The 55828-nt window shown below is 63.2% G+C and carries 61 protein-coding genes and 1 pseudogene (2 of these 62 only partly in view); 32 read left to right on the top strand and 30 right to left on the bottom strand.

What is annotated here, in order from left to right; genetic code table 11:
• The 4 genes from nrdE to AOT87_RS19420 form a co-directional block, all read left to right on the top strand.
• A protein-coding gene (gene nrdE / locus AOT87_RS19405; RefSeq protein WP_044105330.1) for a class 1b ribonucleoside-diphosphate reductase subunit alpha crosses the window boundary here: on the top strand, positions 1-763 show its end. Its footprint begins 1319 nt before the window's first position; 763 of the gene's 2082 nt are visible here — the last part of the coding sequence; its start codon lies off the left edge, out of view; it ends in the stop codon at positions 761-763.
• Positions 764-1148: 385 nt separating this feature from the next.
• Positions 1149-4025, top strand: a complete 2877-nt coding sequence (locus AOT87_RS19410) for a hypothetical protein (RefSeq protein ID WP_234795766.1) — start codon at positions 1149-1151, stop codon at positions 4023-4025.
• Positions 4025-4465: a hypothetical protein gene (locus tag AOT87_RS19415; protein WP_057969865.1), complete on the top strand. Its 441-nt coding sequence runs from the start codon at positions 4025-4027 to the stop codon at positions 4463-4465. The genes AOT87_RS19410 and AOT87_RS19415 overlap by 1 nt, the downstream gene beginning before the upstream one ends.
• A 403-nt stretch (positions 4466-4868) precedes the next feature.
• Positions 4869-5363 (top strand): TspO/MBR family protein, encoded by a 495-nt coding sequence (locus tag AOT87_RS19420; RefSeq protein WP_057968769.1) that lies wholly within the window; start codon positions 4869-4871, stop codon positions 5361-5363.
• On the opposite strand, the gene AOT87_RS19425 is transcribed toward AOT87_RS19420, so the two are convergent.
• Genes AOT87_RS19425 through AOT87_RS19440 form a run of 4 tightly spaced genes read right to left on the bottom strand, consistent with a single transcriptional unit; the run spans position 5360 to position 9697 of the window.
• A complete protein-coding gene (locus tag AOT87_RS19425) occupies positions 5360-6727 on the bottom strand; it encodes a deoxyribodipyrimidine photo-lyase (protein WP_057968768.1) in 1368 nt (455 codons plus the stop codon). The genes AOT87_RS19420 and AOT87_RS19425 overlap by 4 nt on opposite strands.
• On the bottom strand, positions 6724-8082 hold the full coding sequence (locus AOT87_RS19430; RefSeq protein WP_057968767.1) for a TIGR01777 family oxidoreductase: 1359 nt from the start codon (positions 8080-8082) through the stop codon (positions 6724-6726). Before AOT87_RS19430 ends, AOT87_RS19425 begins: the two co-directional genes overlap by 4 nt.
• Before the next feature lie 50 nt (positions 8083-8132).
• Positions 8133-8780, bottom strand: coding sequence for a heme-binding protein (locus AOT87_RS19435; protein ID WP_030097084.1), 648 nt, complete (start codon positions 8778-8780; stop codon positions 8133-8135).
• Positions 8781-8803: 23 nt separating this feature from the next.
• The gene (locus tag AOT87_RS19440; RefSeq protein ID WP_057964235.1) at positions 8804-9697 is read right to left on the bottom strand and encodes a cyclopropane mycolic acid synthase family methyltransferase; all 894 of its coding nucleotides are present in this window, start codon (positions 9695-9697) and stop codon (positions 8804-8806) included.
• 224 nt (positions 9698-9921) lie between these two features.
• On the opposite strand from AOT87_RS19440, the gene AOT87_RS19445 reads away from it, so the two are divergent.
• The 6 genes from AOT87_RS19445 to AOT87_RS19470 are packed head-to-tail and all read left to right on the top strand — an operon-like array spanning position 9922 to position 15313.
• Positions 9922-11244 (top strand): FAD-dependent oxidoreductase, encoded by a 1323-nt coding sequence (locus AOT87_RS19445; protein WP_057968766.1) that lies wholly within the window; start codon positions 9922-9924, stop codon positions 11242-11244.
• Positions 11241-11978, top strand: coding sequence for a DUF1365 domain-containing protein (locus AOT87_RS19450; protein ID WP_057968765.1), 738 nt, complete (start codon positions 11241-11243; stop codon positions 11976-11978). The genes AOT87_RS19445 and AOT87_RS19450 overlap by 4 nt, the downstream gene beginning before the upstream one ends.
• Complete coding sequence (locus AOT87_RS19455; protein ID WP_057968764.1) at positions 11975-13249, top strand: class I SAM-dependent methyltransferase; 1275 nt, start codon at positions 11975-11977, stop codon at positions 13247-13249. The genes AOT87_RS19450 and AOT87_RS19455 overlap by 4 nt, the downstream gene beginning before the upstream one ends.
• Complete coding sequence (locus AOT87_RS19460) at positions 13246-14031, top strand: DUF1295 domain-containing protein (protein WP_057968763.1); 786 nt, start codon at positions 13246-13248, stop codon at positions 14029-14031. Before AOT87_RS19455 ends, AOT87_RS19460 begins: the two co-directional genes overlap by 4 nt.
• Positions 14028-14609, top strand: coding sequence for a sigma-70 family RNA polymerase sigma factor (locus AOT87_RS19465; protein ID WP_057964231.1), 582 nt, complete (start codon positions 14028-14030; stop codon positions 14607-14609). The genes AOT87_RS19460 and AOT87_RS19465 overlap by 4 nt, the downstream gene beginning before the upstream one ends.
• Positions 14606-15313, top strand: coding sequence for an anti-sigma factor (locus AOT87_RS19470; RefSeq protein WP_057964230.1), 708 nt, complete (start codon positions 14606-14608; stop codon positions 15311-15313). Before AOT87_RS19465 ends, AOT87_RS19470 begins: the two co-directional genes overlap by 4 nt.
• A 26-nt stretch (positions 15314-15339) precedes the next feature.
• Here the strand turns inward: AOT87_RS19470 and AOT87_RS19475 are convergent, their stop codons facing one another.
• On the bottom strand, positions 15340-15720 hold the full coding sequence (locus tag AOT87_RS19475) for a DUF5997 family protein (RefSeq protein WP_030097092.1): 381 nt from the start codon (positions 15718-15720) through the stop codon (positions 15340-15342).
• Positions 15721-15748: 28 nt separating this feature from the next.
• Here AOT87_RS19475 and AOT87_RS19480 point away from each other — a divergent pair, with 28 nt between their 5' ends.
• Together AOT87_RS19480 and AOT87_RS19485 are read left to right on the top strand one after the other, a co-directional pair.
• Complete coding sequence (locus tag AOT87_RS19480) at positions 15749-16462, top strand: LysR family substrate-binding domain-containing protein (protein ID WP_057968762.1); 714 nt, start codon at positions 15749-15751, stop codon at positions 16460-16462.
• Positions 16463-16556: 94 nt separating this feature from the next.
• Positions 16557-17294: a maleylpyruvate isomerase family mycothiol-dependent enzyme gene (locus AOT87_RS19485; protein ID WP_057968761.1), complete on the top strand. Its 738-nt coding sequence runs from the start codon at positions 16557-16559 to the stop codon at positions 17292-17294.
• Here AOT87_RS19485 and AOT87_RS19490 read toward each other — a convergent pair.
• The 3 genes from AOT87_RS19490 to AOT87_RS19500 are packed head-to-tail and all read right to left on the bottom strand — an operon-like array spanning position 17280 to position 20026.
• A complete protein-coding gene (locus AOT87_RS19490) occupies positions 17280-17918 on the bottom strand; it encodes a YoaK family protein (RefSeq protein WP_057968760.1) in 639 nt (212 codons plus the stop codon). The two genes, AOT87_RS19485 and AOT87_RS19490, sit on opposite strands and share 15 nt — an antisense overlap.
• Before the next feature lie 30 nt (positions 17919-17948).
• The gene (locus AOT87_RS19495; protein WP_057968759.1) at positions 17949-19142 is read right to left on the bottom strand and encodes a geranylgeranyl reductase family protein; all 1194 of its coding nucleotides are present in this window, start codon (positions 19140-19142) and stop codon (positions 17949-17951) included.
• A gap of 29 nt (positions 19143-19171) precedes the next feature.
• Positions 19172-20026, bottom strand: a complete 855-nt coding sequence (locus AOT87_RS19500; protein WP_030097098.1) for an SDR family oxidoreductase — start codon at positions 20024-20026, stop codon at positions 19172-19174.
• Between the two features lie 186 nt (positions 20027-20212).
• Between AOT87_RS19500 and nrdF the strand changes: the two genes are divergently transcribed.
• The gene (gene nrdF, locus AOT87_RS19505; RefSeq protein WP_057968770.1) at positions 20213-21175 is read left to right on the top strand and encodes a class 1b ribonucleoside-diphosphate reductase subunit beta; all 963 of its coding nucleotides are present in this window, start codon (positions 20213-20215) and stop codon (positions 21173-21175) included.
• On the opposite strand, the pseudogene AOT87_RS27985 reads toward nrdF, so the two are convergent.
• Positions 21122-21349, bottom strand: a pseudogene (locus AOT87_RS27985) (tyrosine-type recombinase/integrase); the annotation flags it as partial. The gene nrdF and the pseudogene AOT87_RS27985 overlap by 54 nt on opposite strands.
• A 445-nt stretch (positions 21350-21794) precedes the next feature.
• Between AOT87_RS27985 and AOT87_RS19510 the strand changes: the two are divergent.
• Both AOT87_RS19510 and AOT87_RS19515 read left to right on the top strand, forming a co-directional pair.
• Complete coding sequence (locus AOT87_RS19510) at positions 21795-22436, top strand: TetR/AcrR family transcriptional regulator (RefSeq protein WP_057969864.1); 642 nt, start codon at positions 21795-21797, stop codon at positions 22434-22436.
• Positions 22437-22887: 451 nt separating this feature from the next.
• Positions 22888-23217: a DUF3349 domain-containing protein gene (locus AOT87_RS19515; protein WP_030097100.1), complete on the top strand. Its 330-nt coding sequence runs from the start codon at positions 22888-22890 to the stop codon at positions 23215-23217.
• Here AOT87_RS19515 and AOT87_RS19520 read toward each other — a convergent pair whose 3' ends face one another.
• The 8 genes from AOT87_RS19520 to AOT87_RS19555 form a co-directional block, all read right to left on the bottom strand.
• The gene (locus AOT87_RS19520) at positions 23218-23739 is read right to left on the bottom strand and encodes a hypothetical protein (protein ID WP_057969326.1); all 522 of its coding nucleotides are present in this window, start codon (positions 23737-23739) and stop codon (positions 23218-23220) included. It abuts the gene before it with no gap.
• A gap of 10 nt (positions 23740-23749) precedes the next feature.
• Complete coding sequence (locus tag AOT87_RS19525; protein ID WP_030097102.1) at positions 23750-25201, bottom strand: LLM class flavin-dependent oxidoreductase; 1452 nt, start codon at positions 25199-25201, stop codon at positions 23750-23752.
• 56 nt (positions 25202-25257) lie between these two features.
• Entirely contained in the window at positions 25258-26298 is a 1041-nt protein-coding gene (locus tag AOT87_RS19530) for an NAD(P)-dependent alcohol dehydrogenase (protein WP_030097103.1), read from the bottom strand.
• Between the two features lie 59 nt (positions 26299-26357).
• Entirely contained in the window at positions 26358-28253 is a 1896-nt protein-coding gene (locus AOT87_RS19535) for an ABC transporter ATP-binding protein/permease (RefSeq protein ID WP_057969863.1), read from the bottom strand.
• Between the two features lie 64 nt (positions 28254-28317).
• Positions 28318-28794, bottom strand: coding sequence for a nitroreductase family deazaflavin-dependent oxidoreductase (locus AOT87_RS19540; protein ID WP_057967393.1), 477 nt, complete (start codon positions 28792-28794; stop codon positions 28318-28320).
• A gap of 35 nt (positions 28795-28829) precedes the next feature.
• A complete protein-coding gene (locus tag AOT87_RS19545) occupies positions 28830-29420 on the bottom strand; it encodes a TetR family transcriptional regulator (protein WP_057967392.1) in 591 nt (196 codons plus the stop codon).
• Positions 29421-29446: 26 nt separating this feature from the next.
• Entirely contained in the window at positions 29447-30316 is an 870-nt protein-coding gene (locus AOT87_RS19550) for an EamA family transporter (RefSeq protein WP_057967391.1), read from the bottom strand.
• The gene (locus AOT87_RS19555; protein ID WP_057967390.1) at positions 30313-30885 is read right to left on the bottom strand and encodes a TetR/AcrR family transcriptional regulator; all 573 of its coding nucleotides are present in this window, start codon (positions 30883-30885) and stop codon (positions 30313-30315) included. Before AOT87_RS19555 ends, AOT87_RS19550 begins: the two co-directional genes overlap by 4 nt.
• 36 nt (positions 30886-30921) lie before the next feature.
• Here AOT87_RS19555 and AOT87_RS19560 point away from each other — a divergent pair, with 36 nt between their 5' ends.
• On the top strand, positions 30922-31338 hold the full coding sequence (locus AOT87_RS19560) for a hypothetical protein (RefSeq protein WP_057964220.1): 417 nt from the start codon (positions 30922-30924) through the stop codon (positions 31336-31338).
• 6 nt (positions 31339-31344) lie between these two features.
• Here AOT87_RS19560 and AOT87_RS19565 read toward each other — a convergent pair whose 3' ends face one another.
• The 4 genes from AOT87_RS19565 to AOT87_RS19580 all read right to left on the bottom strand — a co-directional run bounded on the left by AOT87_RS19565 (position 31345) and on the right by AOT87_RS19580 (position 33833).
• Positions 31345-31818, bottom strand: coding sequence for an SRPBCC family protein (locus AOT87_RS19565; protein ID WP_030097110.1), 474 nt, complete (start codon positions 31816-31818; stop codon positions 31345-31347).
• 135 nt (positions 31819-31953) lie between these two features.
• On the bottom strand, positions 31954-32466 hold the full coding sequence (locus AOT87_RS19570) for a nitroreductase/quinone reductase family protein (RefSeq protein ID WP_057967389.1): 513 nt from the start codon (positions 32464-32466) through the stop codon (positions 31954-31956).
• Positions 32463-32741: a YciI family protein gene (locus AOT87_RS19575; protein WP_030097112.1), complete on the bottom strand. Its 279-nt coding sequence runs from the start codon at positions 32739-32741 to the stop codon at positions 32463-32465. The genes AOT87_RS19570 and AOT87_RS19575 overlap by 4 nt, the downstream gene beginning before the upstream one ends.
• Positions 32742-32792: 51 nt before the next feature.
• Positions 32793-33833, bottom strand: coding sequence for an iron-siderophore ABC transporter substrate-binding protein (locus tag AOT87_RS19580; protein WP_109398689.1), 1041 nt, complete (start codon positions 33831-33833; stop codon positions 32793-32795).
• A gap of 203 nt (positions 33834-34036) precedes the next feature.
• On the opposite strand from AOT87_RS19580, the gene ctaD reads away from it, so the two are divergent.
• Both ctaD and serB read left to right on the top strand, forming a co-directional pair.
• Positions 34037-35734: a cytochrome c oxidase subunit I gene (gene ctaD, locus AOT87_RS19585; protein ID WP_030097114.1), complete on the top strand. Its 1698-nt coding sequence runs from the start codon at positions 34037-34039 to the stop codon at positions 35732-35734.
• Positions 35735-35752: 18 nt separating this feature from the next.
• Positions 35753-36988, top strand: a complete 1236-nt coding sequence (gene serB, locus AOT87_RS19590) for a phosphoserine phosphatase SerB (protein ID WP_057967387.1) — start codon at positions 35753-35755, stop codon at positions 36986-36988.
• Positions 36989-37006: 18 nt separating this feature from the next.
• On the opposite strand, the gene AOT87_RS19595 is transcribed toward serB, so the two are convergent.
• Positions 37007-38455: a PLP-dependent aminotransferase family protein gene (locus AOT87_RS19595; protein ID WP_057967386.1), complete on the bottom strand. Its 1449-nt coding sequence runs from the start codon at positions 38453-38455 to the stop codon at positions 37007-37009.
• A gap of 62 nt (positions 38456-38517) precedes the next feature.
• Between AOT87_RS19595 and AOT87_RS19600 the strand changes: the two genes are divergently transcribed.
• The gene (locus AOT87_RS19600; RefSeq protein WP_057967395.1) at positions 38518-39207 is read left to right on the top strand and encodes a membrane protein; all 690 of its coding nucleotides are present in this window, start codon (positions 38518-38520) and stop codon (positions 39205-39207) included.
• Here AOT87_RS19600 and AOT87_RS19605 read toward each other — a convergent pair.
• Complete coding sequence (locus tag AOT87_RS19605; RefSeq protein ID WP_057967385.1) at positions 39189-39935, bottom strand: helix-turn-helix transcriptional regulator; 747 nt, start codon at positions 39933-39935, stop codon at positions 39189-39191. The two genes, AOT87_RS19600 and AOT87_RS19605, sit on opposite strands and share 19 nt — an antisense overlap.
• A gap of 120 nt (positions 39936-40055) precedes the next feature.
• Here AOT87_RS19605 and AOT87_RS19610 point away from each other — a divergent pair, with 120 nt between their 5' ends.
• From AOT87_RS19610 to AOT87_RS19630, 5 genes are read left to right on the top strand one after another with little or no spacing between them, the layout of a single operon-like run.
• Positions 40056-40901, top strand: a complete 846-nt coding sequence (locus AOT87_RS19610) for an ABC transporter ATP-binding protein (protein ID WP_046254314.1) — start codon at positions 40056-40058, stop codon at positions 40899-40901.
• Positions 40901-41734 carry an NUDIX hydrolase gene (locus AOT87_RS19615; protein ID WP_057967384.1) on the top strand — a complete coding sequence of 278 codons (834 nt, stop codon included), beginning with the start codon at positions 40901-40903 and terminating at the stop codon, positions 41732-41734. The genes AOT87_RS19610 and AOT87_RS19615 overlap by 1 nt, the downstream gene beginning before the upstream one ends.
• Positions 41731-42525 (top strand): enoyl-CoA hydratase, encoded by a 795-nt coding sequence (locus AOT87_RS19620; protein ID WP_057967383.1) that lies wholly within the window; start codon positions 41731-41733, stop codon positions 42523-42525. The genes AOT87_RS19615 and AOT87_RS19620 overlap by 4 nt, the downstream gene beginning before the upstream one ends.
• 21 nt (positions 42526-42546) lie before the next feature.
• Entirely contained in the window at positions 42547-43512 is a 966-nt protein-coding gene (locus AOT87_RS19625) for a class I SAM-dependent methyltransferase (protein WP_030097122.1), read from the top strand.
• Positions 43513-43530: 18 nt separating this feature from the next.
• Positions 43531-44724: a hypothetical protein gene (locus tag AOT87_RS19630; RefSeq protein ID WP_057967382.1), complete on the top strand. Its 1194-nt coding sequence runs from the start codon at positions 43531-43533 to the stop codon at positions 44722-44724.
• Here AOT87_RS19630 and AOT87_RS19635 read toward each other — a convergent pair.
• Complete coding sequence (locus AOT87_RS19635; RefSeq protein ID WP_057967381.1) at positions 44678-45970, bottom strand: PQQ-binding-like beta-propeller repeat protein; 1293 nt, start codon at positions 45968-45970, stop codon at positions 44678-44680. The genes AOT87_RS19630 and AOT87_RS19635 overlap by 47 nt on opposite strands.
• An 85-nt stretch (positions 45971-46055) precedes the next feature.
• Between AOT87_RS19635 and AOT87_RS19640 the strand changes: the two genes are divergently transcribed.
• Positions 46056-46805: an acyltransferase gene (locus AOT87_RS19640; protein ID WP_057967380.1), complete on the top strand. Its 750-nt coding sequence runs from the start codon at positions 46056-46058 to the stop codon at positions 46803-46805.
• Here AOT87_RS19640 and AOT87_RS19645 read toward each other — a convergent pair.
• Genes AOT87_RS19645 through AOT87_RS19655 form a run of 3 tightly spaced genes read right to left on the bottom strand, consistent with a single transcriptional unit; the run spans position 46789 to position 48090 of the window.
• Complete coding sequence (locus AOT87_RS19645) at positions 46789-47235, bottom strand: nitroreductase family deazaflavin-dependent oxidoreductase (RefSeq protein ID WP_046254307.1); 447 nt, start codon at positions 47233-47235, stop codon at positions 46789-46791. The genes AOT87_RS19640 and AOT87_RS19645 overlap by 17 nt on opposite strands.
• Before the next feature lie 28 nt (positions 47236-47263).
• Positions 47264-47758 carry an SRPBCC family protein gene (locus AOT87_RS19650; protein WP_057967379.1) on the bottom strand — a complete coding sequence of 165 codons (495 nt, stop codon included), beginning with the start codon at positions 47756-47758 and terminating at the stop codon, positions 47264-47266.
• On the bottom strand, positions 47755-48090 hold the full coding sequence (locus AOT87_RS19655; protein WP_030097128.1) for a metalloregulator ArsR/SmtB family transcription factor: 336 nt from the start codon (positions 48088-48090) through the stop codon (positions 47755-47757). Before AOT87_RS19655 ends, AOT87_RS19650 begins: the two co-directional genes overlap by 4 nt.
• A 130-nt stretch (positions 48091-48220) precedes the next feature.
• On the opposite strand from AOT87_RS19655, the gene AOT87_RS19660 reads away from it, so the two are divergent.
• Positions 48221-49057, top strand: coding sequence for a metal-dependent hydrolase (locus AOT87_RS19660; protein ID WP_030097129.1), 837 nt, complete (start codon positions 48221-48223; stop codon positions 49055-49057).
• 11 nt (positions 49058-49068) lie between these two features.
• On the top strand, positions 49069-49905 hold the full coding sequence (locus AOT87_RS19665) for a metal-dependent hydrolase (RefSeq protein ID WP_057967394.1): 837 nt from the start codon (positions 49069-49071) through the stop codon (positions 49903-49905).
• A 3-nt stretch (positions 49906-49908) separates the two neighbouring features.
• On the opposite strand, the gene AOT87_RS19670 is transcribed toward AOT87_RS19665, so the two are convergent.
• On the bottom strand, positions 49909-50520 hold the full coding sequence (locus AOT87_RS19670) for a TetR/AcrR family transcriptional regulator (protein ID WP_046254305.1): 612 nt from the start codon (positions 50518-50520) through the stop codon (positions 49909-49911).
• A gap of 89 nt (positions 50521-50609) precedes the next feature.
• Between AOT87_RS19670 and AOT87_RS19675 the strand changes: the two genes are divergently transcribed.
• The 4 genes from AOT87_RS19675 to AOT87_RS19690 all read left to right on the top strand — a co-directional run bounded on the left by AOT87_RS19675 (position 50610) and on the right by AOT87_RS19690 (position 54363).
• Positions 50610-51086, top strand: a complete 477-nt coding sequence (locus tag AOT87_RS19675; protein ID WP_046255919.1) for a hypothetical protein — start codon at positions 50610-50612, stop codon at positions 51084-51086.
• 136 nt (positions 51087-51222) lie between these two features.
• Positions 51223-52203 carry an alpha/beta hydrolase family protein gene (locus tag AOT87_RS19680; protein ID WP_057969862.1) on the top strand — a complete coding sequence of 327 codons (981 nt, stop codon included), beginning with the start codon at positions 51223-51225 and terminating at the stop codon, positions 52201-52203.
• An 84-nt stretch (positions 52204-52287) separates the two neighbouring features.
• Positions 52288-53679, top strand: coding sequence for an FAD-dependent monooxygenase (locus AOT87_RS19685; protein ID WP_057969861.1), 1392 nt, complete (start codon positions 52288-52290; stop codon positions 53677-53679).
• A gap of 48 nt (positions 53680-53727) precedes the next feature.
• Positions 53728-54363: a TetR/AcrR family transcriptional regulator gene (locus AOT87_RS19690; RefSeq protein ID WP_057969860.1), complete on the top strand. Its 636-nt coding sequence runs from the start codon at positions 53728-53730 to the stop codon at positions 54361-54363.
• A gap of 100 nt (positions 54364-54463) precedes the next feature.
• On the opposite strand, the gene AOT87_RS19695 is transcribed toward AOT87_RS19690, so the two are convergent.
• A complete protein-coding gene (locus AOT87_RS19695; RefSeq protein ID WP_057969322.1) occupies positions 54464-54814 on the bottom strand; it encodes an AzlD domain-containing protein in 351 nt (116 codons plus the stop codon).
• Positions 54807-55535, bottom strand: a complete 729-nt coding sequence (locus AOT87_RS19700) for an AzlC family ABC transporter permease (protein ID WP_057969323.1) — start codon at positions 55533-55535, stop codon at positions 54807-54809. The genes AOT87_RS19695 and AOT87_RS19700 overlap by 8 nt, the downstream gene beginning before the upstream one ends.
• A gap of 79 nt (positions 55536-55614) precedes the next feature.
• Here AOT87_RS19700 and AOT87_RS19705 point away from each other — a divergent pair, with 79 nt between their 5' ends.
• A protein-coding gene (locus AOT87_RS19705) for an Lrp/AsnC family transcriptional regulator (RefSeq protein WP_057969324.1) crosses the window boundary here: on the top strand, positions 55615-55828 show its 5' portion. Its footprint extends 227 nt past the window's final position; only the first 214 of its 441 coding nucleotides appear in the window; it begins with the start codon at positions 55615-55617; its stop codon lies off the right edge, out of view.

Here is a 55828-nt window from a genome sequence, read left to right on the forward strand (position 1 = left end):
CAACGATTCTCACGCCATCGGCCTGGGGCAGATGAACCTGCACGGCTACCTGGCGCGCGAGCGCATCTTCTACGGCTCCGAAGAGGGTGTGGACTTCACCAACATCTACTTCTACACGGTGCTCTACCACGCACTGAAGGCATCGAACCGCATCGCGGTCGAGCGCGGCAAGGCGTTCGGCGGCTTCGAGAAGTCGAAGTACGCCAGCGGCGAGTTCTTCGACAAGTACACCGAGCAGGTGTGGGAGCCGAAGACCGAGAAGGTGCGCCAGCTGTTCGCCGATGCAGGGATTCGCATTCCGGTACAGGAAGATTGGCTGCGGCTGAAGGAGTCGGTGCAGCAGCACGGCATCTACAACCAGAACCTGCAGGCGGTGCCGCCGACCGGATCGATCTCCTACATCAACCACTCGACTTCCTCGATCCACCCGGTGGCCTCGAAGATCGAGATCCGCAAGGAAGGCAAGATCGGCCGGGCGTACTACCCGGCGCCGTACCTGACCAACGACAACCTGGAGTACTACCAGGACGCGTACGAGATCGGTTACGAGAAGATCATCGACACCTACGCCGCGGCCACCCAGCATGTGGACCAGGGCTTGTCGCTGACACTGTTCTTCAAGGACACCGCCAGCACGCGTGACGTAAACAAGGCGCAGATCTACGCATGGCGCAAGGGAATCAAGACGCTGTACTACATCCGGCTACGGCAGATGGCGCTGGAAGGCACCGAGGTCGAGGGCTGCGTCTCCTGCATGCTGTGAAGCACTTTTGGTAAAGAAGCAGGCCAGGGAAAATGCTCCCTGGCCTGCTTCTTATTCAGCTAAGGCCAAAGACCTTGCGAATGTGACGACATCTCCGTGCCTCCGAACCGGTGTGGGGCGGTGATGAGTAGGCCCTTTTACTGCATCTGCGAGCGATGCGGTGGGCGTGGGACAACTGGATTCATTCGGACCCCAATACGTCAGTTGGAACTGCGGAGCGAGGTGCTCTCGTCTTTCGCCTACGCGTTTGCCGCTGCTAAGTCCTTCTCACGCATCGGCATGTCTCTCTGCGAAGCATGATGTTTGCTATCCGTCTGGACAGTGGCGAGCGAACGGGCGTAGTGTCGTGTCCTCGAGGGGTTTGCGCTGATTCGACGGAGGCGATGTGGCGGGGAATGGTGAGTCAACTGAACAGCTGACAGCGGTGGCGGTAGCCCGCGATAAGGCTCGTTCCGATGAAACCACACAGAAGTTGCCGGTGCGTGATCTTGAATCCGGGCGCACTGCTGGATCTGACCTCGGGCACCGGCTGGCGGCTTTCGCTGTCGGGGGTGTTCTGGTGGTTGGTGCGGTGGCTGCGTTGCACCACCTGTACCGCAGCGGTGATAGTGCCACCGAGCTGATTGGCTGGGCCGGACTGCTGCTGCTGGCTATAACCGCGCTTGGTGGTGGGGTCAAGCTTGCGATGTGGGGCGTCAGGCCGGTAATGGCCGCGCTACCTGACGCAGTGAAAGGGCGCCTGTCCGAGCCGCTGCTCGCTGTCATGGCGGCCGTTGCGGTAATCGTTGGTGCGTTGGGTATGTGGTGGACGTTCCGCGGTGGGTATGCGATCTGGTGGCAGCACCTCACCGGGGAGAGTCAGTGGTCGCTGCCGCTGGGAGTTGGCCAGATGCTGGTGGCGGTTCTGGCCGGCGCTGCACTGTTCACCGGCGGCAGGTATATGACAGGCCTGGCTAAGGAGACGCTCGCTGGCTCGGGTCTGCTCATTGAGCGTGACCAGGCAACCGGCAAGCGCCGCGCACCGGAAGGGTTGTGGCATCCGGGCCTGGTGGCCGCACTCATCGGCGGTGGTTTGGGTTTGGTGCTGCTGGCGGCTGGGATTACTCCGCGGTTGTATGTGTGGATCACGGGCCCGGACGTGTTTCCTGCGGTGGCGGCGATCACTCTGGTCCTCCTGTGGGCAATCGCCTCCAACCTGGGGTGGTGGAAAGGTCTTGTGGGTCTGTGGAAGTGGGCCACGGATGCCTCGCAGAAGGCTGCCGCGACTGCGGGTGTTGTTGCGGTGTTGATGTTCTCGGCAAGTGGTTTGGGTTTGGGGTGGTTTACTCCGGCCACGGTGCCGCAGGCGCGGGCGGCGTGCCCGCCGGATTGTGGTGGTCCTGGTGGTAGTGATGGTCCGCCTGGGGGTGGGCAGATGTTTCAGCCGCCCAGTCAGGGTGGCCCGCAGATGCCGGACTATCAAGGTGGCATCAATCAGGCGCCGCTGGATCAGAACAACGGCATCAGTATCTACAACACTCAGGCACCCTCAGTTAGCAACAATGGTGCTAACGGGTCCAGTGGGCAGCAGGGGTCTCAGCAGGGGTGGGATCAGCCCGCGCACGGTACTCAGATTCCGGATTATCAGAACGCGACTCCGTATACCCAAGGACCGGGTAAGCCGAATCCGGATTTCAACGGCGGACAGGCCAATCCGGGATCGCAAGGCGGCCAATCGAATCAGGGTGTGCAGCAGCCAGCCCAACAACCGCAGCAGGGCGCGCAGCAGCCACCTCAGCAGCAGCCGCCGCAACAAGATACGGGACAGCAGCCGAACCAGTCACCGGATCAGCAGAAGATCGACGATCTAACGCGCCAGCTGCAGGAAAAGCAGCAGCAGTCCGGTCAGGATCGGCAGCGCATTGACGATCTGACTAAACAACTGCAACAGGGAAAGCAGAACCAGAAGCAGCAGTCGACGAAGTTCCCGTCGAAGGACAAGAAGAAGGACGACAAGGACGACCGCGACGATCAGTCGCAGAACACCGATCTGGCCTCGCTGCTACTTGGTGCGGCGTCGACGCGGCGTCGTAAGCAGGACGAGCAGGAGCAGGGGCCGGATACGCAGGCGCTCGGTCAGGATGCATCCCAAGCGGTGCAGGGTCTTCCGGGCGATGTGCAGACCTATGTGCAGTCCGGTCAGCAGATCGGGCAGTCGTCGGGGCAGGCCGCGCAAGGCTTCGGGTCCGCCGCGCAAGCAGGTGCCTCGCTGGCCTCATCTGCGCAATCCGGAGCGGTGAATCCGCAGGATGCGATCACGGTGGTGCAGGGTGTTTCGCAAGGCATTCAGGGGACCGCGGACGCGATCAATGCGGGCAGTCAGATCGTGAAAACCGCTCAGGGAGAAGCCGATCAAGTCGCCCAAGCGGTCGGCGATGCTAACCCGCAACTCAAACCGCAAACCGAGCAATTCACGCAACTCAACGACACCGTGTCGAAGGGCACTGAGGGGGTCGGGCAGGTCGCCAGCGGTGTATCCCAGGTATCCGGCGTGGTGAATTCGGTGAGCAGCATGGGATCGGGTGGTCTGCCCACGGACGCGGCGGGTGAAGCACCAACTGAGATGGTGGGGTGGTCGACTTCGGCAAGCGGTCCAGCAGCTTCTCCGATGAAATTCGGTGGCCCGCAGCCCCGGCTGCCTGCCCCGCCGGTGCCGCCTGACCCGCCGGTGCCGATGACGGGTGACCAGATTCGACAGGAAATCGCTGGGCTTCCCCGCGGAAAGAATCCGCCGATCAGGCAGGTGCCTACAGATGCGGACCTTCGTGGTTGGTATGACAAATGGTCGCGGGGTGGAAATCCGATCCAGGATCCCAATTACAAGGGCGACTGGGTGCAGTTGCCGGACGGCACGAAGGTGAACTGGAGAGACACGAGCGGAAGGTCTGAGGGGCCGGCGGTCGATGTTGTCTATCCAAAGAACAGCGAGGGGCGCCCGACAGACAAGGTCCACAGGGCCCCAATTGCGGAGGGAGGTGGCGGTGTACCGAGAGAGGGGGCTGTGGCGCCTGCGGCTCCAAGAGCCGGTTCTCCCACGCCAGCCGCCGCTCCAAGGGCCGGTTCAGCACCAGTTGCCCCTCCGGCACCTCGGTCCGGGGGCTTTCCAGTTGGCCCGGCGCCGGGAATTCTCGAGACGATTCCGCACCAAATAGTTCCCAATGACCATGAAATTGCCAATGACATCATCGGTGGGTCGGGTAACTTCGAAGAGGAGGACCCGTAATGAGGATCGAAACGCCGCTGACTGCAAGGGAATCAACGGAGGTAGAGATGGCCTATGAGAGTTTCACGCCGGGTCAAAAGGTCCTAATCGAAGGTATGGGCGATTGGGTGGAACTTGCCCTTGTCCACTGGCATGTGCAGCAATCAGATCCCAAAGCGCCTCTTAGCACAGTCCAGCGCAACACTCTTACACTGATCCGTTCACTTACGGATGATGGGCTTTTCGAACTAGGCTCGTATCCTCCGAGCGCGTCAGGATTTGTTCGGGCCTCTGACACGGAAGGCGCACTGGGCCAGATTGCAGACGCATACGTTAACCACTTTGCCGACGGCGAGTGGGAGCGTAAATGGTTGCTTAATATCACTCCTAAGGGCGAGCAGATGGCCCAGCCTTTTATGGAGGCATACAGGCGTGAGTGGGACGCGCAATCTAGTGAGTAAGGCTTGATCACGCGTTGGTAATCGGCCGTCAGCCTGTTGCCGCACAATAAGCGGATTTAGTTCGCCGGCGCGGCTGCGATTACCTCTTCGGCGATCCGCGGGCTCATAGGCGATTCCCATGCCGCCGCGATGTTGGTCGGATTCAGGCAACAGTGCGAGCCCAGCGCCTGCGAGTAGTTGTGTCCGGACCTCGAGCAGCGGGGTAGGCGATCTACAACCGTCTAAGTAGGTCTAAGTAGATGGAACGACGTCAGTGCAGATAAATGGCTTCTCCTCGAGTAGCTGATCGATCTGTAGGGGTCGCCTGCGCTCGGGCACATACCCGAGCGAGGACGGCCGGCGAAGTGAACCGAGATCGTGGTCGACCATTACCGACGTACGAAATTCTGTCTATTATGGCGTTATGACTCAGGGGATTTCGCGCCGCTGGCCCAGGGAGTGGGCTGGGCTCGCCGTTTCTGTCATTGCGGTGACCATCGCCGCGGGAGTCGGCGGCGCGGCCGCGACGCGGGCTGCGGACACCTACGGGCGCCTGCAACAACCTGGCTGGGCGCCACCGGCTTACCTTTTTGGTCCTGTATGGACGGCGCTGTATGTCTTGATGGCGATATCGGCCTGGCTGGTATGGCGGTCAGAGCCATCACAGGAAAACCGTGTGCCGCTCATCGTGTACGGCGTGCAGCTCGTCCTGAACATGGCGTGGACACCGTTGTTCTTTGGACTTGGCTGGCGGGGAGTGGCATTCATCGAGATCCTCGTGCTGTGGGGATTTGTTGCCGCGACGGTGGTGCTCTTCTGGAACAGAAGCCGTTGGGCCGCAATCTTGTTGCTTCCCTACGTGGCATGGACGACGTTCGCGGCGGTGCTGAATTTCTCGGTGTGGCAGCTGAATAGCTAGTGGTCTTGCCTGGATCGGTAACGGTGCAGTGCGATGTTTCTTTCCTCTGCGTGATCGAGGATGGGTGCCGGGTACCCGCGCGTATGACCGGCGGGATGTTTCCACGGTGTGATAGCCGAGGCTCCGGGCAGGTGCCGTAGTTCCGGGATGTACTTGCGGATGTATTCGCCGTTCGGGTCGAACTTTTGCGCCTGAGCCGTGGGGTTGAAGACTCGGAAGTACGGCGCCGCATCGGTGCCCGTTCCTGCGACCCATTGCCAGCCGTGCGTGTTGGATGCGCTGTCGGCATCGATGAGATGGTTCATGAAGTGCCTGGCTCCGTGCGGCCACCAGATGTGGAGATCCTTGGTAAGGAAGCTTGCGGTGACCATCCGTACTCGGTTATGCATCCACCCTTCGGCAAGTAGTTGTCGCATGCCGGCATCCACCAGTGGGTATCCGGTTTCTCCGCGTTGCCAGGCCGTAAAGCCTTCGCCAGGTTCGGTATAGGTCAAATGCGCTAGCGCATCGGTCAAGTCGGCGCGCGCGGAGTGCGGTTGGTGGTAGAGCACGTCGGCATAGAAGTCTCGCCAGGCAAGCTCCGACATGAACTTGGCGGCGTCTTGGCCCGCGATGGCTGCCAGGTCGGCAAGCAGCGTGCGGGGGTGTATTGCCCCGACTTTGAGGTAGGGCGAGATCCTGGATGTGGCGTCCATGTCGGCGCGGTCACGCCCTACGGCGTAGCCCGTCAGCTCGCGTGTGAGGAAGTGTTCCCACTGCGCGCGGGCCGCACCCTCACCCGCGGGAGGCAATGTGATGCTGCAGCTTTGGCTGATTTCGGTGAGTAATGACCTGGCGGGGCCTGATTGTGCAGGCTTGGGAGGCTTAACCCAGGAAGGACTGGTTTTCAGCTGGGCGGGGCGCGGCCAGTGGTGTTCGCGCCAGGCGCGCTCGAATGCGGTGAACACCCGATACGCAGACCCGTCTGATTTGGTGATTCGGCCCGGCGTCACTGCGTAGGGCGAGCCCGTCTCGATCCAGTCCACACCAATCTTGGCCAGCGCCGCCGATACCGACGTATCCCGGCGCCTGCCGAAGGGGGTCGTCTCCCGGGCCACGTGCACTTCAGTCGCACCGCAACGTTCCGCCAGCTCTACCAGGATCTGTTCCGGTGCACCGGAACAGACGCAGAGCCGCCCATCGAGTTGTTGATCAAGGTCAAGAACGTTGGCGGCAAGCCATGCATCTCGCGGGCGGGCTGCGCTGCGAAGCAACTGCGGGTCCAGCACAAAGAGGGCAAGTACGTCACCGCTCGCGGCGGCAGCTTGGAGCGCGGGATTGTCGGCCAACCGCAAATCGCGGCGGGCCCACCAGATAACGGTCACGAGCCGGTATGACTTCCCAAGAGATGTCCCAGGGCGGGACCGATACTGGGAGTCCGGAAAACATGCCGACGGTCCAATAGCGTTGCGGGAGAAACACGCTGACTTGCCATCGCGAGCTCGTCGGCACCCTCGCGTCCGAGCAGCAGTGCAGGGCCGAAGGCGGGCACGGGTAAGAGTGCGGGGCGGTGGACTGCCTGGGCCAGTGCGCGTGTGTAGTCGACGTTGCGAACCACACCGGGGGCCACGGCGTTAACGGGACCCGATAGTGAAAGGTCCCACAGACACCGGTGATAGATGTCCACCAAGTCGTCGATACCGATCCAGGGCAACCACTGGGTGCCGGAGCCCAGACGCCCGCCCAGACCGGCCCGGAAAAGCGGAAGCAGGAGCTTGAGCGTTCCGCCGCGTGGTGACTGAACGATGCCGGTGCGGACGGTGACAACGCGGGTCTCGGCACCCTCGCCGGCTAACGCTGCCTGTTCCCAACGAGCGACCACATTGGAAAGGAAGTCTGCCGTCGGCGGGGGAGGGCTAGTCTCGGTGAGCGTTTCGTCGTCTCGATTCTTCCCGTAGTACCCCACCGCTGAGGCGCTCACGAAGGTACCGACACCTGCGGATGCGGCGGCTCGGGAAAGTAGGCGCGTGGGCTCGATTCGGCTTGAGGCGATCAGTTCTTTGTGCCGCTGGGTGAAGCGTCCGGCGATGGTGGCACCCGCCAGATGGATAACGGCATCAACGCCTTCCAACGCGGCCGGATCGGGATCATCGGGTTCCCAGTTGCGGTCGGTGCGGTTCTTGGGTTCTCCGCGAACCAGGCGGATCACGCGGTGCCCACCTGTGCTGAGGAACGCGGCAAGAGCGGTGCCGACCAGGCCTGATGCCCCGGTGATGGCCACTGTCGAGGCATTCATTCCATGGTCGGCTGCTCTGCGGTGCGCGGCCAGATCTCCGGTGAGTTGCCGGTGCCGATACGCGATCAGATCGGCGAGAAGCCGTCCCGGAATGGGAGTCTCGATTGTGTCGCGTACCCGAGTGCTGCTATCGCCGACGGGCTCGAACTCGTGAATGTGCCGCCAGGGCAATGCACCACTGACCGCCGACCTCAGTCCCGTCGCGACCGCCTCGTCGACGAATCGTCGGCCGGGCAGGAACGCTTCCCGATCGTGCCGGGCGATCCAGCGCAAGCCTCCCGGTAAATCCAGGACCGCAGTCCCGTCGCGCAGCGAGGCCGCCTCGGTACGCATCTCGACCGGCGCCCACGGCGCCGCCAAGCGATTGAAGGCGCCCGGCCTGGAATGCCAGGCGAACACGTCGTCGACGGGCGCGTCGACAATCACCGAACCACTGATACCCATAAGTCTCCGATCATCGGGAAGTCTAGTTCCACCGTCCTCTGCGTTGTCCCTCAGAAGGTGTCGTCACCTTGCGCGTGGATGGGAACTGCGATCTCGTTGCGTCGAGCGCACGAGAGTGTCCACGGCGGGTCGTAGAACCAGGCTTGCGGATCGCCCGAGGTCTTTATGTTGCTGTCGCGCAGGGTATTAAGCAACTCGTCGGTTCGTTTGGCGACGGCGGCGGCCGATCGGTCGCCGCTGAAGCGCAGCACCGCGAGCGTCTCGGCCGGCACTTCGGTGAGCCGAATGCTCTCGTCGCCGGGAGTGGGCAGGCTTGCCAGCGTCCATTTCGCCGGCATGTAAAACCGGATTATTGAACCACCAGTAGGACTTGACAATTGGCTTACCGGAGCCGTCATGGCGATGGTGTCGCTTTGTTGGGCTACCGGTGCGGTCATCGAGATCTTGGCCTGCCGTTGGTTCTTGCCGAAAATGTAACCCGCAAGGCGGCGAAAACCCTCGCTGCGTGCCTGGTCGTCGTCGGCCAAGACGGTGGTTTCTGCCGCGACTCGGCTGCTGTACTGCCTGATCTGGACCGAAGCGGTCAGTGGCCGTGACGAGTATTGCGGTTCTTCGGTCCCCGAACGGATTCCGACGATATTGCCCGCAGCCTTGAGTAGTTCGGCCCCCAGAGTCCACAGCGGCACGATGGCACTCAATTTCTTGCTCCTTTCGACAAGCGCTACTTCTCGAGATACGGGATGTGCAGCTTCGGGAGGGTGAATTGGGCGACGTCGATGTAGCCGATGCGGAAGTAGTTCGCACATCCGGTGAGGTACTTCATGTAACGCTCGTACACAACCTCGTCCTGAATGGCGATGGCCTCATCCTTGTGTTCCTCGAGTGCTGCCGCCCATAGGTCCAGGGTCTTGGCGTAATGCTGCTGCAGTTGGTGAACTCGCGTGCAGGTGAAGCCCGCCCGCTCGGCATGCTCTCGCACCATCTCGATGGAGGGTAATCGCCCGCCGGGGAAGATCTCGGTGACCATGAATTTGATGAAACGCGCCAGCTCGAAGCTCAGCGGCAGGCCCTTGGCGATGATCTCGTTGGGGTGCAGCCCGGTGATGGTGTGCAGCAGCATGACACCGTCGTCAGGGAGCGCGTTGTAGGCGAACCTGAAAAAGTCGTCGTAGCGGTCAAAGCCGAAATGTTCGAACGCGCCGATCGACACGATCCGATCGACCTTGCCGTCGAACTCTTCCCACCCGTGCAGCTGGACGCTCTTTGACCGGGTGCTCGAGGACGCCGCCAAAAGCTTCTCGACGTGCGACTTCTGATTCTTGCTCAGAGTCAAACCGATGACGTTGACGTCGTACTTTTCCAATGCGCGATTGAGGGTGGCACCCCAACCGCACCCCACGTCCAGAAGCGTCATCCCGGGCTCCAGATGCAGCTTGCCCAACGCCAGGTCGATCTTGGCGATCTGAGCCTCCTGGAGAGTCATATCGTCGCGTTCGAAGTAAGCACAGCTATATGTCTGGGTCGGGTCGAGAAAAAGACGGAAAAAGTCATCCGATAGGTCGTAGTGGGCCTGAACATCGGCGAAATGCGGGCGCAGTCGCGGTGAGTCTGACATCTGGGCAAAACCTTTCCTAGGCGGTGCGGGGAACGTCTACCTGCCGGTCTTTCTTCTGCGGGTGTACGGGCGCTGCTGCACCGGGCATGTATGTGCAGCTCTGGGGTCATTCGGTGCTAAACGCCATCCGGATGGGTCGGTTACCTAAAAATTTGAGCTTGGGCTGTGGCGCCGCTCATAGACGCAATACCCATCCGCGGGCAGGTTTACTCCGAATACGGGGTGTGAGTGCAATATCTGGCCCCGACGGGTCACGGTCCGTCGCCGTCATCGGTAGTGGTGTGGCCGGACTAACCGCAGCTCACGTGCTTTCTGCCTACGACCGGGTCTCGTTGTATGAGGCCGATGGGCGTTTCGGGGGACATGCCCACACCCAGTTCGTCGATGCTGGCCAAGGCGCCCCGACCGCGCTCGACACCGCGTTCTTGGTGCACAACGACCGCACCTACCCCACACTGTGCCGATTGTTCGACAAACTCGGTATCGCCACCTCTGACACGGATATGTCGATGTCGGTGCGTGATGACAGCACTGGGCTGGAATACGCGGGCGCAAGGGGCGTGCGCGGCCTCTTTGCGTCGCCCGCGACAGCGAACCCTCGCTATCTATGGATGCTGGCAGAGATCAAGCGGTTTCATCGCCACGCCCGCCGATTGCTCGCTGCCCCCGATACGGACGACAACGCCCTGAGTCTCGGGGATTTTGTTCGGCAGCGGGGTTTCTCACAGTTCTTCCTCGGCCGCTTCCTGACACCACTGGTGGCCGCCGTGTGGTCGTGCCCGCCCGGGCAGGCCATGGCGTATCCGGCGCAGTACCTGTTCAGGTTCCTGGACCATCACGGCATGCTGTCGGTATTCGGGTCGCCGCAGTGGAAAACAGTGGTAGGGGGCTCGCGCACGTACGTCGACGCTGTGGTGCGCGGCCTACACGAGGCATTCACCGATTCCCCTGTCACCCAGGTCAGACGGATTCCCGAGGGCGTTGTGGTGACAGCTGCGGGGCACCCGCCGAAGGTGTTCGATGCCGCCGTGATCGCGACGCATCCCGATCAGGCGCTGGCCCTGCTGGCGCAGTCGACCGCCACCGAGCGCGAGGTGCTGAGAGCCATTGGTTACGTGAGCAATTCCGCGCAACTACATACCGACGAGTCACTGTTGCCGCGACATCCCCGTGCCCGTGCGTCGTGGAACTACCTGTGCGGCCAAGGCGGCCAGGGCGTCGTGGTGACGTATGACATCACCCGGTTGATGAGACTGCCCGGTCCGCGCAGGTTTCTGGTCACCCTCGGCGGCGAGCATCTGGTAGACCCCGGGGCGGTGCTTGCCGAAATGACCTACCAACACCCGGTCTATACGCCGCAATCTGTTGCTGCCCAACGCAGATTGTCAAGTCTCAACGATGGCCGTATCGCCTTCGCCGGTGCGTACCACGGATGGGGTTTTCATGAGGACGGTGCCGCATCGGGCCTACGTGCCGCACAAGCATTGGGTCGGGACTGGCCGGTCAGCGTGGCCACCAAGCGCGAGCATCGCGTGGGAGCACGATGAGTTCGGCGACGGCGGTTCCCTGCCTGTACCGCACCCGGATCATCCATGTGCGGCGTTCGCCGGTGACACACCGGTTCGCCTATCGCGGCTACTGCTGGTACATCGATATCGACAAGCCGCCGCGCCTGCCCTTCGGTCTGCGCGCCTTCGCCAATTTCCAAGCACGGGACCATTTCCGGGGGAATGCTGACGACACGCTGCGCCAACGCGTGGATCGATTCTTGGCCGCGCACGGGGTAGAACTGGGCGGCGGTACGGTCACCGCGCTGCTGCAGGCACGGGTGTTGGGTCACGTCTTCAACCCACTCAGCTTGTACTGGTGCCATGATCGCCACGGCAATCTCGTCCACATCATTGCCGAGGTCCACAACACCTATGGCGGACGGCACGCATACCTGCTGCCCCCGACCGCCGATTCCACAGTGGACAAACAGCTTTACGTGTCGCCATTCAACGGTGTCGACGGACAATACCGAGTTCGAGCCACTCGCCCCGGCGAGACATTGAGCATCAGTATCTGGTTGCAGCGAGGCGGACATCTGCCGTTCTTCGCCGCGGTGCGCGGCACCCGGCGCCGGGCCCGGGTCGGTGAACTGTTGTGGTTGCAGGCCGCCGCGCCCCTGGCCCCACTGATGGGTGCGCTGGCCATCCGTAAAGAAGGGATCAGGCTGTGGCTGAAAGGGCTGCCGGTGGTAGAGCGCACACCTACACGCGAGAGGGAAAGGATAGCGTGAACGGTCATCTCGACAGCACCACTACCGATGCGCGTGATATCGGGGCGCATCGCCCGCTGGATATCGCGCCGGTTCCTTCCGGGCCGCTGGCAGCGGCACGGGCGGTAGTAGCCGACAAGCTGCTGCGCCGTGCGGCCGCGCGGCTCCCGGTGCGGGTGGTGTACCCGGACGGGTCCGTTGTGGGAGCAGCAGATACGTCCCTGCCCACCATGAGAGTTCGGCAGCCGACGGCACTGGCACGACGTCTGGGTCGATCCGGCTTGATCGGATTCGGCGAGGCGTACATGGCTGGAGACTGGGACTGCGACGATCTGCCCGGCTTTCTCACCCCATGGGCAGCATCAATGGGGGAGTTGATTCCCCCTAGCTTGCAACGCTTCCGGCATCTCACCGTGCCGCGCGCTCCACGGACTCAGCGCAACGAGTCACCACAGGCCCATCGCAATGTTGCGCATCACTATGACCTGTCGAACGACTTCTTCTCGCTTTTCCTGGATGAGACGCTGACCTACTCGAGTGCGCTGTTCGACCACATCCCTGGCTCAGCAGCGATGCTGGCGGATGCCCAACACCGCAAGATCGATCGCTTGCTGGACCACGCACAGGTAGGCCCCGGCACCAGGGTTCTGGAGATTGGTACCGGGTGGGGGCAATTGTGTTTATCGGCCGCCGCTCGCGGTGCGCACGTACGGTCGGTCACCTTGTCGAGCGAGCAACGGGAACTGGCTCTGCAGCGGGTACGGGCTGCCGGTCTGTCTGACCGAGTGCAGATAGAGCTGCGCGACTATCGAGACGTTCAGGGCCAATACGACGCTATCGTGTCGGTGGAGATGCTCGAAGCGGTCGGATTCGATTTCTGGACAACGTATTTCCAAACCATCGACCGTTTGCTCAAACCAGGAGGCCGACTGGCCCTTCAGGCCATTACCATGCCCCATGAGCGGATGCTGGCCAGCCGCAACACCCATACCTGGATACAGAAGTACATTTTCCCCGGCGGTCTGCTTCCCTCGGTACGGGCAATCGCCGAAACAACCACGGATACCACGCATTTGCGGACCATCGAGACAATGTCCCTGCGGCCGCACTACGCCGAAACACTGCGGCTATGGAGTCAGCAGCTCGCGGCCCGGCGCGAGAGCGTACTGGCGCTTGGATTCGACGACGCCTTCTACCGTATGTGGCAGCTGTATCTGGCGTATTCGGAGGCCGGGTTCCGATCCGGATATCTCGATGTCCACCAATGGATTTTCCAGCGAGGTCAACAATGAACTTCTTCACCGTGATGGTGTGCTCGCTGTGCGCTGTGGTGGCCGTGCACAGTGTCACTTTCCTGATCGGCTACCGCATAGGCCGCTACAACGTGGTCGACGTCGCGTGGGGCCTAGGGTTCATCGCAGTTGCCGTGGTGTGTACTGCGTTCGGTGACGGTGATCGGCAGCGCCAGCTTCTGCTGCTCGCGCTCGTCGGTATATGGGGTGCCCGGCTCTCGTGGCACATGTGGGTGAAGTCGGCTGGGAAAGGCGAAGATCCGAGGTACCGCGACCTGCTTGGTGGCGACTTCTCGGTGCCGCATGTGCTGCGTAAGATCTTCGTCATCCAGGCCGCTGCCACCTGGTTGGTATCCCTACCCATCCAACGCTCAGCCGTTGAAGGGCCAACCCCTGAATCGCTGCGTCCCGTAGTAGTCGTCGGCATCGGGTTGTGGCTGTTTGGAATGCTTTTCGAAGCGGTGGGTGATTTTCAGCTGCGCCGTTTCAAACAGGACCCGGCCAACAAGGGCAAGATCATGGAGCAGGGCCTATGGGCTTGGACTCGGCACCCGAACTATTTTGGTGATGCCTGCGTGTGGTGGGGGCTGTGGTTGATCACCATCACTGGCTGGCAATCGTTGGCAACGGTGCCGTACCCGGTGCTGATGACCTACTTCCTGGTCTACGCCACCGGAGGTCGCCGCACCGAGAAGGCAATGGCCGGGCGGCCCGGATTCGCTGACTACCAACGCCGGGTCTCATTTATCCTGCCGCGCCCCCCGAAACGCGAATCGCCATGAACATTCTCCGCGATGCGTTTAGGCTCACGGGCGTGACTGGCGACCTGGATACCCTCTTGCGCGATGTCGCCGACCGTGATTCCGCGGCATTCGCCGCTCTCTACGATCACACCCGCTCGCGTGTGTACGGTCTGGTGCTGCGGGTATTACGGGACCCCGGCTATAGCGAGGAGACAACGCAAGAGATCTACCTACAGATCTGGCGTTCCGCCCAAAGCTATGACCCGACCGCCGGATCGCCTCTGGCCTGGATCATGACCTTGGCTCATCGGCGCGCCATCGACCGCGTGCGCTCGGAGCAATCCGCCGCCGACCGCGAGTCGCGCTACGGCGCCGCCACTATCGAGCGTGCCGCCGACGAGGTCACTGAATCGGTGATCCGTAGCGAAGAGCAGCGGCAAGTCACTGAATGCCTCGACACACTCACGGATACACAGCGCCAGTGCCTACATCTGGCTTACTACGACGGTTTGACTTATAACCAAGTCTCACAACGGCTTGCCGCTAATCTGGCAACTATCAAGTCTCGTATGCGTGACGCAATCAAGGCGCTGCGCCGATGCCTGGGGACACCATGACCGAACCCAACGACCTCATCACCGCCGCGACTCCATACGCACTGCATGCGTTGCCCGACGATGAACGAGACGACATCGACCGGTGGTTGTCAGCCGGCGCGCCTGAACACACGCTCTCGTTTACCCAGGAAGTGCGTGCCACACGCGAAACCATGGCGGCCCTGGCGGCAAGTACCGCAGTCGAACCCCCGGCCCGGCTTCGACCGCGCCTGCTCAAGATTGTGGCCCGGGATATCCAAAGAGATTCCGGGGCAAAAGATATCAACCGCTGGAGAGCACCTCTGGTGGCTGTTGCGGCCGCTACCGCAATCGGGCTGGCGGCGGCTGGGATCGGAACTATCCTGCGGCCTCCGCCACCGTCCGCGCAGCAGGTCTTCACCGCAACCGATGTGCGAACGGTCAGCGGTTCTATCCCGACCGGTGGTACCGCGACGGTCGTCTACTCGAGGCAGAAGAACACGGCGGTGTTGGTGATGAACAATGTCGCACCACCACAACCCGGCACTGTGTACCAAATGTGGCTGATCGGCGACCGCGGGCCGGAGTCGGCGGGAACCATGGATACTCAGGCCGTCGCACCGTCGACCACAGCGGTCATACCCCACCTCAACAACTCCACCGCACTGGCATTCTCTGTCGAGAAGGGCCGCGGCTCGACCTCGCCGATGGGCCCGATCATCGCGCAACTGCCGCTGAACCAGTAGCCGAAGGCCCGTTGATCTCTAACGGATCAGCGGGCCTTGTCTGCGCGCAGCGCCTTCACGCGCCGCTGTTCGCGTAGCACCTCTTGGTAGCTCTCGCGTTCGGCGATCAGCCAGGGCGGCTTCTCCTCGAGCAGCTGATCGATCTGCTCGGTGGTCAGCGCGCCCTCGACACCCCCGCGTGTGAGGCCGGAAATCGATACGCCCAGCTTGGCTGCCACCAGGTTCTTCGGGTGCGGTCCATGCTTGCGGAGGTCTTTGAGCCACTCGGGCGGGTCTGCCTGCAGGGCGGCCAGCTCGGCGCGGGTGATCGGGTTCTCCTGGAACTCCGCAGGGGTCGCCTGTAAGTACACGTCCAACTTCTTCGCCGCGGTGGCGGGTTTCATGGACTGCGCGTTCGGCCTGCTCATGGCATCAGCCTATCGGTAGCCTGATGCGGTGACCCCGCCCTCGCTCACTCTCGGGTACGTCCCCGGCGGGACGCCCGCGAAGTGGGCCCGCATCTGGGCGGAGCGTCATCCCGGGGTCCCGCTGCAGTTGCGAGCGGTCGCCGCAGCCGACGCGGCGGACGCGGTGCGGGCCGGCGTCGTCGATGTGGCCTTGTTGCGGCCGCTACCCGACCCAGCCAGGCTGGCGGTGATCCCTCTCTACGACGAGACAACGGTGGCCGTGGTTCCGGTCGATCACCATCTCAGTGCTGCCGACGCGATAACCGCGGCGGACCTCGATGGCGAGCCGACGCTGGTGCCGCTCGACGATGTCCTGAACTGGGATGACGCTCCGGGCAGTCCGGTGAAGCATCGACCCGAGACCACCGAGGAAGCAATAGAACTCGTCGCGGCGGGGCTGGGTGCGCTCATCGTCCCGCAGTCCTTGGCGCGGCTTTATCACCGTAAGGACCTCACCTATCGCCCGATCGCCGACGCGCCCACGTGTCCGGTGGCGCTTGCCTTTCCGGAGGGCACGCAGTCGGCACTGGTCGAGGAATTCATCGGCATTGTGCGTGGCCGCAAACCCGGTTCATCGCGGGGGCAGGCCGAGCCGGCGCCGAAACGTACCGCCCGCGAGAAGACCCTGGCCAAGCAGGCCGCCCGCGCCACCGCGGGCAAGGTCGCCCGCAAGCCGGGACGAACCGAGCGCGGTCGGCGCTGACGGGTGTTCTCCACGGCGCCGAGTCTGAACCTCACGACGGTTTGCGGTCTAACACCGTCGTGAGGTTCAGACTCGTCAGTGATCTAATGGGCGCGTGAAGCCCAACGAATGGCTGGAAGCACTACGAAAGGGGATAGCCGCGGTCGTCGCGACCCCACCCGAGCATCTGGACCGGGAAGCGCCGTCCTGCCCTGGCTGGACAGCACGCGACGTCGTGGCCCATCTCGGCGGAGTGCACCGCTGGGCCGTGGGAGTCGTTACCGGTCAAAAGATTCCGTACGCGGATGTTGATCCGGATGCCCCGACGGGGGAGGCCGTCATCAGGTGGTATACCGAGCGCGCAGATAGCCTGGTCGCCGCGTTGACGTCGAACGACCTTGATGCGCCGACGAAATCGCCGTTCGGTGAGTGGCCGGTGCAGTTCTGGTATCGCCGGCAGGCAAATGAAGTGGCGGTGCACCGTTGGGATATTCAGCACGCGTACCTGGGGTGGGACGCCGACCCTATCGATGCGACTCTCGCGGCCGACGGCATCAGCGAGTGGTCGGAGCTTTTCACGCCCAGGCGTATCGGGCGTGACGGCGGAACTCCGCAGGACCTGCGGGGAGCGCGAATACTCCTGCACGCCAACGACGGCGGTGGCTCGTGGCTGTTGCGCGCGGACGCCGAAGCAATCGGCATCGTGGAGGATGACGCGGAACCAGATGCCACCATTACGGCATCGACGTCCGATCTACTGCTGGCGGTTTGGCACCGGGTTCCGTTGTCACACTTGACGGTCGATGGCGATGTTGCCCGTGTCGAACGGGTGCTGGATCTAGTCCGGATCTAGAACCGCTGGGCTCGAACGGCGCACCAGCCACGTGGTGATGGTGGCGATGAGCAGCAGCGCCAAGCCGATCCACAGTGCGTCGAGTCCGATGCGGTGGTAGGTCGCCGCACCCAGGACGGCGCCGACGGTCAGGCCCGCCCACAGCGTGATGTAGCGCAGCCACACCCACCGGGGGCCGCCGAAGAACGCATCGACGAGTCGCTGCCCAGCCTTGACCACCGTGCCGGTGATGTAGGTGAGGCCCACCTGGACTTCGCCGGAGCGCTGGAAAACCGAGTTCATGGAGCCCATCGCGAGTGCCGTCAGGAGCAGCGCCGCGACGCCCGCGCCTAGTTCTTGGGTGATCGCCGCCGCAGCCACGGTGCTTGAGGCAACCGCCAGCACGGCGACTCGTTCATGTTGGCCGCTGATGCGTGACGCGATCGCGCCGACCATCACTCCGATGAAGAACATGCCGATCAAACCGGCTGCCTTGTACGCGGATTCCCAGTGCTGGGTGGCGGTTGACGCCGCCATCCTGGTGGTGTTCCCGCTCATGAATGACAGGAAGTACCCGCCCAGATGCACGAACCCAATCGCGTCGAGAAACCCTGCGACACTGGATAGTCCGGTGGCGAGCACCATCTCACGCCGCCGGATCGACCACACGGTGAATCAGTGCTTGTGACCGGGGCCCTGGGCCCGCTTGTACAAGACTTTGAGCATGTTGTCGCGGAAGGTCGCGTTGTCCATCAGCTTGATGCCCTTGTCGCACAGCCACGGGTTGCCCAACGCACGGTGCATGATCCGGCCGCGGCGGTACTCCCGGCCCCAGGCATCGTTCATCCGCTGCTGGTAGTTGGTGAAGTCCTGTGGACCGGCGTTCTGCAACGCCGCCACCGCGCATTCGCCTGCCGCCAAACCGGATTCGAGCGCCTTGGAGATGCCGGCGCCGCTGACCGGCTTACCCGCGCCCAGCGCGTCGCCGGCGAACAGCACGCCGGGGCGCCAGGGCGGCCACGCGGTGAATCCCATGGGTAGGCGCCAGGCGCGCACACCCTTGTTCTTGCGCAGCTCAGCCAGGTCGGGCAGCTCCCACTCCCTGGGCAGCTTCTTCATGTAGGTGTCGAGCACCTGCGCGGCGTTGACGTCCTGCCACTTCTTGTAGCTGTTGACGTACCCGATGCCGATGTTGATGCGTCCGGCGCCGAGCGGGAAAACCCAGCCGTATCCGATCAACGCGTCGTTGTTGTGGTGCAGCCGAAGGTCGATATCGAGCATGTTGGAGTCTTCGCGATTGGCCTCCATCTCGGCCCGGATCGCAATCGCGGTGTACCCCTTGACCTCCGAGTCGAGGTTCATCGCGCGCTTGATGGGGGAGTAGGCGCCGTCGGCGACAATCACCGCGTCGGCCGAGATAGTTTCGCGCGATCCATTCGCGGTTTTGACTTCGATGCCCTTGACCAGGTCGCCGTCGCCGATTGGGGCCACCGCCTCGGTGGACTGGCGCACTTCCACGCCTGCGGACTCGGCGTGCTTGAGCAGCAGGGTGTCCAGCTCAGGGCGGCGCACCACATGCCCGTGATCAGGCATACCGGGACGCTTGGGGAAGGTGAGCTCCCAGACACTGCCGCTGTCCACGCGCACACCATCGACGCGATGGAACTGGGCGACCTCATGGGCCAGGCCCATCTTCTGCAGGTAGCTCACCGCACGGGCGGTCAGGCCGTCGCCGCACGGCTTATCCCGCGGGAACTCGGCCTTGTCGACGAGAACCACTCTGGCGCCGGTACGGGCGGCTTGCCAGGCCGCGGATGACCCGGCCGGGCCCCCGCCGACTACCGCAATGTCGTAGTGCTTCTCGCTCACGTATCAAATAGTAAGGGCCGAGAGTGCGGCTATTCGCCGTCGGGCTTGGTCACGCCCAGGCTCGAACCCGCACGGTTCTCGTATGCGCTGCGTGCGTTGGTGTCGATATCGAGGAACACGCGATCGGTTCCGGTCTTTTTGCTCATGAACCGGCGGACCTTGGTGGGCAGGGAGTTGACGATCGTGGTGACGGCACCGAGTGGCTTGGGGACGGTGACCTGCACGCGCGGTTTCTCGATGATGCGCACCACTGCCGCGGCGATGTCTTCGGGTTCGACGGGTTTCTGGGCGCCGGTCGAATCGGTGCCTGCGATCAACTCGGTGTTGGTAAACGTCGGCAGTACGGCGCTGACCTGGACCCCTTGTGGCTCGAACTCGTCGCTCAGCGCGCGGGACAGCCCGACAACACCGAACTTGGACGCGTTGTAGACGGCCATGCCGGGGGCCGCCATCAAACCGGCCACCGAGGCGATGTTGACGATCTGACCGCCGCGACGCGCCACCATCTCGGGAAGTGCCAGGCGACAGCCGTTGATGACGCCGTACAGATTCACCTCCAGCATCGACCGAATCGCGCCGTCGCTCGTGGACAGGAATGGTCCGATCGGCATAACACCCGCGTTGTTGATAAGCACATCGACAGGTCCGCCGGCACCGGCTGCCTCCAGAAAACGCTTGAACGAGGTGGGGTCGGTCACGTCCACGGGGTGGGCGTCGACATTGCCTTCTTCTTTGAGGCCCTCGACGGCCGCGCCGAGTGCCTCAACATCACGGTCGCCGATCACCACGCGGGCGCCGCGCCGCAGCAGGGCGGTGGCGGTGGCGTAGCCGATACCGCGCGCGGCACCGGTAATGGCGATGTTCTTACCCGTGATTTTGTCCATGACCACGGACTTTACACGTGTCAAGTTTGTGTCACTGGGAATTCTGCCGAATGAGTTCGACACGCTTAACCACAACACGTTGTGTTGCGCCGCGATGTCGGCCCCCAGGGGTAGTGTCTGTCCCACAGTCAGCGAATCCCGCGAATCTGTTCGACGTTCTCCAGGAGTGGTCTCGTGAGTGAAAAACTGAAGCTGGTCAGCCGCGTCTCGGCGATCAACTGGAACCGGGTTCCCGATGAGAAGGATGCCGAGGTCTGGGACCGGCTTACCGGTAACTTCTGGCTTCCCGAAAAGGTGCCGGTGTCTAACGACATTCCGTCGTGGAACACCCTCACGGATTTCGAAAAGCAGTTGACCATGCGGGTTTTCACGGGCCTGACACTGCTGGACACCATTCAGGGCACTGTGGGCGCGGTCAGCCTGATCCCTGATGCGATCACTCCGCACGAGGAAGCGGTGTACACCAACATCGCGTTTATGGAGTCGGTGCACGCCAAGAGCTATAGCTCGATCTTCTCGACGTTGTGCTCGACGCGAGAGATCGATGACGCGTTCCGCTGGTCGGAGGAGAACCCGAACCTGCAACGCAAGGCCGAGATCGTCATGCAGTACTACCGGGGCGACGAGCCGCTCAAGCGCAAGGTTGCCTCGACCTTGCTGGAGAGCTTCCTGTTCTACTCCGGCTTCTACCTTCCGATGTACTGGTCGAGTCGCGCCAAGCTCACCAACACCGCCGACATGATCCGCCTCATCATTCGTGACGAGGCGGTGCACGGGTACTACATCGGCTACAAGTTCCAGAAGGGTCTGGAGCGCGTCGATGAGGCCACCCGCGCCGAGATCAAGGAGTACACCTACGACCTGCTCTACGAACTGTACGAGAACGAAACCGATTACACCGAAGACCTTTACGACGAGGTCGGGCTCACCGAGGACGTCAAGAAGTTCCTGCGCTACAACGCCAACAAGGCCCTGATGAACCTGGGTTATGAGGCGCTGTTCCCGCGCGAGGAGACCGACGTGAACCCGGCGATCCTGTCGGCGCTGTCACCGAATGCCGATGAGAACCACGATTTCTTCTCCGGGTCCGGTTCCTCATACGTCATCGGAAAGGCCGTGAACACCGAAGACGAGGACTGGGACTTCTAGAGCTGCCAGGTGGGTAAAGCTCTGCGTGGTGCTCTGATCGTCATCGAACTGGTCGGCATAGACGTCCAACGTCATGGCCGTGCCAGCGTGCCCGAGCATCTTCTGAACGGTTTTGACGTTCGCGCCTGCTGAGACCGCGAGACTGGCTGCGGTGTGCCGCAGATCATGTGCGGAGTATTCGTGATGCGGTGACTGTCTTGGTGAACCATCCAAGGGTTGGGTGCAGGGAGGGCCGCCTCCCGCCGCGGCGTTACGGGCCCACCACATCGCGGCCACCGGCGGTCTGCCGGACCGAGTAGTCCAGTTGCCTAGGGCTGCGCGTCCGTGCTCAACCTGTGCGCTGCGTGCCAGTCATGCAACGACCACAAGGCCAGGACCGAGGACCGTTGATCGCCTACCGCCACTCGCTCGGTGATTGCTGACGATCGCAAAGGACGTTCCGCCAGAACCGATTCGGCTATGGCGCTGGTGATCAGTGTTGCCGGCGGCTAGCCAGTCTCTCCTGATATAGGGGCCTAGGTCATCTTTTTTGGTGGCATATGGCCATCGCATTGGTTTGGGCTTGTCGCCTTCAATCTCATTTCAGCAACGCGCGTGTGCGCACGAATTGAGCTGATTCGTGGTTCTTCTCAAGGATGGTTTTGGAGGACCGATGGTGGCCGGCTACTTCACTCGTCCGTACCGGGGACTATCGGCTGAACAATGGCGCTCTAAGCGTCGACAGCATTTTCTGGAGGTTGGACTGGAGGCGATGGCCAGCTCGGGTGGCCGGGCCACGGTTGCCTCGGTGATCGCTACCGCAGGATGCAGCGCCCGCTACTTCTACCAGTGCTTCGAAGGGGTGGAAAGCTTTCTCGTAGAGATCTTCGATTGGATTGTCGAAGACTGCAGCAAAGCGGCTGTCGTCGCGATCGAAAGATCGTCAGGCCATCCGTATTCCAACGTCAAAGCCATTGTCGTCGGTGTAGTCGATGCCTTGACGGTGGACCCGCGCAAGGCGCGTTTTTTACTCGATCCGGCGATCGGCGGCTCGCGGTTAGCGTCTCGGCGTAGAGAGCTGACCGGCGAGGTTGCCTTCGTGCTGCGCCAGGCGCTGGAAGTAAACACCGACCATCGCGACGCCATGCGGGTGGCCGTACAGGCTGAGGGCCTAGTGGCAGGCGTGAGTGGCGTGATTCGGTTGTGGCTTGAAGGTCAGTTGCGCCTCACGCGTGAAGAATTGGCCCAGCAATGCGGTCGCTACGTCAGCGAAGCGCTGTGAATCGCAGCCTTACGCGAAGGCGCGGCAGGGACCAGCGGGCGCGGATAGTGCAGCGCATACCTGACAGATTGCTGTGCACAACAGGCCCTTGATGCGACGATACGTCCGTGGTTGAGGACGTCATGTCGCTGAGGTATCAGAGTCGATAGCCAAGGCCGAAGCTCTAATCCGAAACACTCAGCGCTACAGCTCTAGGCATCGACACCATCGCCTGCGTCTGGCCGATATGCGCAAGGACCTGTATGAGGCTCACCGCCCCATCGATGGCCTGCACCATCGGTATCCGGCTACGCGAGACGTGCGACACTCACCTCAGACAGTTCAGGGGTGGGCGTCTACTGCTGAACAGTCCCTCGGCGCCGGGGGACTGTTCGCCGAGAACAAATGAACGGCCGGTGAACTGTACTGATGTCACCTCGCGCTGTGAACCTGCTGCAGGGACACTATTAGCGTGACGAGCACATCGATTATCGGTTCGATCCTGTCCTGGCTGTCTGCGGGATACCCCGAGGGAGTACCCCCCACGGATCGGTTTCCACTGCTGGCGCTGTTGCGCCGCACGCTGACCGAGGAGCAGGTCAAGGAAGTCGTCGCCAAGCTGACCGATCCCCAGTCGTCCGCGCAGATCGACGGTGTGGTGAGTCAGGACGAGATCGAGAAGTTCATCACGGACGTGACGAAGGATGAGCCGACCGCTCAAGACATTTCGCGGGTGGCCTCGCGCTTGGCCGCAGGTGGCTGGCCGCTTGCCGGCGTGGACTCCACCGCGCTCAACGCGTAACTAGAACGCCCAGTTGCGTTCTGGGCTGAGTACGAATCCGTGTGTACCGCGGAGATCGTCCACCAAACATGCCGTGGTCTTGGGTGCCAGGGTGGCACATGTCAACGTGGTCTGGCTGCCGTCGTCGTTGTGCACTGGGGCGGCTATCTGTACCTGGTGATTGCCGGGCAGCACCGGGACACGGGACAAATCGGGGTTGCCCTGCGATTCGCCCACGGTCGCAGAGGTGCCGTTGTTCCGTGCATAGCTACCCAGATCCAGTTGCGCAGACCCGGAGCCCTTAGGCCCGATGCAGGTCCACTGAAAGTACGGATTCCATCCGGCGCTTTCACACAAAACCCCATCGGGTGTCGCGAACCGGTAGACCTTAACGCTGAAGTACTGCCGGGACTCGACGGCGGGGAGCCCGCTGATGTCGGGGAAGCCCGAGGGCGGGTCGGCGGCAGCGGAACCAGCGCTAACGGTTGTCGCGCACAGCAGCGCGACCGATGCGCACACGCCTAGCCTGACGCTGCTCTTCACACACGGAAATCTACCGCCCGCGTGTCGGAGCCGGTGCGGTGGAACCCGACGACGAGGGAACGGTCGAGGGACGGTCGATGATCGTCGAGAGCGGCCCGCCGATTCGGTACTTGGCCCCTCGGTGCTCGTCGGGGAGGCGATCACCCTTGCCCAGCAGCTTGTGGCGCAATGTCCCTGATGCGTACTCGGTTTGGTAGGCACCACGTTCGGTCAGCACCGGAACGACGTACTCGATGAAGTCCTCGAAAGTGCCGGGGGTGATCGCGTAGGCCAGATTGAAGCCGTCGACATCGGTTTCCTCCACCCATTCCTGCAGGGTGTCGGCGACTTCGGCGCCCGAGCCGACCACACGCGGTCCCATGCCACCGATTTCGCCCCACTCGGCGATATCGCGCACCTTCCACTCCCTGCCATCATCGGTGGCGGACTGGAACGCTGCGACCGCCGACAGGATCGCGTTGGAGTCCACGTTTCCGATGGGTTCGTCCAGGCCGTAACGGGCCAGATCCACGCCCATCCAGCCGGACATGAACACCAGCGCGCCCTCGGCGCTGCCGTAGCTCAGCAGCTCTCGGTGCTTAGCGTGCGCTGCTTCGGAGTTCTCGCCGGTGACCACGGTGGTGAGGTTGAAGATCTTGGCGGAGTAGGGGTCTCGCCCGGCGAGCTCCAGCTCGCGGCGGATGGTGGTGACCGTCTGGCGTAGCAGCTCTTTGGTGGGGGCCGCGGTGAACACGGCCTCGGCGTTCTCGGCGGCGAAGCGCACCCCGCGCGGTGAGGATCCCGCCTGGTAGATCACCGGGGTGCGCTGCGGCGATGGTTCCACCAGGTGCACACCGGGGACGGTGAAATGCGTTCCCTCATGGCCGATGTGGTGCACCTTGTCGGGATCGGTGAAGACACCACGCGCGGCATCGCGGACAACGGCGTCATCCTCCCAGGAGCCCTCCCAGAGCTTGTAGAGCACCTCCAGGTACTCGTCGGCGTGGTCATAGCGGGCATCGTGCGCGGGCTGGTCGGTCTGTCCCATGTTGCGCGCCGCGGCGGGCAGATACCCCGTGACCACGTTCCATCCGACCCTGCCTCCGGTGAGGTGATCGAGGGTGGATAGCCTGCGCGCGAACGGATATGGGTGTTCGAATCCGGTGCCCGTGGTGACTCCGAAGCCAAGATGTTCGGTGACAAGGGCCATCGCCGAGACCAGGAGCAGGGGATCGGCGACCGGTATCTGCGCTGCCTGGCGGATAGCGGCCTCATCGCTGGCGTCGTAGATGTCGTAGGTGCCGAGTACATCGGCGATAAACAGTCCGTCGAAGCGACCGCGTTCGAGGAGCTTGGCCAGATTCGTCCAATAGGACAGATCCTTGTACCGCCACGACTGGTCGTCGGGGTGCCGCCATAGGCCGGGGGATTGGTGCGCAACACAATTCATATCGAACGCGTTGAAACGGATGACGCGGGTCATCCCCTCAGCATCGGCACCCCGACGACATCAGTCACCGGTTGTACTCGGGATGAAACTTACAAAGTGGCGGTGTCGATCACGAACCGGTACCGCACATCGCTGGCCACGACGCGCTCGTAGGCCTCGTTGATGTAGTTGGCGTCAATGACTTCGATCTCCGAGCCGATGCCGTGCTTGGCGCAGAAGTCAAGCATCTCTTGGGTTTCCGGGATGCCGCCGATCAACGAACCGGAAATGCTGCGCCGGTTGGTCAGCAGCGGGAAGCCGGGGACCTCGATCGGGTGCTCCGGCAGACCCAATTCCACCAGGGTGCCGTCGACACCCAGCAGGCCCAGGTACTTGCCCATGTCCAGGTTCGAGGACACGGTGTTGAGAATCAGGTCGAAGCTGCTGCGCAGCGACTTGAAGGTGTCCGGGTCGGCGGTGGCGTAGTAGTGGCTGGCGCCCAAACGCAGGCCGTCTTCCATCTTCTTGAGTGACTGGCTCAGGACTGTCACCTCGGCGCCCATCGCCTTGCCGAGCTTGACGGCCATATGGCCGAGGCCGCCGAGTCCGACGACAGCGACGCGCTTGCCGGGGCCTGCGTTCCAGTGCCGCAAGGGAGAGAAGGTGGTGATGCCTGCGCACAGCAGTGGCGCGGCCGCGTCCAGCGGCAGGCTGTCCGGGATGCGCAGCACATAGTTCTCGTCGACGACGATGGCCTGGCTGTACCCACCCTGGGTCTGGGTGCCGTCACGATCCTTGGCGCCGTAGGTGCCCACCATGCCGCGCTCGCAGAACTGCTCCAGCCCGGCGAGGCAGCTCGAACACTCACGGCACGAGTTGACGAAACAGCCGACGCCGGCATGGTCGCCCGGCTTGAACTTGGTTACTTCGGAGCCGACCTCGGTGATGACGCCGGCAATCTCGTGACCGGGGACGATGGGGTAGTTGGCGCGGCCCCACTCGTCGCGGACGGTGTGGATATCGGAGTGACAGATACCGGCGAACTTGATGTCGATGAAGACATCGTGGGGCCCTACTTCGCGCCGTTCGATAGTGGTGGGAACCAGAGGGTCCTTACCGGAAACGGCGGCATAAGCCGACACGGTGACCATATATGCATCCTTTTGCGATAGTTAACATTGCTACCGATTAAAAGCCTACTCGGCCCCGCTTATTCCTGTCCGATGGGAGAGAGCGCCCAGCGCCCCTCGCCTATCAGCTCCAATTTCTGGGTGTGATGCTGGTCAACGGTGCTGCGATGGCTGACGCTGACGACGGTGCACTCGGGCACCTCGGTGCGGACAAGGCGGTAGAGCGCGAACTCCAGGCCCTCGTCGAGTGCCGAGGTGGACTCGTCCATGAAAACCACCTTGGGCTTGATGAGCAGAATGCGCGCGAAGGCGACCCGCTGCTGCTCCCCAGGGGAGAGCACCTTGATCCAGTCGGACTCCTCATCGAGGCGATCCACGAGGTGTGCGAGAGACACCTTTTCCAGGATCTGGCGGAGTTCGTCGTCGGAGAAGGTTCCCGATTCGGCAGGGTAGGAGAGCGCATCACGCAGATTCCCGAGCGGTATGTAGGGAAGCTGCGAGATGAACATGGTCTCGTGTTCACCGCCGGGTCGGCTCCAATGGCCGTCCGCGTAAGGCCACAACTGGGCGAGGGAACGCAGTAAGGTCGTCTTACCGCCGCCCGAGGATCCCTTGATGACAAGGGCATCGCCCGCGTTGAGCTCCAGGTTCACATCATCGATAAGTGTGTCGCCGTTGGGTTTACGGACATATACGTTCTCCAGGGTGACGCCCTCGTCCTGGGTGCCGGGATCGAGCGCCGGGAGTTCGCGGGACTGTTCGTTGGCGTACAGCAGGCCGTCGAGGCGGTGGACGGTGGCGCGATAAGAAGCAAAGGTGTCGTAAGCGGTGCGGAAAAACGACAGATTGCTCTGCACCTGGGTGAACGCATTACTGGACTGGCTCAACGCGCCGTAGCTGATCTCACCGGCCATGAGTCGCGGTCCCTGAATCACGTAGGCGAAGACTGCGGCAGCTTGGGACACCGACAGGTTCCAGCCAGTCAGGCTTATGCCTCGACCGAGCAGGCGCCAGTAGTTCGCGATGATGCTGTCGAATCTTCCTTTAAGTTGGCGGGATTCGGCACGTTCGCCACGATAGAAGGCGACACTTTCCGCAGTATCGCGGAGACGGACCAGCGCGTATCGGAACATGGCGTTGAGTCGTTCGTTCAGGAAGTACAGAAGAATCAGTCGGTGTCCGATCAAGAAAGTGACGAGGGTAGCGACGATGACGTAGATGTATGCGAGCCAGACCATGGCGTGCGGTACGTGAGCACCGAAAATGCTCATTGTTCCCGACAACTGCCAAAGAATAATGGTGAAGGACACCAGCGAGATCACAGAGTTCACCGCGCCGAAGGCCAGATGGCCCGAGGTGGTTTGTAGCGTCTCAGGCGACGAGGACATTGATACAAAGTTGTTGATATCGGCCTGGATTCGCTGATCTGGGTTATCGATGGTGTTGTCGATGAACCGAGATCGGTAAAAGGCTCTGCCCGTTAGCCAGTCGTTGGTGATGTGGTCCGTTAACCACACACGCCAGCGAATAATAAAGGCTTGCAACAGGAGTACATCGAGCATGGTGCGTACCACGTGAATTGTTGCGAGGATGACAAACATCCAAATGGCATGCCAGAAAGCAGCCTTGGCATCGGACATACCCGCTCGGTCTTTGGCCAGCGATCCAGATATCGCCTGAATCGATGCCGCAATATCGAAGTAGTAGTACGAGAAGACAACAGTCAGCCGTACGCCGGCGACCACTGACAGCAGCAGCACTGCCAGGTAGACCCAAGTGATACGGCCCTCTCGGCCAGTGAAGAACCCTCTGCTGATCCGCCAGAACTGCCTGCCCCATGCGGTGATCCGGCTAAGGAGAAAAGCGACGGTGACGAACGCCACCAACGTGATCGGCCAGACCCAGGCTATCCAGCCGAGCGACCTCCACAGTTCCGTACCCCAGTCTGTCGCGGTCTCGACCACACTGCCCTCCATCTTGTCGCTATCCAGTTGATCGCGGAGTGTACGGGCACAGACTGAGCGCGTCCTGGCAACGCGGTTACGGCGCGGGTATGAACCTCACGAACGGGATGGCGCATCCCACCGCGCGATAGTCATTGACGGAGCCGTCAACCTCAAAACCCATCACACGGCTCAGTCGCTTCGCCAACCGCGGACGCTTTATCGCGTAGTTCGCCATGATGTCGCCGCCTTCCTCGGTGGACAGCGTGGTTGCCCGCGCACCGTGAACGCGGTTACCCACCTGAATGGTCACCTCGGGTGTCTTGCGGATGTTCTTGTACCAGTCTGCGGCCGTGCCAAATCCCGACGCCGTAATGATGCTGCCGTCGTCCCTGAGCTCGACCACCTCCAGCGCGGCCTGTCGGGGCTGACCGGAAGACCGGCCCACATGAGTGACCAACATCAGTCTCTTGCTCACCAGGAATCCGAGGTGGGCCCGGAACAACGTAATTGGTAGGCGCCACAGCAGGCGCTGGAAACCCGTTGGCGGATTGGGTCTTTGGGCCCTCCTCACAACACTCTCCCTTCAGATGGTGCGGTCGATTCGGCTTACTGTTCGTCCAGCAGGCTTTCGAGTAGTGAAAATGCCTCGGCCGTTTCGATATTGGGATCGACTGAGTGGTGCAGCACCAGTCCGTCCATGAAAGCAATGATCAACGTCGCCATCCCGGCGGCGCGGCGCCGGGTCCAGTCGGGATGACGGATCCGTACATGATCGGCGATCTCCGCGCGTACCTCTTTGAGCTTGGCGCCCAGCGCCGACCCCAACGTGGAATCGCGGGTCGCCCCCGCGATGAGTTCAACGGCCAGATGCATCGCGTGGTCGTCACTCGCAGTCTGGGGGAGCGCATCCCGCATCGTGCGCAGGGCGGTGCGTGTATCGGGAGCATCGAGAAACATCGTCACCAATGGGCTGATCACCAGTTCACAAGTCTGGCGGGCGACGGCGCAATGCAGGCCCGGCAGTCCGCCGAAGTGGTAATGGATGACCCCGGGGTTGGTGTCCGCGCGGGCGGCCACCGCTCGGGTGGTCACCGCGGGCCATCCGCCTTCGCACAACAGCTCGACCCCGGCTTGCACGAGTTGGGCACGTCGCCGGTCGCCGCGCCCCGAACTAGGCCGATCGACCAAGTTGGTCATATGGCCAAATTACCACGCGCCGGAGGTTATGCGCCGGGGAGCTCGCTCGGCGGGGAGTCTCGGCGTGCAGCCACCGCCACTACGATTGCCAGGATGCCGAAAAGTTCTGGTGTGCTGGGAATCTGGTGCATGACAAGTACACCGATCGCGGTCGCGGAGAGCGGGAGAAGTGCCAGGAGTACCGCGAAGTGGCTTCGCCCCGCCCGCCTCAGGATCACTTGATCTAGCCCGTAGGGGATGACGTTGGAGAGCACACCCATCAGGAGTCCCAGGACGAGGATGTGAACGACGGGTACCTGACCGTGGATGCCGGCGATGCCCACAGCCAGGGCCGGGGCGGTCACGATCATGGCGACCGTGAAGCCCACCGCGAGTGAGTCTGCCGGGTTGCCCTGCAGTGCAACACGTTTTCCAAGCACGATGTATCCGGCCCAGAACAACGCGGCCAGTAGTGCGAAGGCCATTCCCACCGGCTCGGCGGAAAGCTGTACATCGGCGATCAGGACCACGCCGACGAGCGCGGCCAGTACCGAGAATCCGTCTCGAAGGGACCGTGATCCGGCGGCGGCCACGCCGATCGGCCCCAGAAATTCGATCGCCACCGCGGTGCCCAACGGCAGCCGGTCGATGGCCAGATAGAACGACATGTTCATCAGCGCGGTGACCACGCCAAAGCTCCCCGCCCACCACAACGCCCGGCCCCGCCAGGCCGCGCCCACGGGCCGGGCGATCGCGAGGAACACGAGCGCCGCACCACATATCCGCAGCCAGGCCACGCTCACCGGGTCGAGCCAGCGGAACAGGCTGACTCCGGCCGCCGCCCCGATGTACAGGGAGGTACCGCTGACAAGCATGAGTACCGGCGCGGTGAGCCGGTGGTGCCCGGGTTCAGTCACCGCGCTGCCAAGAGCGTGCGGACCGCGTCGGCCAGATCTTCTTCGAGCCACGCGGGCAGGGCGGGCATGTGGCGGCGTACTGCGGCATACGGCAAGTCCACCACGGCCCGCGTGAGCCGGTCGCGTGAGCGCGCATCGGTGCGGCCGTAGATGGCCCGCGTCAGATCCCGCACTGAGGTGAACAGTGGCTCGTTCATCTCGTCGAGCGTGGAGCCGGCGTCGGTACCCAGGATGTCGGCACTGCGCAGGGAAAGCAGCAATCGGGCGTCCTCGGGGCATGCACGCGCGAAGGCGGGCACCGAAAGCGCAAGTGCCACGGCAATTTCAACAGGATCGGCGGAGCTGTGTAACGCATGGAGAGCGTGCTGGTGAAAGCGCTCAACTGCGCGTAGCCACGTTGCCGACATGATGGCCGAGCGGTTGCCGAAGCGGTGATTGAGCGTCCCCGGTGGTGCACCCGAGGCTTCCGCTATCGCCGCAATGGTCGCGGCGCGGGGGCCGCCGTCGAGCAGCAGGGATCGCACCGCGTCAAGGATGGCATCGCTGGTGTGTTTGCGTTCGGGAGCCATCTGGAATATTCGTCCTAATTCTGGTAAATCTGGAATATGGAACATCTATCCTATATTGACGAGCATGCGATTCGTATCGACGCGCCGCGGGGGCAGGTGTGGGAGAGTTTGCGGCGCTACGTGGACGCGGTCCTACGATCCGCCGAGCGCAATCCGCTCGGCGCTGTGTTGGGTACCCGTCCGCGTGCGGGCTTCGCGGTAGACCGCATCGACCCCGAACAACGCCTGAGTTTAACTGGGCGGCATCGTTTTTCGCGGTACAAACTAGTGTTTGAGCTCGATGACGACTGCGGCGGCACTACCCGTCTGCGCGCGCAGACGTACGCGGACTTTCCCGGGGTGCGCGGCCGGATCTACCGCGCGCTGGTGATCGGCACCCGCGGACACGTGCTGGCGACCAATCACGTGCTGCGCTCGGTGAAACGCCGCGCCGTCGATGTGGGTTCGCGTTGAACTCAGCTACGAATTCAGTTCTCGTCGTGCCGATTCCTCGGCAAGCGCCCGCTGGAAGCTCCGGACGAATCCGACCTGAGTCTTCTTGAGCTGGCGTTCCAGCAGGCCCGGCAACCGGATCTTGAGATCCAGGGAGATGTCGGCGGTCAGCCGGGATTCGGGCTCGTCGGGGATGACGGTGAACCGGCTGACGTTGTGGCGCAGGGTTCTGCTCTCCAGCAGCGTGAGCTGGCAGCCGTCGGGATACCACTCGTACTCGGTCAGGGAATCGTCGGAGATTCCGAGCGTGGAGCTCACCGTTCGCACCAGCCGTGGTGAGCCGTCGTCAAACGATTCGACGACGGTCATGGTGCTGGTGACCGGTGGCCATGTCGGCAGATGTGGCCGTAGCCAACTGTCGACGGACTCAACGTCCTTGAGTACCTCAAGGACGGTTTCCGGCCGGGCTGCGACGGTGATGTCTAAGCGTTCCTGGATCACGTTCCATCCTTCCGCGGACTGCGGGGAACGTTAGCCCAATACGAGCCCAAGTGGGGGCCTTTGTGGCAATTTGATTGTAAATTACCAGTTCAGAACCGGTACTTAAGGTACGGATACTACCTGTAACGGATAGCTTTACGGGGTGCGCTCAAGGGTGAAAACCCTGATCTCGCGTCCGGTGCGGCCCTTGTACGCGGAGTACACCTCGAGCATCGCCTCGAAGCGCCGGTAGTAGTCGTCGCGCTCGGGGCCCTGGACAAGGGTCGCGATCACGTCGAAGGTCTGGCCGGCCAGTGTCACCGTGGCCCGCGGGTCGGCGAGCAGGTTCGTGGTCCAAGCGGGGTGCTTCTCCTGGCCGAAATTACTGCCCACCAGCGCGATTCGGTCACCATCGTGCAGATAAAGCAGCGGAGAGACCCGAGGCTGGCCAGACTTGCGACCCGTCGTGGTCAGCAGCAGCGTCGACAAGCCCAGCGGGCCCAGCACGGTGTATCTGCTGCCGGTGCGCTCCATAACGGCCCGGTCCAGTGGCGTCAGTTTCCGGATGGTCCACGAACCCGGTTTGGTGGCGGCGAACTTGGCCGCGACCCGCGACAGAGCACTGTCCGGATTGCCCCAGCGATTCTCAGGAAAACCCTTATCGCTCATGGGATTATCTCCGCCTTGCGGCCCGCGTTGAACCCGATTCGGGTGTATTCGGCGACCCCGGCCGTGGTGTAGGGGTCGGCGGCGATCAGGGCTTCGGCGTCCTGCGCGCTGATATCGCCGGTGACCAGCACGCCCCCGGTGCCGGCCTCATTGCGGCCACTGATCAGCAGGTTGCCTGCCGCGATCTCGCCATCGAGCCACTCCAGGTGTGCGGGGCGGACAGCGTCCACGACATCGAGCGGTTGGGTATAGGTCAGCTGCAGTACGTGGTACATGCCGGGAGCGTAACGCGCGCAGCGGCGGGCGCGGGCCGGGCGACCGGGGATCTAGTTGATGGGTCGGTTGACGAACTGCAAGTCATCGAGAATCCCGCGCGCCGCGACAATTCCGTCCCCGGTCTGCCAGATCTCGTTGTTGACCGCGAACACCCGGTGGTCGCGGGTGGCGCCGAGCGCCATCCAGGGCTTGGTGCTGAAAATCCGGGCGGCGCGATCCTTGGCCGACGGGCTGGTGAACGAGACGTAGACGATGTCGCCCTCGGCGGCCGAGAAGTCGTCGGTGTCGATCTCGATGAAGGGGGTATCGCTAAACCGTTGGGTGGCAGGACGATCCAATCCCGCTGTGGCGAGCACCGATGCCGGGAAGTTGTTGGCCCCGTATACCCGCACCGTCTGATCGGTGAACTGGACGATCGAGGCCTGGAAGTGTGCGGTGTCGTTCTCGCGGCCCACCTTCTTGGCGGCGTCGACGAAATCCGACCACAGTTTGTCGGTCTCCGCGGTCCGGCGGGTCGCCTTACCTACCAGCCGGACGTGCTCGGCCAGATCGTGTCCCGACACGATCACGGTGGGAGCGATGGCGCTCAGGTCGAGGTAGGAATTCTGCTCGCCATTGGAGCTCAGGATGAGATCCGGCTTGGCGGCGCCGATCTTGGCCAGGTCCGGAGATGCCATCGGGCCGATCGACGGCAGGTCGTGGACCGTCGTGCCCAGGTATGCCGGGGGAGAGGTCGCGCGGTCAGCCAGCCCGACCCCGACGATGCGATCCTGCAGCCCGAGCGCACACAGGGTGTCGATGGCGCCGCCGTCAAGGACCACGATCCGCTTGGGGTCTTCGGGTACCTCGGTCTCGCCCTGTGCGTGCCTCACCTCGCGTGGCGCGGCGGGGTCGAGGGCCGCCGGATCCTTGGCGCAGGACTCGTCGGGCTTGCGCTCATTACCCAACACGCCCGCGCCGGCAATCCTCGTCGTACTGGTGACCACGGTGCTCGCGGTCTCGTTGGTGGGTTTCTCGGTACAGCCGGCCATCGTCGCCGCCGCCAGTGCCGCCGATATCACGGCAGCGCCCCAGAACCTCACTGTCTGCACCCGGTTGAACTTACCGCGCGGGGTCGTGAACACGCGGGTAGGACCGCGGCAGGGCCCGGTGACCACGTCCGCGCGGATGGTAATCAACCCTAAGTACGACTCTCTGTAGGACCCGCTCCGCGATCGGGGGTGGCGCGGGCTAGGATTCACCCCAGACATGCAGTCACTGGAACGACTGCGCGCTACGAGGAATCGGAGGAGCCGTGACCGCCGAAGCACCCCCCATTGGTGGATTGCAGGCCAGCCGCCCGTTCCCGCCCCGCACGGGCGCGCGGGGCACTCTGATCTATCGCTTGATCACGACCACCGATCACAAGCTGATCGGCATCATGTACCTGGTCGCGTGCTTCGCGTTCTTCCTCATCGGCGGCTTGATGGCGCTGTTCATGCGCGCCGAGCTGGCCGTGCCGGGTCTGCAGTTCCTGTCCAACGAGCAGTTCAACCAGCTGTTCACCATGCACGGCACCGTGATGCTGCTGTTCTACGCGACGCCCATCGTGTTCGGCTTCGCGAACGTGGTGCTGCCGTTGCAGATCGGCGCCCCCGACGTCGCCTTCCCGCGGTTGAACGCCTTCTCCTTCTGGCTGTTCCTGTTCGGCGCCATGATCGGTATCGCCGGCTTCATCACCCCCGGCGGCGCCGCCGACTTCGGCTGGACCGCCTACACGCCGTTGACCGACGCCATCCACTCGCCCGGTGCCGGTGCTGACCTGTGGATCATGGGTCTGGCCGTCGGTGGTCTGGGCACCATCCTCGGTGCGGTCAACATGATCACCACGGTCGTGTGTATGCGCGCCCCCGGTATGACCATGTTCCGGATGCCGATCTTCACCTGGAACATCCTGGTGACCAGCGTGCTGGTGCTGCTGGCCTTCCCGCTGCTGACCGCGGCGCTGTTCGGTCTGGCGGCCGACCGGCACCTCGGCGCACACGTCTTCGATCCCGCCAACGGCGGTGTCCTGCTGTGGCAGCACCTGTTCTGGTTCTTCGGACACCCCGAGGTGTACATCATCGCGCTGCCGTTCTTCGGCATCGTCTCGGAGATCTTCCCGGTGTTCAGCCGCAAGCCGATCTTCGGTTACACCACGCTGATCTACGCGACGCTCGGTATCGCGGCGCTGTCCATCGCGGTGTGGGCGCACCACATGTACGCCACCGGCGCCGTGCTGCTGCCGTTCTTCTCCTTCATGACGTTCCTGATCGCCGTCCCGACGGGTATCAAGTTCTTCAACTGGATCGGCACCATGTGGAAGGGCCAGCTGACCTTCGAAACCCCGATGATCTTCTCGGTGGGCTTCCTGGTCACCTTCCTCTTCGGTGGTCTGACCGGCGTACTGCTGGCCATGCCCCCTGTCGACTTTCATGTCACCGACTCGTACTTCGTGATCGCGCACTTCCACTACGTGCTCTTCGGCACCATCGTGTTCGCGACGTACGCCGGTATCTACTTCTGGTTCCCGAAGATGACCGGCCGCCTGCTCGACGAGCGCCTCGGCAAGTTCCACTTCTGGCTGACCTTCATCGGATTCCACTCCACGTTCCTGGTGCAGCACTGGCTGGGTAACCAGGGCATGCCGCGTCGTTACGCCGACTACCTGCCCACCGACGGCTTCACCTTCCTGAACTCGTTCTCGACGGTCGGTGCCTTCATCCTGGGTGCCTCGACCCTGCCGTTCCTGTGGAACGTGTTCAAGAGCTACCGGTACGGCGAGGTTGTCACGGTCGACGACCCGTGGGGCTACGGCAACTCCCTGGAGTGGGCCACCAGCTGCCCGCCGCCGCGGCACAACTTCTCCGAGCTGCCCCGAATCCGTTCGGAGCGCCCGGCATTCGAGCTGCACTACCCGCACATGTCCGAGCGCATGCGCGCTGAGGCACATGTGGGTGGCGGCCATAAATAACGGCCGCGATACGCAGCTGTGAGTGACCGCGTCACGGTTCTGATCACCGTCACCGGGGCCGATAAACCCGGCGTCACCTCGGTGCTGATGGGGGTGCTGTCCCGCCACGGTGTCGAGCTGCTGAATGTCGAACAGGTTGTCATTCGCGGCAAGCTCACGCTCGGTGTCCTCGTCAAGGCACAGGGTCGCAGCGAAGCTGTTGAGGCGCTGCAGGACGAGCTCGAAGAGGCCATGCATACCCTCGGATTCGATGTCGACGTCGAATTCGGTGGGGACAGTTCGGTGATCAAAGATCCGTCGACGCACACCATCGTGGTGCTCGGGAGGCCGGTCACGGCGCGCGCTTTCGGCGCGGTCGCCCGCGGGCTGGCCGGTCTCGGCATCAACATCGACCTCATCCGGGGTATCGCCGACTACCCGGTGACCGGCCTGGAACTGCGCGTCACCGTCCCGCAAGCTCAGCTGACCGATGTCGACCTGCACACCGCGATGGCCCAGGTGGCCGCCGACGAGCCGGTGGATATCGCCGTCGAGCACAGCAGTCTGGACCGGCGGGCCAAGCGGCTCATCGTTTTTGACGTGGATTCGACCCTTGTCCAGGGTGAGGTCATCGAGATGCTGGCCGATCGGGCCGGCGCGCGCGCGCAGGTCGCCGCGATCACCGAGGCCGCCATGCGTGGGGAACTCGACTTCGCCGAGTCGCTGCACCAGCGGGTCGCCACACTCGCCGGGCTTCCCGAGTCGGTACTCGACGATGTCGCCGACGAATTGGTGCTCACGCCGGGCGCGCGTACCACCATCCGGACTCTGCGTCGGCTGGGCTACTCCTGCGGCGTGGTGTCGGGTGGATTCCGTCAGGTGATCGAGCCGCTGGCCCATGAACTGGCCCTGGACTTTGTGGCGGCCAATGTCTTGGAGATCGTCGACGGCAAGCTCACCGGCCGGGTGATCGGGGAGGTGGTTGACCGCCCCGGCAAGGCCAAGGCATTGCGCCAATTCGCCTATGAGGCAGGTGTTCCGCTGGCGCAAACGGTGGCCGTCGGAGACGGTGCGAACGATATCGACATGCTTTCGGCGGCCGGGCTCGGCGTGGCCTTCAATGCCAAACCCGCGCTGCGGAAGGTGGCCGACGCGTCGGTGAGCCAGCCGTATCTGGATGTGGTGCTCTTCATCCTCGGTATCACCCGCGCCGAGATCGAGGCGGCCGATGCCGTCGACGGTGGCGTGCGTCGCGTCGATATCCCGGACGACTAGCCGCTGCCGGATCGGGCCTCAGCCCACCATCGCCGAGTCGGAAAGCGGCAGTGCACCGGTCACGGTGTGCCAGGCCTGGGCCAGCAGCTCGACACCGCGTATCAACTCATCGTCATGCTGGGTGAAGGGCACTCGCACGAATCGTTCCAGCGAGCCGCCGACACCGAACCGAGGGCCGGCGGCGATACGGACCCCGAGGCGCGCGGCCGCAGCGGCGAGCGCGGTACTCATCGGGGCGGGCAACCGGGCCCAGATGCACAGTCCGCCTTCGGCTTCCTGTAGCTCCCAATCGGGGAGCCGACGACGCAGCTCGGCCAATACCAGGGCGCGCCGTGCGCGCAGGGTCGCCCGCTGCACGGCCTCCACCTCGTCCGCGTGTTCCAGAAGCTCGGCGGCGGCCAACTGCTCCAGGATCGGCGTGCCCGTGTCCATGGCCGAGCGCACTGCCGCGAGCCGGGCGACCGTAGTGCGGTCGGCACGGACCCAGCCGACGCGCATCCCGCCCCAGAACGACTTCGACATCGACCCGATGGTGACCACCAGATCGGGCCGGGCCACCAGCGAAGCCATCGGCGCGGGGGTCGAGGCCTCGTGCCAGGCACCGACAAGTGACTCATCGACAACGGTGCGGGTTCGAGTCTGGGATATTATGTCCGCCAACATCTTTCGCTGCGCAAGCGGCATCGTGAGGCCGGTGGGATTGTGGTTGTCCAGCACCAGGTAGGCCAGGTTGGGGGCCGTTTGGCGGATGGTGGTCTCCATGCCGGTCATATCCCAGCCGGATTCGCGCTCGTGGGTGTGCATCGGTACCGGAACCGGGCGCCCGCCACGCTGGGTTATCGCATCGAGTGCGCCGTGGTACGTCGGCTGCTCCACCAGGACCCGGTCGCCGGGCTCCACGAAGGCGCCGAGGAGCAAGGCGATGGCCTGCTGGGCGCCGCAGGTCACCATGATCTGATCCTCGGTAGTAGGCAGCCCGCGTCGTGAGAAGTGCTCGGCGATACGAGGGCGCAGTTCTGGAATGCCCACCAGCTCATGGCCGATCCCCCGAAGATGGGTCGGCAGCTTGGTCAGGGCCACCTGGTAGGCGTCCAGTACCGCGGCCGCCGGCGCTGCGGTCGCGGCGTTTTGCAGGTCGATCATCGGGGTTGCCAATCCCGTTGTGGCCGAGGGTGATCGGTCGGGTCCGGGCAGGGCGGTAGTGCTGCGTGCGCCCTGGCGGCCGCGCAGATATCCGCTCTCGCGCAGTTCTGCGTACGCGGCGGTGACGGTGGTGCGGCTGACGTGCAGGGCACTTGCCAATGCTCGTTCGCTGGGGATGCGGGCCCCCAGGGGCAGACGTCCGTCGATGACGAGAAGCCGGATCGCATCCGCCAACGCTCCGTAGGCGGGTCCGGCAGACCCCGCCGTGCGCCATTGGCCGAGGTGACGGGCCAGGGTGTCTGCAACGACCACACGATCGGACATAAAAGCCAGTGTGACTCAACTGGCTATTGAAAGACAAGCCAGTTGGCCCAGAAAATCGTGTGGTGACCGGGAAATGGATTGGATGGAGTGCGCGCGGTACCGCGCTGTTGGTGGGTCTGTACCTGTACGGGGTCTCGATGGCACTGATGGTGCGGGCGGGCCTCGGGCTGGACCCGTGGGACGTGTTCCATCAGGGGCTCTCCCTGCGGACCGGAATGAGCATTGGGCTGGCCTCGGCGGTGACCGGTGTCGTGGTGCTTCTCGCGTGGATTCCGTTGCGTAACAAGCCTGGTGTCGGGACGATCGCCAATATTGTTGTCATCGCCGTCGCCGTCGATTCCACATTGGCCTGGTTGTCCGCGCCCTCGGCGATGGCTGTGCGGGTGGCGTTCCTGGTCGGCGGCGTACTGCTGAACGCGATTGCCACGGTGCTTTATGTCGGCGCTGGGCTGGGTCCGGGGCCTCGTGATGGACTGACAACTGGACTGGTTCATCGCACCGGTCGGTCAGTACGGCTGATCAGAACCACCATCGAGGTCATTGTGGTGGGGACGGGCTGGCTGCTCGGCGGCAACGTCGGGGTGGGGACCGTGCTCTACGCGCTAGGTATTGGCCCCCTCATTCAGGTGGTGTTGCGGCTGCTGCCACGGCGGCTGCTGGCCGTCAGCGGCTGGGGCGTGGTGTTGAGCACGCAGCGTGAGAACGCCGCGTGCGCGGCGCCGTCGAAATCACCTCAGGATGTGGCGGCCTGACTGTGCCGGTCGAGTGACTCGGCATCGGCAAACAACTGATTGCGAACCGCTTCCGGGAGGTCGAGCAGTTTGGATGTCAACTCGGACACCACTGGGTTCTGGGCGAGTTCAAGGGTGGTCAGATCGGCATCCAGCTCGTCTGCGTAGCCACTATCTGTGAAGTAACGGACATCGATGCGGAAAGCGTGCGCAATGCTCTCCAGTGCTTGCAGGGAAGGGCGTCCTCGCTGCCCATTGCGCAGCTGTGACAGATAAGGCGCCGAGACCACGGTGCCGCCAGTACGCATGAACACAAGGAATTCGCTGTTGGAGTAGGGGCCGCGGCCCGGTGTATGCAGCACCGCGAACACCCGGTTAAGTCTGGCGACGAATTCCTCTTGCGCTCGGGAGTCCTTGAACGGATAGAGGGCATTGCGGTTGCTCTCAGCCGACGAATCGAGTTTTGATGTGCGACTATCGTCCGGACTATCCGATCCTTGAATTCGCCGGTTGGCATCGATCAGGCGGCCGAGAGCCGTCGTATCGCGACGCAGCTGAGACTGGAAGGCGTCCACTCGGCGACGCCATGCCTTGAGGTCATCCCATACCCATGATCGATCCTCGCCATGAGCTGCACGTTGCTGAATGCGACATGCCTCGGCATCGAGCTGTGCGATCAGTCGATGGTTAGCAAGCCCGATGTGGTGCACCGTGTCCAGGTAGGGATCCGGATCAAGATCGTTTGTCATATGGTTGCCTAGAATTCCTTCCGAGCTTGCTGACGTATGGATGAGGATACGCGATAGAGGTCTGGGCGCATGGTCAGGACGGCCCGCGAGATGGCTCCCGCTCGCCGCTTGCCGGGCTCGATGCGGCACGATGGCCCCGTGGCCGAAATTGATCCGGACCTTCTGCTCGATTTCCGCGATGTGCTGCTGCGCCGCAATCGCAAGGTGTTGGTAGGCCCGGTTACCTGGTCGGTGGAGCTTGACGAACGGTGGGTGGTTCTCGGCCCCAACGGTGCCGGGAAGACATCGTTGCTGCGGATCGCGGCGGCCATGGAGCACCCGTCATCGGGGGAGGCCGTGATCCTCGGCGAGCGGTTGGGCCGTGTCGATGTTTCCGAGCTCAAGGCGCGAATCGGACTGAGCTCGGCCGCGCTTGCGCAGCGTATACCGGATGACGAAGTAGTGCGTGACCTGGTGGTATCGGCCGGCTATGCGGTGCTGGGGCGCTGGCGCGAGGAGTACGAGGAGATCGATACGGCGCGCGCCATCGACATGCTCGAGACGCTGGGCGCCGAGCATCTGGCAGAACGCACGTACGGCACGCTCTCCGAGGGAGAGCGCAAGAGGGTGCTCATCGCGCGTGCGCTCATGACCGATCCCGAATTGCTACTCCTCGACGAGCCGGCGGCCGGGCTGGACCTGGGTGGGCGTGAGGAACTTGTGGCGCGGCTGGGTGAGCTCGCGGCTGATCCGGATGCGCCCGCGATGGTTTTGGTGACTCACCACGTGGAGGAGATCCCACCGGGTTTCAGTCACGCGTTGTTGCTGTCCGAGGGAGGGATTGTCGCTCAGGGTCTGTTGGCGGATGTGATGACCAGTGAGAATTTGTCCCGCGCGTTTGGGCAGTCGATCGTGGTTGAGATGATCGATGGGCGTTACTTCGCGCGACGCGCCCGGCCCCGCGCCGCACATTCCAGGAGGCAGTAGTGACATCTACCCCCAACGATCCAGCGCCGCCGAAGCCGGCGGCGACCGTCGTACTCATACGTGACGGCGCCGTCGGTGTCGAAGCCTTTCTGATGCGTCGCGATAACGCCATGGCCTTCGCCGGGGGAATGACGGTCTTCCCGGGCGGCGGGGTGGACTCGCGGGATCTGCGGGCGGATGTGCCGTGGGTGGGCCCGGATGTCACGTGGTGGGCCGAACAATTCGGCGTGACACCCGAGCTGGCATCGGCACTGGTGTGCGCGGCCGCGCGCGAGACCTTCGAGGAATGCGGTGTGTTATTCGCGGGCACCTCGGATACCTCGATCGTCGAGGACGCGGCGGTCTATCACCAGGCGCGCAAGGATCTGTCGGACAAGTCCCTGTCCTTTGCGGAGTTCCTGCAGCGCGAGGGCTTGCTTCTGCGGGCAGACTTGCTGCGGCCGTGGGCCAACTGGATCACTCCGGAGGCAGAACCGCGTCGCTATGACACCTTCTTCTTCGTCGCGGCATTGCCCTCGGGACAGGATGCCGACGGCGACAACACCGAGGCGGTCGCCTCGGGATGGCAGACCCCCGAGGCCGCGATCTCGGCCTTTACCGAACGGCGCAGTTTCTTGCTTCCACCGACCTGGTCCCAGCTCGACGCCGTGTCCTCGTCCGGTGCGACGGTCGCGGACGTGCTGGCTTCCGTGCGGGAGATCGCGCCGATCATGCCGATCTTGACCGAGCAGGACGGCCGATGGTTCGTCCAATTCGCCGATGTGGACCGCTACGAGGCGGCCCGGCAGGGCGCCGTGGAGATCCCCGAGGTGACCGGGACGGAGCTGACGTGACCGAACCCGAATTCGTGTCGGTGCGCACCGCGCCCGAATACCCCGGCATCGGCACCATCGCACTGTCGCGTCCGCCCACCAATGCCCTTACCCGCCAGATGTACCGCGAACTGGCGCTGGCTGCGGCCGAGGCGAACGCGCGCGAGGACATCCGGGTCGTCATTGTCTACGGCGGGCACGAAATCTTTTGCACTGGGGATGATTTGGATGAACTATCGGATTTGACCGCCGAGGAGATGTCGCGCAGCGCCGGTGACCGGCAGGCCGCGCTGACCGCGGTGGCGGAGCTGGCCAAACCGACAATCGCCGCCATCACGGGGTACGCCTTGGGTAGCGGCCTGGAGCTGGCACTGGCAGCCGACTGGCGGATCGCCGGGGACAACGCCAAGGTCGGTTCGCCCGAGATCCTGGCGGGCATGATCCCGGGTGGCGGCGGCACGGTGCGGTTGGCGCGCGTTGTGGGGCTGAGCCGGGCCAAGGAAATGGTGTTCAGTGGCCGCCTGGTTGGCGCCAAGGAGGCCCTGCGGATGGGGCTCCTGGACCAGATGGTGGCACCCGACGACGTCTACACCGAGGCGGCAGCGTGGGCCCGGCGCTTTGTCGACGGGCCGCCCTTGGCACTCGCCGCCGCCAAACAGGCCATCGACCACGGCTTCGACAGTCCGTTGGCCGGGGGACTGGACAGGGAACGCGAGCTGTTTTGCCAGGTGTTCGCGACACAGGACCGCGTGGACGGGGTGGCTGCTCAGCTGGAGATCGGCCCAGGGACGGCCCGGTTCAGGGGAGCCTAACCAGGCGTTAGGCTGGCGGCCATGACGGAGATTTCGGAGCCGACGACCAAGGCCACTGCGGAGCAGGTCGCTGCTGCTTTTGAGGACAACAAACTCGCCCAGATCCTGTACCACGACTGGGAGGCAGAGACCTACGACGAGAAGTGGTCCATCTCCTATGACCAGCGCTGCATCGACTACGCGCGCGGCCGGTTCGACGCCATCGTGCCCGTCGAGGACCAGCGCGAGCTGCCCTACGAACGTGCCCTGGAGCTGGGCTGTGGCACCGGCTTCTTCCTGCTGAACCTGATGCAGTCGGGTGTCGCGCGCCGTGGCTCGGTCACCGACCTGTCGCCGGGCATGGTCAAGGTCGCCACGCGTACCGGCAAGGAGCTGGGTCTGGACGTCGACGGCCGGGTCGCCGATGCCGAGCGGATTCCTTATGACGACAACACCTTCGATTTGGTGGTGGGCCATGCCGTGCTGCACCACATTCCCGATGTCGAGCTGTCGCTGCGTGAGGTGCTGCGGGTGCTCAAGCCGGGCGGACGGTTCATCTTCGCCGGGGAGCCCACCACGGTCGGCAACCTCTACGCCCGCGCGCTGGCGAATCTGACCTGGAAGGCCACGGTCCAGGCGATGAAGCTGCCCGGACTGGAGAGTTGGCGGCGTCCGCAGGAGGAGCTCGACGAGAACTCGCGCGCTGCCGCCCTCGAATGGGTGGTTGACCTGCACACCTTTGATCCTGCAGACCTGGAGAAGATGGCCACCAACGCCGGTGCTGTCGCGGTGCGGACCGCCAGCGAGGAATTCACGGCCGCCATGCTGGGCTGGCCCGTGCGCACGTTCGAGTCGACGGTGCCGCCCGGCAAGTTGGGCTGGGGCTGGGCGAAGTTCGCGTTCGGCGGTTGGAAGGCGCTCAGCTGGGTCGACGAGAACGTGTGGCGTCACGTGGTGCCGAAGGGCTGGTACTACAACGTGATGATCACAGGGCTCAAGTCCTCCTAATCCCTGGAATTCCCGCCGGTGTTCGAGCCTTCCGACGTTGCATATCTGTCGTCGGAGGCAGGCAGTGCGGACCTCGCACGGGCTTCGGCGTACACGTTCTCTGCGGGCACCCTGGTGGCCGATACGGCGGCTCTGCGTACCGAATTCGGTGACCGCGCCGCAGTTTTGGCACAGACGGTGCAGCTGCGCCGTAAGGCGGCGGCCAAGCTGGGCGACGTACAGGATTGGCTGTTTACCGATGACGCGCTACAGCAGGCGACACCTGCGGCAGTGGCGCGGCATCGCGCCGAGCGCCTGGCCGATCGGGTGGTTCACGATGTCACCTGTTCGGTCGGTGCCGAGCTGGCCGCCCTCGACGGTGTCGCCGCGACGGTCATCGGCAGCGATATCGATCCGGTGCGAACGGCGATGGCACGTCACAACATTGGCAGGCAAGTTCTGATCTGTCAGGCAGATGCGCTGGCACCTTCCAGTCGCGCCGACGTGGTGATTGCCGATCCGGGGCGCCGCTCCGGCGGGCGCCGGCGGTTCGACCCCTCGGCATACTCGCCGCCACTGGACCTGGTGCTGCGGACATACGCGGATCGCGATCTGGTCGTCAAATGTGCGCCGGGACTGGACTTCACCGATCTACGGGAACAGACCGGATTCGGTGGCGAGATCGAGGTTGTTTCCCTTGATGGCGGCGTTCGGGAGGCGTGTCTGTGGTCGGCGGGGTTGGCACGGGCGCGCAGGCGCGCCACGGTGCTCTCGACGGCCGGCGACGGCTTCCAGCTGACAGATGTCGATCCCGATGACTGTGCATTTGCCGAGGCGGGCGAGTGGATCATCGACCCCGATGGTGCGGTGGTGCGTGCGGGCCTGGTGCGGCAATACGCTGCGCGGCATGGGTTGTGGCAGTTGGATCCCCGCATCGCGTACCTGTCGGGGGATTCGGTGCCCGCCGGTGTGCAGGGCTACCGGGTGCTCGACGCGCTGGCGTATAGCGAGAAACGGCTGCGCCAGGCGCTCGCCGCACGAGACTGCGGTTCTGTCGAGATCACCGTGCGCGGGGTAGACGTCGACCCCGCGGTGCTGCGCACCAGGATGAAGTTGCGAGGCGGTGTGGCGCTCTCGGTCGTCATCACCCGGATAGGTAGTGACGCAAGAGCATTCGTCTGTGCGGCTAGGTCCCCGGGCGGAACCCGTACACCTGGCCCTCGCTCAGCGTGACGATCACGCGCTGATCCGGTCCAATCGAGATGCCGACCGGGACGCCGGCGGCATCGGGTAGCGGATAGCGGTTGATGGTGGCTCCGTCCGGGGTGTTGAACACCACCAGAGCCAGGCCCTTGTCTCCGTCCTTGACCACGGCATAACCGACGTTTCCGGCGGCCTGGCTGGATGTCGAGAGCGGAACGAGGTCGTCGCGCCGCCAGGCGATTTCACCCTTGCTGCCGGAGTCTTTGATGGCCACCAGGGTGGCCTTATCGCCGGTTCCGGCGATGATGGTTCCGTCCGGTGCGACGGAGGGCGGTGTGACGGCGTTGAATCCCAAGGGCAGCGACCATTTCTGGCTGCCATCGAAGGTATGCATCGCGTGGAGCGAACCCTTGCGGTCATTGATGTAGACCGTTTCGCCATCTCGAGACATCACCGGGGAGCCGATCACGCCTTCGTCAATGATCTTGTTGGCCCACTTGTGTTTCAGGGTGATGTGGCCGTCGGCGTCGTACGTGATTCCCAGCAGCACGGGTACGGGTTTTCCTGGCTGCCACAGCGTGGTGACGATGGTGCCGGTTTCCGGGTCGTAGGCGGGTGAGGCGGATACCGGACATTGCGGTCCCGCCGCTTCGCAGTCACCCAGGCCGCGCCGCGGATCGGTCGGATCGACACCTTCGAGCAGATCCATGGGGGTGCCCACGACCTCACCGCGCTGCGCGTTGAAGATCAGTATCTGACCGAGGTGCGTGACGATGAGGAGCCGTCCGGGCTCGACGATCTTGGGTGTGGTGGGTGCGCCGATTACTGGCTTGCGCCACCGGATCCACTGGGTGGGGGGAAATGACACCACGGCGCCGGGCTGGCCCATGTAGATGTTGTTGTAGCCGTCGGCGAGCGGTCCGGACCATGGGCTGCCGGTGACCATCCGGGTGCACCAGCGCTGGCGCGCGGCCTTGTTGTTCTCCCACTCCATGAGCGTGCAACCGGCAGGGGTGTCGGCACTGACCGCGATGAAGTTGTCGATGCCGATGGCCGCGGCACTGCCTATCTGGCCCTTGGTGTTCCGGCTCCATTCCAGGGTCAGTTCGCGAGCACCCTCGGTGGGCGTGTAGCTGCTGTTGTGCGCGTCGGCGTAGCTTGCGGACCAGCCTGGCGCCGCTTTGATGTTGATCCAGGAATCATCGCCGGCGCATCCGGTGACGGTGAGGAGTGTCGCGAAGACCATGCTCGCGAGTACTCGTGCCCGGGAAAGCACGGTGAGACACTCCTTCCTTAGGGGGCGGTCCGGCCCATCGCAGGGTAGCGTGCGCGCTCTGCCGCGTCCCGTAGGCTGTGCGGCCATGACGACGATGTGGGGCGCTCCCCTGCACAAGCGGTGGCGCGGACAGCGCCTGCGCGACCCGGCACAAGCCAAATTCCTGACCAAGGCCTCACTGCGATGGGTGATCGCGAACAAGGCATACACACCGTGGTACCTGGTGCGGTACTGGCGTCTGCTCAAGTTCAAGCTCTCCAATCCGCACATCGTCACGCGCGGCATGCTGTTCCTGGGCAAGAACGTCGAGATCCACTGCACACCAGAGCTGGCCCGGATGGAGATCGGCCGGTGGGTGCACATCGGCGATGGAAACTCGTTGCGCGCCCACGAGGGTTCACTGCGGCTGGGCGACAAGGTGGTGTTCGGTAAGGACAACGTCGTCAACGCCTACATCGATATCGAGTTCGGTGACTCCGCCCTGATGGCCGACTGGTGCTATGTGTGCGATTTCGACCATCGGATGGAAGACATCACCTATCCGATCAAGGACCAGGGCATCGTCAAGTCCCCGGTGCGCATCGGGCCGGATACCTGGATCGCCACCAAGGTGACGATCCTGCGGGACACGATCGTCGGCCGCGGCTGCGTGCTCGGCGCTCACGCCGTGGTCAAGGGTGTCATTCCGGACTACTCGATTGCGGTCGGTGCCCCGGCCAGGGTCGTCAAGAACCGCAAGGTGGCCTGGGACGCCTCGGCTGCGCAACGAGCTCAGCTGGCCGAGGCGCTGGCCGATATCGAACGTAAGAAGGCGGCCGCTAACTCACCGGAGTGAGGGTGAACAGCGGGAACACCCGCGTGGTGCGCTTCGTGTACTCGGCGTAGGGCGGGAAGGCCGCCACGGCACGTTCCCACCAGTTCGCACGCTCGGCGTCGTCCGAGATTTCTTCGGCACGGACGGTCTGCACGTTCTCGCCGTCGCGCAGCTCGAAGACCGGATTGGCACGCAGATTCGCAACCCAGGCGGGATTCTTCGGTGCGCCGCCGATCGAGCCGACCGCGAGGTACACGCCCTCGTGTTCCACACGCATGAGCGGCGCCTTGCGGATCTGTCCCGATTTCGCGCCGACCGTGTACAAGATCACGACGGGGATGCCCTCTAACGTGGTGCCCTCGACGCCGCCGCTGGATTCGTAGATCTCGATCTGCTCGTCGACCCACTGTGGGTTGGTGGCGATGTATTCGAAGGTGAATTCGTTGGTCACCGTGGCTGCAACACCTGCCGTGGGCGTGCTATTTCAGGTCAGCCAGCAGATCCTCGATGCGGTTGTAGCTGATCTGCATGCCCACCTCCATGCCGGACTCGATGTGTCCGTCCCGATGCTCCTTGCAGCTGTGCTGTACCAAGACCCGCATGGTGGTGACCCCGTCGACCTCGTCCAGGGTGGTGGATACCAGGGCCGAGGCATCGGGCATCCCCTCGTAGACCTCGGTATTGACCAATCGGTGGGGTCTGTCGATCTCGTGGTACGCGCCGTGGAACCCGACCTCCATGTCCGGCGCGGATTCGCACGGTTGGCTGACTACATACCGCCATGTGCCACCGACTCGCAGATCGATATCGCAGACCTGCCAGTGCGCGGTCTCGAATCCCCACCAGCGCTTGACCAGATCGGGCTCGGTGAGCGTTCGAAAGACCAGTGCAGCGGGCGCGTCGAAGGATCGGGTGATGAGAATCGTTGTATCCGAGGGAAGTTCGACGGTGGCGCTGCCATACCGACTGCTCATGGGGTCTCCTCCTGTAGTTCGGTGAGTAGGTCGTCGAGCCGGTTGAGGCGCTCGTTCCAGGTGCGTTCAAACGCGGTCACCCAGTCATGGACGGGCCGCAGAGCCGCACCGTTGACCCGATAGAAGCGGTGCCGTCCATGTGAGCGCACCCGCACCAGATCGACGGCGCGGAGCACGCCCAGATGCTTCGACACTTGCGGCTGACCCATCCTGGTCCGCGCCACCAGATCGTTCACCGTGACCTCGCCGGTGCCGATGGCACTGAGAAGGTCGCGACGGCCGGCCTCGGCGATCGCGTTGAACGCATCGGCGGTGGTGGGGGTGCGGGCCATGAAGGAAACATATACCGATATAGGTATATGTCAAGCCCGGAATCCTCGGAAAATCAGCGGATTGCGGTACCCTGAGCGCGTCGGCGATGCCGACCGAAATCAGTCATTGCGGGGTAGTGGGAAGCTGAGTATGGACAGGCCGATCAAGACCCGCCGTATCAAGTTTCGCTACCAACCTGGTTCGCTGGATCGTCATTTTGTACAAGGTGACCTGGTGTCTAGCCACATGATGGCGATGCTGTCGGCGGTGTTTCCGGAGGGTGAGGAGTTCTTCATCCGGTCGGTCCGGCGTTACTCGGACCAGATCACCGATCCTGAGCTCAAAAAGCAGGTGGCCGGGTTCATCGGCCAGGAGATGACACACGGGCGTGAACATCGCGAACTCAACGAGCGCCTGCAGGAGATGGGCTATCCCACCGCGTTCGTGGAGCGGCTGGCTCGGCGGATTTTCAACTTCCAGACCCGGAATTATCCGCCGATCTACACCTTGGCCGTCACGGCCGCGTTGGAGCATTACACTGCGGTCCTTGCCGAGACCTTGCTGACCGATCAGCGTGCCTTGGACATGCTGGGTGAGGGTGAGGTGCGTTCCATGCTGCTGTGGCACGCCTTCGAGGAAGCCGAGCACCGGTGCGTGACCTTCGATGTGTACCGCGCCGTCGGTGGTAGCGAGCGGCTACGCATCTGGGTGATGCGCCGCACCACCATCGCGTTCATCTACACCACATTCTTCGAGACGGTGATCTCGCTGCTGCGTGATAAGGCCGCCTACAACCCGGTTCGCTTGGTGAAAAGCATTGCGGCGTTGCGGCACTTGCCGTTCCTGAGTCGTGAGGTACGTCGCCGCATCGGCGAGTACAACCGTCCGGGATTCCATCCCAACGACTCCGACAATTCCGAACTGATCGAGAAATGGCATGCCGAGCTCTTCGGGGAGAACGGACAGCTGACCGGCCATCTGCACTAGCCGAGGTGATGGTGGAGCGGGAGATCAAGACCAGACGGATCAGGTTTCGCTATCCGGCCGGTTCCCTGCGGCGTCACTATGTGCAGGACGACCTGGGCATGAGTCATGTGGTGTCGGTGCTTTCGGCGGCCTTCCCCGAGGGTGAGGCGTTCATGATTCGTTCGGTGCGCGCGGTTGCCGATCAGCTGACCGATCCTGTGCTCAAGAAGCAGGTGGCAGGCTTCATCGGCCAGGAAGCCACGCATAGCCGTGAGCACCGCGACCTCAACGAGCGGCTGCAGCAGATGGGTTATCCGACCGCGTTTGTCGACCGGGCGACCCGCAGGGTTCTGGAAACGCGCTCACGCTTCTCGTCTCCCCGGTACTGCCTTGCGATGACAGCCGCGCTGGAGCATTACACCGCGATTCTCGCAGAGACCTTGCTGACAGATCAGCGGGCCTTGGACATGCTGGGTGAGGGAGAGGTGCGTTCCATGCTGCTGTGGCACGCGCTGGAGGAATCCGAGCATCGCACGGTGGCGTTCGACGTTTATCGGGCCATCGGCGGAACCCATCGCATGCGAGTATCGGTCATGTGGTTCACCACATTTGGGTTCTTCACCCTTGCCGCATGTGCGTCGTTCATCTCGCTGTTTCGGGATCGGGACTTCTACAACCCCAGGATCTTCTTTCCGAGTGTTAGCCGGCTGTTCCGTTCGCCGTTCTTCTCACGTGAGGTGTTCCGGCGATTGATGTCTTACAGTCGCAAGGATTTTCATCCCGATGAGGTAGACAACACCGAACTTATCGCGAAGTGGAATGCCGTGTTGTTTGGCGAGCAGGGGCAGATCGCCGATCATTTGCACTGACCCTCAGTGTGTCAGGTACCGCGTCAACATGTTGACCAGCTCGTCCTCGAACAGCTGCGTATCGACCGGTCGTGGACCGGCCACCAGGCGGTGTACCAGTGACTCGATGGTCGCCACCACCATCCTTGCCGCCATGGCTGTTTCGGCTATCCGGACCTCGGGGTGTGTTGCCAGGAGCGTCTCGGCCGCAGCGACGACGGCATCTTCCGAGCGATGCAACAGGGCCAGGAACTCGGGTGGGCGCGGCGCCTCTTCGAAGAGCACCCGGTGCAACCGTGGGTTGTCGCGATGGTTGTCGATGGCTGCCCTGACAAAGACTCGCAGGGTGTCTTCGATCGAATTGGGCAGTCCTGCAGACAGATGCCGCTGGATGAGGGCGAACCCTTCCTCGGTGTGCGCGGTCATCAGCTCGACGAGGATGGAGTCCTTGTTGGGGAAGTACTGATACAGCGAGCCGATCGAGATATCGGCCCGCTCGGCGATGCGATTGGTGGTCCCGGCGGCGTAACCGAAGTCGGCGAAAACGTGAGCAGCCGCATCGAGGATGCGCCGCCGGGTGGCCCCTGCGCGGTCCTGTCGTGGCTGCTTGCGTGGCTGTAGCCGGGTGTTGAGCATGGTGCTGGCACCTTCCCCAAAAGCGAGTACCGCTTATGTGAGTAATTACTCATAATAGTCATTGACCAGCATATATGGAAGGAAATGAGATGAGGACGGTCTATCTGGAAACTGAACTTCCCACCGATGCCGACCGGGTGTGGAGTGCCATGCGATATGCCGGCACCTTCCTGTACCTGTGCCGTGGATTGTTCGGCATTCCCGCGCTGACGGGGCGCACCGACCCCATGCGGGTGGGCGAGATCGGCACTGCATGGCTGTGGGGGTTGCATCTGATTCCGTTGTACCGACACACCATTCACGTGATCGAGGTCGACGAGAAGACCCGTACCGTGCGCACCAACGAGCGTGGCGGCATTCTGCGCACCTGGAACCACACCCTTCATGTGCAACCCCTCGGGGACGGTCGCTGCCGGTACAGCGATTCCATAGACATCGATGCCGGGCCGCTCACCGGGCTGGCAGCCAGGGGAGCGACGGCCATCTTCCGCTATCGACAGCGGCGCTGGCACAAGCTCGTCGACAAGCACCTGCTGCCGGAGGGGCCGGCTTATACCCGGGTGTGACGGCAAGGGTCATGGGCCGTGCGGTGTGGCAAACGTCACGGCCTCCATGCCCATTCCCGGGGAGAGCGCGACGTGTTAGCGTTTTAAACACTGTTTAAATCACTGTTCTTGCTCCCCTGGAAAGGAAGTCCAGCCGATGAGACGCGTTTCTTCGATGCGTGGCGCCGCCATCCGTTTTGTCAGCGCCGTGGCCGTTGGGGCCGTGGTTCTGCCGACGCTCGTCGGTATCGCTGGCGGCTCGGCGATGGCGAATGCCTTTTCGCGCCCGGGGCTTCCGGTCGAGTACCTGGAGGTGCCGTCAGCCTCGATGGGGCGCGACATCAAGGTTCAGTTTCAGGGAGGTGGCCCTAAGGCTGTCTATCTCCTTGACGGGCAGCGCGCTCGCGAAGATTTCAGCGGCTGGGATATCGAGACCACGGCTTTCGAGGACTACTACCAATCGGGCATCTCGATGGTCATGCCAGTCGGTGGACAATCCAGCAACTACACGGACTGGTACCGCCCCGCTAAAGGCAAAGACGGTGTCTGGACCTACAAATGGGAGACCTTCCTGACCGGTGAACTACCGCAATGGCTGGCCGCCAACCGGGGTGTCTCGGCCACGGGAAACGCCATCGTCGGGCTATCGATGGCGGGTCCGTCCGCACTGACCCTGTCGATTTACCACCCGCAGCAGTTCATCTACGCGGGGGCTCTCTCGGCGCCGCTGCACCCGTCGGCCAATAAATGGCAGATCTCCATCTCTATGTCCGACGCCGGCGGGTTCAGCTCGGAGGACATGTGGGGGCCCGAGAGTGACCCCGCCTGGGTTCGCAACGACCCGTACCTCAACATCGACAAGCTGATTGCCAACAACACCCGACTGTGGATCTACTGCGGCAATGCGCAGGCCACCGATCTTGATAAGGACCGCAACGGCTTTGAAAACCTCGCGGGCGGAGTCATCGAGGGGCAGGTCATCGACGCCAACAAGCAATTCGCCGATGCCTATGCGGCGGCGGGTGGCAAGAACGCTCACTTCAGTTTCCCCGATGGCGGTATCCACAACTGGACCTATTGGGGTCAGCAGTTGCGCGCCATGAAGACCGACCTCGTGGGTTACCTGACCGGGTCGTAGGGGCGAGCGCCCATATTGACATTTGACCCAGTTTCGTTAACGTAGCCCACTACACCATTCGGTCTAGTCGGTGGAGGGTTGTCGATGGATACGTTCGACGTGGCGATCGTTGGCGCACGATGCGCTGGCGCCTCGCTCGCCATTCAGCTGGCGCGGCAGGGGCTCTCGGTGTGCTTGCTCGACAAGGCTCGATTCCCCACGGACAAGGCTTCGACGCACCTTTTCACGCCCAGTGGCACAGCAGTTTTGGAGCGTTTGGGTGTGCTCGACGACGTCGTGGATGCGGGGGCGACGCCACTGCGGACCATGCGGTTGCGTAGTAACGACGTGAGCGTCACCACCCGACCTGACCCCGGTGTCATCGGAGTAATGCTTGGTATTCGGCGCGAGACCTTCGACCCGATTCTCCTGGAGCACGTCGCCCGTGCGGGCGCTGAGATCCGTACCGGCTGTCGCGTCGACGGTGTCTTGACCGACAAAGGGCGAGTCGTCGGACTGGAAACACAGAGTGGACCCATCCACGCCGAACTCGTAGTCGGCGCAGACGGACAGCATTCGCGAATCGCCGAACGTGTTGGAGCGCGGGAGTATCTGACCACCCCTGGCTCGTACATGCCGACGTGGTCCTTCTACGAGGGTGCGACCCCTCCGTATGACCTGGTGATGGGTCGGGTCGGGGAGGGGAACGGTATCGCGCTTCCGTTGGATAACGGCATCTACATCGCCATGATGGGTACACCGATGGCCAAGGCCGATGCCTTTCTGGCGGACCGTTACGCGAACTTCGATGCCGCGCTGGCACGTTGGCCCGAGATGGCCGAGGCGGTCGCGGGAGCGACGCGCCGGGGGCCGTTGCGCATCCTGCGGCGCTGGCACGGCTACTTCCGAACGGCTGCAGGCCCCGGCTGGGTGCTGGTGGGCGATGCCGGCCATTTCAAAGACCCGGCGCCTGGACAGGGAATGGCCGATGCGTTCCGCCAGAGCGAGTCCTTGGCGGCTCGCATCGTGGCAGGACTGGGCGGCGACACCATCGACAAAGAATTGTTGGACTGGTGGCGGTGGCGCGACCTGGATGCAGTGGAAATGTATTGGGCCGCATCAACTCTAGGTGAGCTGACTAATCCTGCGGCCGTCACGGATGCGGCCTTCCGGACTCTGGGCAAGAGCGATGTGGCTTTGGAGCGGATGCTGCAGTCGATCCTGCCGCGTACCGTCAAGCCGCACAGTTCCCTCCGGTTAAGGGACGTTTCGCGGATGGTCGCGTACATTGCCGCAGCGGTGGCCACGAAGCCAGGCCAGTTGACTCCGACGGCCAAAGCGGCAATATGGCAAGCACGTCAAATCGGGAGGATTGCCGTTGCTTACCCGGGGCATCGGATCGGAGCACGCCGATACCGGGAGCTGCCAGTGCTGTCGTCCGGGCTGAGTAAGCCGAAGAGTATCGAGTCGCTACGTTCGGTATCCGAAGCAAGTTAGGCGTGGCAGCTTGGCCGCTAACGCCCCGCGCGATGTTTGAATAACTTGGTGAACCAGGCGGATGCGCGTACGAGGCTGCTGGAGGCGACCGAACAGGTGCTGCTCGAAGACGGTCTGGCGGCGCTATCTGTGCGTCGGGTGACTGGGCTGGCCGGTATGAACGTCAATGCCGTCAACTACACGTTCGGAAGCAAGGATGCGCTCTTGCGAGCTCTCATGCTGAGGATCATGGAACCTGCCCTTGCCGAGCGGAGTCGCCGCCTCGACGAGGTGATACGGACGCCGGGCCATACGGTCGAAGATCTTGTTGTCGCGTTTCTTTCGCCGCATGTGTCTGCCGACGCGCAGCAGATTGCTTTGTTCATGGAAATAGGGGTCAAACCGGTACTCGAGGGCGATGTGCGGTTTGAACAAACCCGGGAGGACATCGTCCAAGAGGGGATAGGCCGGCTGGTCGCGGCGTTATCGCCATTGCTGCCTGAAGTACCTACAGAGGTCCTAGCTTTTCGCGTAGAAACGATGCTCGGCATGTCCCTCATGCACGCTATGAACAGGGACTATCTCGCCGATAAATATGGTCTGGTGAAAGGGGAGCGCAACCAATACCTCATCGATGATGTGGTGCACTTCTTCTCTCACGGACTGGCGGCGCCGACACAGCTACATCCGCTCCCTGGGTCTTAGATGCTCTGATTCCCAGAGTGTTTGGCGGCGATGCGTCGACCGTAGCTGAACACTGTTGATCCAATGAGCACTTGAGGCGTCCAGGGTGCACCAGGTGGATTTACCCGGCGATGAGCCCGAGGTGTGTCTCGCCCACGTTGGTGATGATCAGGCAGGCGAGGGTGCCGACCACGATGCTGAGCACCGCGTTGCGTCGCCAGAGATGTATGCCCACTGTCGTCACCACGCCGACGATGGGCCCGGCGCCGTGTGACGGTCCCGTCAGGTTGATCGTCGAAAGGCAATACACGGCGAGAATGGAGGTGGCGCCCAGTGGAATCCAGCGTCCCAGGTCGGCAGCCAGCCCGCTGTTCTTGATGGCGTTTCGGGCAGCGAAGGGTAGAGCCCGCAAGGCGAAGGTGATCACCACGGCGGAGACCAAAGCCGCTGCGATGTAAGCGGGTTCAGGCATGGCCTGCCCGCTCTTCCGTGCCGGAGTGGGTAAGGTGGTGCCGGACAACAAGAGTGACGGTGTAGCAGCACATGGCCACGAGAATCATCGCGCCAGGGGCGATCGCCAGTGCGGCGAGTGCCGCCACCACCGCGAGTGCGATACCCGGAATGTCCGGCCGCAAACGGTAGGTGTCGAGAACGAGCACCAAGAACATGGCGATGAGCACGAAATCCAGCCCCTTCAGTCCACTGAGGAAGGAGGCTCCGGCGAGACCGCCTGTGGTCGCCCCGGCCACCCATGAGAGGTGTAGACCGCATTGTGTCCACAGAATCCGGCGTGAGCTCAACGCCCGGTGGTCCAGCGCGGTGATCAATGCGTAGGCCTCGTCACATAGCGCGAACATGCTGTACGCCTTGCCCAGTCGGCTGCCGACTCGGTCAAGGGGAAATGACATCCCGTAGAAGAGATGGCGGGAATTGACGAGGAATGTCGTCAGCGCTATGGCCGGCACTGATGCGCCCGCGGACAGCATGCCGATCAAGATGAACTCGACCGAGCCTGCGAACAGGACTCCGGAGATGATCGGTGCCAGCCACCAAGGGAGCCGATGAGAGGTGACCACGACGCCTAATCCGATACCGAGGGCAAACAACCCCGCCCAGACAACGCCAGCATGGCTGACTGCTTTGACCAGCTCATCCCGGTGTCGAGGCTGTGGCGGCAACACCTCCTGATTCATGCAGCAATCATAGAGTGGTATGAGAGCATGATGATTGTGCATATTGCTCATAGGGAGGCTATTACGGCAATATAGATGCATGGACAGGCTTGATCGCGCAATAATCAATCAGCTGCAGGTTAGCGGTCGCCTGACGAATCAGGAGTTGGCTGACCGGGTCGGCCTCACCCCGGCACCGTGCTTGCGACGCGTCCGCCGCTTGGAGGCCGAGGGCGTCATCACCGGCTACACCGCGTTGGTGAATCCGGCGGCACTGGGGCGCGACTTCGAGGTGATCATCTACGCCGATCTCG

The organism is Mycobacteroides sp. H003 (assembly GCF_001440135.1).
Taxonomy (GTDB): Bacteria; Actinomycetota; Actinomycetes; order Mycobacteriales; family Mycobacteriaceae; genus Mycobacterium; species Mycobacterium gwanakae.

Excerpts from the sequence above, each read along its gene's own strand:
- AOT87_RS19460 (WP_057968763.1), top strand. The coding sequence starts at position 13,246 with ATGAACTTCTTCACCGTGATGGTGTGCTCGCTGTGCGCTGTGGTGGCC.
- AOT87_RS19685 (WP_057969861.1), top strand. The coding sequence starts at position 52,288 with ATGGATACGTTCGACGTGGCGATCGTTGGCGCACGATGCGCTGGCGCC.
- AOT87_RS19675 (WP_046255919.1), top strand. The coding sequence starts at position 50,610 with ATGAGGACGGTCTATCTGGAAACTGAACTTCCCACCGATGCCGACCGG.
- AOT87_RS19430 (WP_057968767.1), bottom strand. The coding sequence starts at position 8,082 with ATGGGTATCAGTGGTTCGGTGATTGTCGACGCGCCCGTCGACGACGTG.
- AOT87_RS19670 (WP_046254305.1), bottom strand. The coding sequence starts at position 50,520 with ATGCTCAACACCCGGCTACAGCCACGCAAGCAGCCACGACAGGACCGC.
- AOT87_RS19560 (WP_057964220.1), top strand. The coding sequence starts at position 30,922 with ATGGAACATCTATCCTATATTGACGAGCATGCGATTCGTATCGACGCG.
- AOT87_RS19695 (WP_057969322.1), bottom strand. The coding sequence starts at position 54,814 with ATGCCTGAACCCGCTTACATCGCAGCGGCTTTGGTCTCCGCCGTGGTG.
- AOT87_RS19450 (WP_057968765.1), top strand. The coding sequence starts at position 11,241 with ATGAGTTCGGCGACGGCGGTTCCCTGCCTGTACCGCACCCGGATCATC.
- AOT87_RS19555 (WP_057967390.1), bottom strand. The coding sequence starts at position 30,885 with ATGGCTCCCGAACGCAAACACACCAGCGATGCCATCCTTGACGCGGTG.
- AOT87_RS19490 (WP_057968760.1), bottom strand. The coding sequence starts at position 17,918 with ATGGTGCTCGCCACCGGACTATCCAGTGTCGCAGGGTTTCTCGACGCG.
- AOT87_RS19700 (WP_057969323.1), bottom strand. The coding sequence starts at position 55,535 with ATGAATCAGGAGGTGTTGCCGCCACAGCCTCGACACCGGGATGAGCTG.
- AOT87_RS19575 (WP_030097112.1), bottom strand. The coding sequence starts at position 32,741 with ATGTACCACGTACTGCAGCTGACCTATACCCAACCGCTCGATGTCGTG.
- AOT87_RS19610 (WP_046254314.1), top strand. The coding sequence starts at position 40,056 with ATGCGGCACGATGGCCCCGTGGCCGAAATTGATCCGGACCTTCTGCTC.
- AOT87_RS19545 (WP_057967392.1), bottom strand. The coding sequence starts at position 29,420 with ATGACCAACTTGGTCGATCGGCCTAGTTCGGGGCGCGGCGACCGGCGA.
- AOT87_RS19440 (WP_057964235.1), bottom strand. The coding sequence starts at position 9,697 with ATGTCAGACTCACCGCGACTGCGCCCGCATTTCGCCGATGTTCAGGCC.
- AOT87_RS19595 (WP_057967386.1), bottom strand. The coding sequence starts at position 38,455 with ATGTCCGATCGTGTGGTCGTTGCAGACACCCTGGCCCGTCACCTCGGC.
- AOT87_RS19500 (WP_030097098.1), bottom strand. The coding sequence starts at position 20,026 with ATGGACAAAATCACGGGTAAGAACATCGCCATTACCGGTGCCGCGCGC.
- AOT87_RS19465 (WP_057964231.1), top strand. The coding sequence starts at position 14,028 with ATGAACATTCTCCGCGATGCGTTTAGGCTCACGGGCGTGACTGGCGAC.
- AOT87_RS19475 (WP_030097092.1), bottom strand. The coding sequence starts at position 15,720 with ATGAGCAGGCCGAACGCGCAGTCCATGAAACCCGCCACCGCGGCGAAG.
- AOT87_RS19415 (WP_057969865.1), top strand. The coding sequence starts at position 4,025 with ATGAGGATCGAAACGCCGCTGACTGCAAGGGAATCAACGGAGGTAGAG.
- AOT87_RS19470 (WP_057964230.1), top strand. The coding sequence starts at position 14,606 with ATGACCGAACCCAACGACCTCATCACCGCCGCGACTCCATACGCACTG.
- AOT87_RS19660 (WP_030097129.1), top strand. The coding sequence starts at position 48,221 with ATGGACAGGCCGATCAAGACCCGCCGTATCAAGTTTCGCTACCAACCT.
- AOT87_RS19420 (WP_057968769.1), top strand. The coding sequence starts at position 4,869 with ATGACTCAGGGGATTTCGCGCCGCTGGCCCAGGGAGTGGGCTGGGCTC.
- AOT87_RS19530 (WP_030097103.1), bottom strand. The coding sequence starts at position 26,298 with ATGGTCACCGTGTCGGCTTATGCCGCCGTTTCCGGTAAGGACCCTCTG.
- AOT87_RS19625 (WP_030097122.1), top strand. The coding sequence starts at position 42,547 with ATGACGGAGATTTCGGAGCCGACGACCAAGGCCACTGCGGAGCAGGTC.
- AOT87_RS19570 (WP_057967389.1), bottom strand. The coding sequence starts at position 32,466 with ATGAGCGATAAGGGTTTTCCTGAGAATCGCTGGGGCAATCCGGACAGT.
- AOT87_RS19640 (WP_057967380.1), top strand. The coding sequence starts at position 46,056 with ATGACGACGATGTGGGGCGCTCCCCTGCACAAGCGGTGGCGCGGACAG.
- AOT87_RS19605 (WP_057967385.1), bottom strand. The coding sequence starts at position 39,935 with ATGACAAACGATCTTGATCCGGATCCCTACCTGGACACGGTGCACCAC.
- AOT87_RS19680 (WP_057969862.1), top strand. The coding sequence starts at position 51,223 with ATGAGACGCGTTTCTTCGATGCGTGGCGCCGCCATCCGTTTTGTCAGC.
- AOT87_RS19525 (WP_030097102.1), bottom strand. The coding sequence starts at position 25,201 with ATGACCCGCGTCATCCGTTTCAACGCGTTCGATATGAATTGTGTTGCG.
- AOT87_RS19535 (WP_057969863.1), bottom strand. The coding sequence starts at position 28,253 with ATGGAGGGCAGTGTGGTCGAGACCGCGACAGACTGGGGTACGGAACTG.
- AOT87_RS19650 (WP_057967379.1), bottom strand. The coding sequence starts at position 47,758 with ATGAGCAGTCGGTATGGCAGCGCCACCGTCGAACTTCCCTCGGATACA.
- AOT87_RS19655 (WP_030097128.1), bottom strand. The coding sequence starts at position 48,090 with ATGGCCCGCACCCCCACCACCGCCGATGCGTTCAACGCGATCGCCGAG.